This window comes from Klebsiella sp. PK01, from assembly GCF_057624675.1.
The window spans coordinates 285,328-342,998 of sequence record NZ_JBYEZM010000004.1 but is presented as its reverse complement, the minus strand read 5'-3'; the positions used below and the strand labels follow the sequence as shown (position 1 = coordinate 342,998).

Annotated in this window: 53 protein-coding genes, 1 tRNA gene and 2 pseudogenes (2 of these 56 only partly in view); 25 read left to right on the top strand and 31 right to left on the bottom strand. The window is 54.5% G+C overall.

Going from position 1 to position 57,671, the window contains the following annotated elements:
• The 4 genes from AC22LX_RS14855 to AC22LX_RS14840 form a co-directional block, all read right to left on the bottom strand.
• Window positions 1–105: the 5' portion of a type II toxin-antitoxin system HigB family toxin gene (locus AC22LX_RS14855; protein ID WP_049060171.1), read on the bottom strand. It extends 198 nt beyond the left edge of the window; the window shows 105 of its 303 coding nt (coding positions 1–105); it begins with the start codon at window positions 103–105; the stop codon falls past the left edge of the window.
• Between the two features lie 116 nt (window positions 106–221).
• Window positions 222–1,337, bottom strand: coding sequence for a class II histone deacetylase (locus tag AC22LX_RS14850; protein ID WP_045393366.1), 1,116 nt, complete (start codon window positions 1,335–1,337; stop codon window positions 222–224).
• The gene (locus tag AC22LX_RS14845; RefSeq protein ID WP_045393369.1) at window positions 1,334–2,527 is read right to left on the bottom strand and encodes an MFS transporter; all 1,194 of its coding nucleotides are present in this window, start codon (window positions 2,525–2,527) and stop codon (window positions 1,334–1,336) included. The genes AC22LX_RS14850 and AC22LX_RS14845 overlap by 4 nt, the downstream gene beginning before the upstream one ends.
• Window positions 2,528–2,644: 117 nt before the next feature.
• Complete coding sequence (locus tag AC22LX_RS14840) at window positions 2,645–3,328, bottom strand: helix-turn-helix transcriptional regulator (protein WP_045393597.1); 684 nt, start codon at window positions 3,326–3,328, stop codon at window positions 2,645–2,647.
• Between the two features lie 424 nt (window positions 3,329–3,752).
• Between AC22LX_RS14840 and AC22LX_RS14835 the strand changes: the two genes are divergently transcribed.
• From AC22LX_RS14835 to AC22LX_RS14810, 6 genes and pseudogenes are all read left to right on the top strand, one after another.
• A complete protein-coding gene (locus AC22LX_RS14835) occupies window positions 3,753–4,940 on the top strand; it encodes an anaerobic sulfatase maturase (RefSeq protein WP_487334055.1) in 1,188 nt (395 codons plus the stop codon).
• 45 nt (window positions 4,941–4,985) lie between these two features.
• Window positions 4,986–6,719 (top strand): arylsulfatase, encoded by a 1,734-nt coding sequence (locus AC22LX_RS14830; RefSeq protein WP_487334054.1) that lies wholly within the window; start codon window positions 4,986–4,988, stop codon window positions 6,717–6,719.
• An 87-nt stretch (window positions 6,720–6,806) separates the two neighbouring features.
• Window positions 6,807–7,583 carry an SDR family NAD(P)-dependent oxidoreductase gene (locus AC22LX_RS14825; protein ID WP_487334053.1) on the top strand — a complete coding sequence of 259 codons (777 nt, stop codon included), beginning with the start codon at window positions 6,807–6,809 and terminating at the stop codon, window positions 7,581–7,583.
• A 25-nt stretch (window positions 7,584–7,608) separates the two neighbouring features.
• Window positions 7,609–8,400 carry a MoaF C-terminal domain-containing protein gene (locus AC22LX_RS14820; RefSeq protein ID WP_487334052.1) on the top strand — a complete coding sequence of 264 codons (792 nt, stop codon included), beginning with the start codon at window positions 7,609–7,611 and terminating at the stop codon, window positions 8,398–8,400.
• Window positions 8,401–8,411: 11 nt separating this feature from the next.
• Window positions 8,412–8,525 (top strand): annotated as a pseudogene (locus AC22LX_RS14815) (IS110 family transposase); the annotation flags it as partial.
• Between the two features lie 28 nt (window positions 8,526–8,553).
• The gene (locus AC22LX_RS14810) at window positions 8,554–8,751 is read left to right on the top strand and encodes a hypothetical protein (RefSeq protein ID WP_487334099.1); all 198 of its coding nucleotides are present in this window, start codon (window positions 8,554–8,556) and stop codon (window positions 8,749–8,751) included.
• Window positions 8,752–8,793: 42 nt separating this feature from the next.
• Here the strand turns inward: AC22LX_RS14810 and AC22LX_RS14805 are convergent, their stop codons facing one another.
• From AC22LX_RS14805 to AC22LX_RS14795, 3 genes are all read right to left on the bottom strand, one after another.
• On the bottom strand, window positions 8,794–9,747 hold the full coding sequence (locus AC22LX_RS14805; protein WP_045393384.1) for an aldo/keto reductase: 954 nt from the start codon (window positions 9,745–9,747) through the stop codon (window positions 8,794–8,796).
• Between the two features lie 130 nt (window positions 9,748–9,877).
• Window positions 9,878–10,654, bottom strand: a complete 777-nt coding sequence (locus AC22LX_RS14800) for an ABC transporter substrate-binding protein (RefSeq protein WP_487334051.1) — start codon at window positions 10,652–10,654, stop codon at window positions 9,878–9,880.
• 19 nt (window positions 10,655–10,673) lie between these two features.
• The gene (locus tag AC22LX_RS14795; RefSeq protein ID WP_045393387.1) at window positions 10,674–11,852 is read right to left on the bottom strand and encodes a M20 aminoacylase family protein; all 1,179 of its coding nucleotides are present in this window, start codon (window positions 11,850–11,852) and stop codon (window positions 10,674–10,676) included.
• Window positions 11,853–12,087: 235 nt separating this feature from the next.
• On the opposite strand from AC22LX_RS14795, the gene AC22LX_RS14790 reads away from it, so the two are divergent.
• Window positions 12,088–12,678 (top strand): lipid-binding SYLF domain-containing protein, encoded by a 591-nt coding sequence (locus AC22LX_RS14790; protein ID WP_045393390.1) that lies wholly within the window; start codon window positions 12,088–12,090, stop codon window positions 12,676–12,678.
• A gap of 89 nt (window positions 12,679–12,767) precedes the next feature.
• On the opposite strand, the gene AC22LX_RS14785 is transcribed toward AC22LX_RS14790, so the two are convergent.
• From AC22LX_RS14785 to AC22LX_RS14765, 5 genes are all read right to left on the bottom strand, one after another.
• Window positions 12,768–13,232, bottom strand: a complete 465-nt coding sequence (locus AC22LX_RS14785) for an RcnB family protein (RefSeq protein ID WP_045393392.1) — start codon at window positions 13,230–13,232, stop codon at window positions 12,768–12,770.
• 176 nt (window positions 13,233–13,408) lie between these two features.
• The gene (locus AC22LX_RS14780) at window positions 13,409–13,834 is read right to left on the bottom strand and encodes a hypothetical protein (RefSeq protein WP_045393394.1); all 426 of its coding nucleotides are present in this window, start codon (window positions 13,832–13,834) and stop codon (window positions 13,409–13,411) included.
• A gap of 115 nt (window positions 13,835–13,949) precedes the next feature.
• A complete protein-coding gene (locus AC22LX_RS14775; RefSeq protein WP_045393396.1) occupies window positions 13,950–15,092 on the bottom strand; it encodes an HlyD family secretion protein in 1,143 nt (380 codons plus the stop codon).
• Window positions 15,092–15,427 (bottom strand): DUF3302 domain-containing protein, encoded by a 336-nt coding sequence (locus AC22LX_RS14770; protein ID WP_045393398.1) that lies wholly within the window; start codon window positions 15,425–15,427, stop codon window positions 15,092–15,094. Before AC22LX_RS14770 ends, AC22LX_RS14775 begins: the two co-directional genes overlap by 1 nt.
• Window positions 15,428–15,520: 93 nt before the next feature.
• Window positions 15,521–16,162, bottom strand: a complete 642-nt coding sequence (locus tag AC22LX_RS14765) for a helix-turn-helix domain-containing protein (protein WP_045393600.1) — start codon at window positions 16,160–16,162, stop codon at window positions 15,521–15,523.
• A 436-nt stretch (window positions 16,163–16,598) separates the two neighbouring features.
• Here AC22LX_RS14765 and AC22LX_RS14760 point away from each other — a divergent pair, with 436 nt between their 5' ends.
• Window positions 16,599–17,609 carry an acyltransferase family protein gene (locus tag AC22LX_RS14760; RefSeq protein ID WP_045393400.1) on the top strand — a complete coding sequence of 337 codons (1,011 nt, stop codon included), beginning with the start codon at window positions 16,599–16,601 and terminating at the stop codon, window positions 17,607–17,609.
• Window positions 17,610–17,687: 78 nt separating this feature from the next.
• Here AC22LX_RS14760 and AC22LX_RS14755 read toward each other — a convergent pair whose 3' ends face one another.
• The gene (locus AC22LX_RS14755) at window positions 17,688–18,626 is read right to left on the bottom strand and encodes a LysR substrate-binding domain-containing protein (protein ID WP_049060204.1); all 939 of its coding nucleotides are present in this window, start codon (window positions 18,624–18,626) and stop codon (window positions 17,688–17,690) included.
• Window positions 18,627–18,727: 101 nt separating this feature from the next.
• Window positions 18,728–19,222, bottom strand: coding sequence for a DUF1097 domain-containing protein (locus AC22LX_RS14750; RefSeq protein ID WP_047049449.1), 495 nt, complete (start codon window positions 19,220–19,222; stop codon window positions 18,728–18,730).
• Window positions 19,223–19,478: 256 nt separating this feature from the next.
• Between AC22LX_RS14750 and AC22LX_RS14745 the strand changes: the two genes are divergently transcribed.
• The 6 genes from AC22LX_RS14745 (at window position 19,479) to AC22LX_RS14720 (ending at window position 26,426) form a co-directional block, all read left to right on the top strand.
• Entirely contained in the window at window positions 19,479–20,084 is a 606-nt protein-coding gene (locus tag AC22LX_RS14745; protein WP_045393406.1) for an ankyrin repeat domain-containing protein, read from the top strand.
• A gap of 39 nt (window positions 20,085–20,123) precedes the next feature.
• Window positions 20,124–20,987: an oxamate carbamoyltransferase subunit AllH family protein gene (locus AC22LX_RS14740; protein ID WP_487334050.1), complete on the top strand. Its 864-nt coding sequence runs from the start codon at window positions 20,124–20,126 to the stop codon at window positions 20,985–20,987.
• On the top strand, window positions 20,977–22,524 hold the full coding sequence (gene fdrA, locus AC22LX_RS14735; protein WP_045393412.1) for an acyl-CoA synthetase FdrA: 1,548 nt from the start codon (window positions 20,977–20,979) through the stop codon (window positions 22,522–22,524). The genes AC22LX_RS14740 and fdrA overlap by 11 nt, the downstream gene beginning before the upstream one ends.
• The gene (locus tag AC22LX_RS14730) at window positions 22,524–23,942 is read left to right on the top strand and encodes a YlbE family protein (RefSeq protein ID WP_487334049.1); all 1,419 of its coding nucleotides are present in this window, start codon (window positions 22,524–22,526) and stop codon (window positions 23,940–23,942) included. The genes fdrA and AC22LX_RS14730 overlap by 1 nt, the downstream gene beginning before the upstream one ends.
• Before the next feature lie 127 nt (window positions 23,943–24,069).
• Window positions 24,070–25,020 (top strand): carbamate kinase family protein, encoded by a 951-nt coding sequence (locus tag AC22LX_RS14725; RefSeq protein WP_487334048.1) that lies wholly within the window; start codon window positions 24,070–24,072, stop codon window positions 25,018–25,020.
• 17 nt (window positions 25,021–25,037) lie between these two features.
• Window positions 25,038–26,426: an amidohydrolase family protein gene (locus AC22LX_RS14720; RefSeq protein WP_045393421.1), complete on the top strand. Its 1,389-nt coding sequence runs from the start codon at window positions 25,038–25,040 to the stop codon at window positions 26,424–26,426.
• Window positions 26,427–26,484: 58 nt separating this feature from the next.
• Here the strand turns inward: AC22LX_RS14720 and lysS are convergent, their stop codons facing one another.
• The 5 genes from lysS to cadC form a co-directional block, all read right to left on the bottom strand.
• Window positions 26,485–28,002, bottom strand: a complete 1,518-nt coding sequence (lysS, locus tag AC22LX_RS14715; protein WP_015704650.1) for a lysine--tRNA ligase — start codon at window positions 28,000–28,002, stop codon at window positions 26,485–26,487.
• 331 nt (window positions 28,003–28,333) lie between these two features.
• The gene (gene dtpD / locus AC22LX_RS14710; protein ID WP_045393424.1) at window positions 28,334–29,809 is read right to left on the bottom strand and encodes a dipeptide permease DtpD; all 1,476 of its coding nucleotides are present in this window, start codon (window positions 29,807–29,809) and stop codon (window positions 28,334–28,336) included.
• A gap of 60 nt (window positions 29,810–29,869) precedes the next feature.
• Complete coding sequence (cadA, locus tag AC22LX_RS14705) at window positions 29,870–32,017, bottom strand: lysine decarboxylase CadA (RefSeq protein WP_015367858.1); 2,148 nt, start codon at window positions 32,015–32,017, stop codon at window positions 29,870–29,872.
• An 82-nt stretch (window positions 32,018–32,099) separates the two neighbouring features.
• Window positions 32,100–33,437, bottom strand: coding sequence for a cadaverine/lysine antiporter (gene cadB / locus AC22LX_RS14700; protein WP_487334047.1), 1,338 nt, complete (start codon window positions 33,435–33,437; stop codon window positions 32,100–32,102).
• Between the two features lie 365 nt (window positions 33,438–33,802).
• Window positions 33,803–35,329, bottom strand: a complete 1,527-nt coding sequence (gene cadC / locus AC22LX_RS14695; RefSeq protein ID WP_047049462.1) for a lysine decarboxylation/transport transcriptional activator CadC — start codon at window positions 35,327–35,329, stop codon at window positions 33,803–33,805.
• Window positions 35,330–35,535: 206 nt separating this feature from the next.
• On the opposite strand from cadC, the gene AC22LX_RS14690 reads away from it, so the two are divergent.
• On the top strand, window positions 35,536–36,642 hold the full coding sequence (locus tag AC22LX_RS14690) for an alkene reductase (protein WP_045393433.1): 1,107 nt from the start codon (window positions 35,536–35,538) through the stop codon (window positions 36,640–36,642).
• A gap of 110 nt (window positions 36,643–36,752) precedes the next feature.
• Here the strand turns inward: AC22LX_RS14690 and AC22LX_RS14685 are convergent, their stop codons facing one another.
• The 3 genes from AC22LX_RS14685 to AC22LX_RS14675 form a co-directional block, all read right to left on the bottom strand.
• Complete coding sequence (locus AC22LX_RS14685) at window positions 36,753–37,025, bottom strand: YdgH/BhsA/McbA family protein (RefSeq protein WP_015367862.1); 273 nt, start codon at window positions 37,023–37,025, stop codon at window positions 36,753–36,755.
• A gap of 105 nt (window positions 37,026–37,130) precedes the next feature.
• On the bottom strand, window positions 37,131–38,051 hold the full coding sequence (locus AC22LX_RS14680) for a Kdo(2)-lipid IV(A) acyltransferase (RefSeq protein ID WP_045393436.1): 921 nt from the start codon (window positions 38,049–38,051) through the stop codon (window positions 37,131–37,133).
• 287 nt (window positions 38,052–38,338) lie between these two features.
• Window positions 38,339–39,175, bottom strand: coding sequence for an alpha/beta fold hydrolase (locus AC22LX_RS14675; RefSeq protein ID WP_045393439.1), 837 nt, complete (start codon window positions 39,173–39,175; stop codon window positions 38,339–38,341).
• Between the two features lie 625 nt (window positions 39,176–39,800).
• Here AC22LX_RS14675 and AC22LX_RS14670 point away from each other — a divergent pair.
• Both AC22LX_RS14670 and AC22LX_RS14665 read left to right on the top strand, forming a co-directional pair.
• Window positions 39,801–40,667 (top strand): GNAT family N-acetyltransferase, encoded by an 867-nt coding sequence (locus AC22LX_RS14670; protein WP_487334046.1) that lies wholly within the window; start codon window positions 39,801–39,803, stop codon window positions 40,665–40,667.
• 118 nt (window positions 40,668–40,785) lie between these two features.
• Window positions 40,786–41,685 carry a LysR family transcriptional regulator gene (locus AC22LX_RS14665; RefSeq protein ID WP_045393445.1) on the top strand — a complete coding sequence of 300 codons (900 nt, stop codon included), beginning with the start codon at window positions 40,786–40,788 and terminating at the stop codon, window positions 41,683–41,685.
• On the opposite strand, the gene AC22LX_RS14660 is transcribed toward AC22LX_RS14665, so the two are convergent.
• The 6 genes from AC22LX_RS14660 to AC22LX_RS14635 form a co-directional block, all read right to left on the bottom strand.
• Entirely contained in the window at window positions 41,686–42,486 is an 801-nt protein-coding gene (locus AC22LX_RS14660) for a substrate-binding domain-containing protein (RefSeq protein WP_045393448.1), read from the bottom strand.
• Between the two features lie 9 nt (window positions 42,487–42,495).
• The gene (gene tcuC / locus AC22LX_RS14655) at window positions 42,496–43,803 is read right to left on the bottom strand and encodes a tricarballylate/proton symporter TcuC (RefSeq protein ID WP_487334045.1); all 1,308 of its coding nucleotides are present in this window, start codon (window positions 43,801–43,803) and stop codon (window positions 42,496–42,498) included.
• A gap of 254 nt (window positions 43,804–44,057) precedes the next feature.
• Window positions 44,058–44,894: a 5-dehydro-4-deoxy-D-glucuronate isomerase gene (kduI, locus tag AC22LX_RS14650; protein ID WP_063448011.1), complete on the bottom strand. Its 837-nt coding sequence runs from the start codon at window positions 44,892–44,894 to the stop codon at window positions 44,058–44,060.
• Window positions 44,895–45,112: 218 nt separating this feature from the next.
• The gene (gene kdgT, locus AC22LX_RS14645; protein WP_045393457.1) at window positions 45,113–46,111 is read right to left on the bottom strand and encodes a 2-keto-3-deoxygluconate transporter; all 999 of its coding nucleotides are present in this window, start codon (window positions 46,109–46,111) and stop codon (window positions 45,113–45,115) included.
• A 402-nt stretch (window positions 46,112–46,513) separates the two neighbouring features.
• On the bottom strand, window positions 46,514–46,915 hold the full coding sequence (gene uraH / locus AC22LX_RS14640) for a hydroxyisourate hydrolase (protein ID WP_045393460.1): 402 nt from the start codon (window positions 46,913–46,915) through the stop codon (window positions 46,514–46,516).
• A 160-nt stretch (window positions 46,916–47,075) separates the two neighbouring features.
• Window positions 47,076–47,152 (bottom strand) — tRNA-Arg (locus AC22LX_RS14635).
• Between the two features lie 320 nt (window positions 47,153–47,472).
• Between AC22LX_RS14635 and folD the strand changes: the two genes are divergently transcribed.
• From folD to AC22LX_RS14620, 3 genes and pseudogenes are all read left to right on the top strand, one after another.
• Complete coding sequence (gene folD / locus AC22LX_RS14630) at window positions 47,473–48,339, top strand: bifunctional methylenetetrahydrofolate dehydrogenase/methenyltetrahydrofolate cyclohydrolase FolD (protein WP_015367875.1); 867 nt, start codon at window positions 47,473–47,475, stop codon at window positions 48,337–48,339.
• A 1-nt stretch (window position 48,340) separates the two neighbouring features.
• Entirely contained in the window at window positions 48,341–48,553 is a 213-nt protein-coding gene (ybcJ, locus tag AC22LX_RS14625) for a ribosome-associated protein YbcJ (RefSeq protein WP_015367876.1), read from the top strand.
• Window positions 48,554–48,671: 118 nt separating this feature from the next.
• Window positions 48,672–49,038, top strand: a pseudogene (locus AC22LX_RS14620) (metal-dependent hydrolase).
• Between the two features lie 176 nt (window positions 49,039–49,214).
• Here the strand turns inward: AC22LX_RS14620 and cysS are convergent.
• Complete coding sequence (cysS, locus tag AC22LX_RS14615) at window positions 49,215–50,600, bottom strand: cysteine--tRNA ligase (protein WP_487334044.1); 1,386 nt, start codon at window positions 50,598–50,600, stop codon at window positions 49,215–49,217.
• Window positions 50,601–50,773: 173 nt separating this feature from the next.
• Here cysS and ppiB point away from each other — a divergent pair, with 173 nt between their 5' ends.
• From ppiB to mnmH, 5 genes are all read left to right on the top strand, one after another.
• The gene (gene ppiB / locus AC22LX_RS14610) at window positions 50,774–51,268 is read left to right on the top strand and encodes a peptidylprolyl isomerase B (protein WP_015367878.1); all 495 of its coding nucleotides are present in this window, start codon (window positions 50,774–50,776) and stop codon (window positions 51,266–51,268) included.
• Window positions 51,269–51,271: 3 nt separating this feature from the next.
• Window positions 51,272–51,994, top strand: coding sequence for a UDP-2,3-diacylglucosamine diphosphatase (gene lpxH / locus AC22LX_RS14605; protein ID WP_047049484.1), 723 nt, complete (start codon window positions 51,272–51,274; stop codon window positions 51,992–51,994).
• Window positions 51,995–52,113: 119 nt separating this feature from the next.
• Window positions 52,114–52,623, top strand: a complete 510-nt coding sequence (purE, locus tag AC22LX_RS14600; protein WP_015367880.1) for a 5-(carboxyamino)imidazole ribonucleotide mutase — start codon at window positions 52,114–52,116, stop codon at window positions 52,621–52,623.
• Window positions 52,620–53,687 carry a 5-(carboxyamino)imidazole ribonucleotide synthase gene (gene purK, locus AC22LX_RS14595; protein WP_213292721.1) on the top strand — a complete coding sequence of 356 codons (1,068 nt, stop codon included), beginning with the start codon at window positions 52,620–52,622 and terminating at the stop codon, window positions 53,685–53,687. Before purE ends, purK begins: the two co-directional genes overlap by 4 nt.
• A gap of 109 nt (window positions 53,688–53,796) precedes the next feature.
• Complete coding sequence (mnmH, locus tag AC22LX_RS14590) at window positions 53,797–54,873, top strand: tRNA 2-selenouridine(34) synthase MnmH (protein WP_045393474.1); 1,077 nt, start codon at window positions 53,797–53,799, stop codon at window positions 54,871–54,873.
• 106 nt (window positions 54,874–54,979) lie between these two features.
• Here mnmH and AC22LX_RS14585 read toward each other — a convergent pair whose 3' ends face one another.
• Both AC22LX_RS14585 and ybbP read right to left on the bottom strand, forming a co-directional pair.
• A complete protein-coding gene (locus tag AC22LX_RS14585; protein ID WP_487334043.1) occupies window positions 54,980–56,125 on the bottom strand; it encodes a porin in 1,146 nt (381 codons plus the stop codon).
• Between the two features lie 193 nt (window positions 56,126–56,318).
• Window positions 56,319–57,671, bottom strand: the 3' portion of a protein-coding gene (gene ybbP, locus AC22LX_RS14580; protein WP_487334042.1) for a putative ABC transporter permease subunit YbbP. It continues 1,050 nt past the right edge of the window; 1,353 of the gene's 2,403 nt are visible here — the last part of the coding sequence; its start codon lies beyond the right edge, outside the window; its stop codon occupies window positions 56,319–56,321.

Below are 57,671 nucleotides of genomic sequence, written 5' to 3'. Positions count from 1 at the left end.
CCAGTCAGCCTTTATTGCCTCGTCCACCCAAGCCTTTAGCGGTTGTTCCGCGTCGGGATTCTCCGCCCAGAAATCCCTGAGTACTTTCACTGAGATTATCTTCATGGACGGATATTAGTCCCAGTTCGGGACCAGGTAAAGAAAAAAGTCCCAAAACGGGACTTTTGAGTCACATTGCGTCTTGCCCTTCCCCGCCATCACAGCGGGGAAGCTGAGGCGTTTTATAGCAGACCGAACTGCTGCGCCAGCCGATCGATGGCCTGGCGCTGGAACTGCGCGAATGCGGCGCGCGGCTGCTGCTGCTGAATAAATTCCAGCAGCGGATCCTCAACCTCGGTGCGCACGCCGCTCAGCGTTTCCATCACCGCCAGGCCGCAGAACGGCACGTAGGACTCGGCGTAGCCGCCTTCGTGCACCATCACCAGTTTCCCGCCGCACAGGCGATCCGCCGCCTGCTGGACCTGTTCGGTCATCGCCCGGAAGCTGTCGCTATGTAGCTGCATCCGCGCTAATGGATCCATCGCGTTGGCATCATAGCCGCAGGCGATAATAATCAGTTCCGGCTCAAAACGCGCCAGCGCGGGAATGACGATAGTTTCCAGCGCATAGCGCCAGCTGTCGTCGCCCGCCCCGGCCAGCAACGGAATATTGATGTTGTAACCTTCGCCCGCGCCAACGCCGCGATCGTCCTCGCCGGAGTAGCCCGGCGGGAAGCAGCCGTCCTGATGCAATGAGATAGTCAGCACGTCATCGCGCTGCAGATAGATATGCTGCGTACCGTTACCGTGGTGAACGTCCCAGTCAATAATCGCCACCTTGCCGAGCCCCAGCAACGCTTTCGCCCGTTCAACGGCAATGGGAATATTGGCGAGGAAACAAAACCCCATCGACTGGTCCGGCAGGCAGTGGTGTCCGGGCGGCCGCGACAGCGAATAGGCGTTATCCAGTTCCCCTTTAAGCACCGCTTCCACGGCGGCACAGGCCAGTCCGGCGGAAAGGCAGGCGATTTCATAACTCCCCGGTCCCAGCGGCGCCTCTTTGCCGAGCATGCCGCCGCCGTTATCGCTGATTGCCTTAAAACGCTCAAGATAGCTATCAGGATGGATCCGCCGCAGGTCCTCAAAGCTCGCCGCCGCCGCGCTGCGTAGTTCCAGTTGCGGCGTCAGCCCGGAGACGTCCATCAGGTTTTTCATCCGCCGTTTGGTCTCCGGCGACTCGGCATGGCCGCCGCCGGCGGGCGGCTGTACCCAGCCACCGACCGGCAGCGTTACCGCGTGCAGGCCGGTACTGTGCCAGAAACAACGTTCATCAAAGAAGAAACCGGTTTTTCTTTTCACTCTATCCTCCCGTTGGCTAAACCTTTTCCGGCGGACGACGCCGCCGCAATCAAAATCAGAGACAGCAGCGCGCAGGCGCCTGCCGCCGCCAGCAGCGGATTGGCGCTGGCGAAATGTTGCAGTAAGGCCCCCGCGAGCGCCGGGCCGGCTGCCATTCCGCCGCCGATCACCAGATTGATGCTGTTCATCAACCGGCCGCTGTTATCGAGCGCGGCCACGCGAGCGAGGATAAAAGGCAGCACGAAAGTCCAGGTGAACTTAAACAGCAGCGCCGCGATGGCGTAACGCACCAGCAGCGGATGGCCCGTCAGTAACAGCACGCTGGCGATCAGCAGCGCGTATCCCAGCCACACCGCCAGCCGGTCCGGACGTTGGGTACCGCGTAGAGCCGCGCCGCCGGCGCCGATAATGCCGAACACCGTCGCCGCCGCCAGCACCAGACCGACCTCTGTCGGACTCAACCCTGCCCCGCTGCCGATGGTGCCGATAAAGGTCCATACCGCGCTGAGGCTGATATAGAAGGTGAGAACCGCCAACACCGCCAGCGCCTTACGCCACGACGCCGCAGGTGGCTGGCGATGGGAAGCCGATTGCGCTTGAAAACGCGACGGGAAGGCGGAAACCAGCGGCAAACAGCAGAGCATGATGGCGGCGAGGAGCAGATAAACGACCTTCAGGCCAAAGGTCACGAACAGGCCGGGCAACACCAGCAGGCCAAGCATGCCTAACAGCAGCTGCCCCAGTACCCAGAATGCGTACACCCGCGATGGATTCGGCGTTCCCGCCGCGCAGCTGATGCACAAAATCATTAGCGTGCCGCCCGCCAGGGAAGCAATAAAGCGTACCGCCAGCAGCGATGCATACTGGGTGACTACCGCCGAAGCAAGGTTAGCGAGCAGAAATACCGCGCAGGCGACGAGTGCCACCCGCCGCCAGTCGAGGCGGTTCATCCACCACCACGCCGGGAGCGTCGCCAGGCTCATCGCGCCGAGCTCCGCCGAAAATAGCCAGCCGATCTGTCCGGGTTTAAGGTGCCATTCGCTGGCCAGCTGCGCCGCCACCGCCGGCGCGGTCATTAATATCCCCGGCGCAATGGCGGCGAAAATAACAATCGCCGCCAGCAAACGCAGCGACACCACCAGCCCGCCAGGCCGGGAAAGGCTATTTTCAGAAAGAGGTGTACTCGACATCGTAGGGCGTGCTCCAGTCAAAAAAGCCTCCCCCCGGACGGTTATCCAGGGAGTGATACCCACAGGCATCAGGAAAACGCCGTGCTGCCACGGCGCGCGCGGGATGCGATAGTCAGATTACAGATGCAGCGTACGCTGAGCGGCAGGCATCCAGGTTCGGGAAACGAGTTCAGTCCGGTTGACGACTTCGGTCTTGGCGAAAATATTGCGCAGATGGGTTTTCACCGTCGAGAGCGAGATATCCAGCTGGCGGGCAATCAGCTTATTGCTGGCGCCTTCACGCACCATGCCGACGATTTCGCGCTCTTTGGCCGTCAGGATGGCAGGGAGTTGATCCTCTTCCTGCAGGAAATCGCGAATAGCCAGCTCCACCAACGGCAGTACCGCCTGGGCCCGGAGGCGTTCCTCGCTGGAAAAAGGCACGTCGCGCATCAGCGAGATACCGGCAACGATCCGCCGTTCGCGGCGAATAAAGATTTCGGTCATGTCGCGTACGTTATTCGGCAACATAAATTCATGATAGTAGTGGCGGTTGCGGTCACAGAGTCGCGGCGTCATCGCTGCCATGGTCGTACTCTGGTGACTAAAGTGCGCCGGCAGGTGCGGATCCAACGGCTGGAAGCTTTCCAGATATTGTTGGTGTGTATTATCCGAAATATTATGCAATATATAGTTTTCAGGTTTTAAACGATTATTTACTCGATAAAAAACCGCTGAAGACAGTGGAATTAACTGTGAAATAGTCTGTAAACAACGGGCTATTATCGCATCATTACGACTGGCTTTTAATAAAGCAGACATGATATTTCCCCCCGTCAAGGTGGTGGTGCGTAACACGCGGATACCAGAGTAAGATGAAGCATACATTTCACATTTAAGTAACACAATCATTAACATGTTAACAATGTGATATCCATTACAAACTTTTCATCAATACATTGTTATTTAAAGCATTTAAAAATCGCCCTGCTATCTGTTAACGTAGCGGCGTTAAAACATAAACAAAAGTTATTAACATCACGCGTTATTTTCCGGCAAGGATTAAAAACCCTTATATTGGCAGGTCCGATCTCATCCTTAAGAACGATAGTTTTTTGCATTTTTTCATTTATACCCTAAAAAGGATGTCGATAATTTAACGCCGCGGCTTAATCAACGGATTACGCCTGACTTGCTATTGCCCAAATATGCCGCCCCAGGCCAGCAATTAATAGAGGATAAGCCGATGCTGAATATCGCCGCCTTACGCCAGCAGCAAATTCCGCTGGCCGTCGAACCACGCTCATCGCTGCCGTTTCATATTCTGATGAAACCGATTGGCCCCGCCTGTAACCTCGCCTGCCGCTACTGCTACTACCCGCAGGATGAAACGCCGGTCAGGAAGATGGACGAGGCGCGGCTGGAGCAGTTTATCCGCCGCTATATTGCCGCCCAGCCCGCCAGCGCGCGGGAAATCAACTTTGTCTGGCAGGGCGGCGAGCCGCTACTGGCCGGGCTACGTTTTTATAAAAAAGCGCTCGCCCTGCAGCAGCGCTACGCCCCTGACGGCGTAACCATCAGCAATAGCCTGCAGACCAACGGGACGCTTATCAACGACGCCTGGTGCCGGCTGTTTCGCGAACATCGCTTTATTATCGGCGTCAGCCTCGAAGGTAGCGAAGCGCTGCAAAACCACCATCGACCGGATAAACGCGGGCAGACTTCCTGGCCGGCGGCGCTACGCGGTATCGCCCTGCTCCACCAGCATCAGGTGGAGTTTAATCTGCTGGTGGTGGTGCATAACGAGATGGCCGCCCACGCGGCGGCGATTTATGACCGGGTGGTCACGCTTGGCGCGCGCTATCTGCAGTTCCAGCCGCTAATGAGCGAAGGCGCCGCGCTGCGTGAGGGTTATCAGCTCAGCGCCGATAACTGGGGGCGTTTTATGGTCGGTATCTGGCGACAGTGGCAAAAGCGCTGCGATATGGGGCGGGTATTCGTCATCAATATCGAACAGGCGTGGGCGCAATATTTTACCCATACCAGCGGCAGCTGCGTGCATAGCGCCCGCTGCGGCAGCAATCTGGTGATGGAGTCTGACGGCCAGCTTTACGCCTGCGATCATCTGATCAACGCCGAACACCGTCTGGGCCGCCTTGACGAGCAGACGCTCGCCGTCGCGGTCGACGCATCCGTTCAGCTCCCTTTCGGCCAGCAAAAAAGCCTGCGCCGCGAATGTCAGACTTGCTCCGTAAAAATGGTCTGCCAGGGCGGCTGCCCCGCGCATCTCAACGCCGCTGGCAACAATCGGCTATGCGGCGGTTATTACCGTTTCTTTAGCGAAATCCTCGCGCCATTACGTCCCTTTTCCCGCGACCTTAACGGCCTGAAAGCCTGGCGGGCCGCGTTTGTTGGGGCCGCGCATCCCGCGTAGCCCTTTGCCCTGATGGTTGTCCCACTATGAACAGGAGAGTCAGTCGTGAACAAAAAAGCCATGGCCGCGGCGGTCAGCATGATCCTCGCCGGCGGCGCGCACGGCGCGCAGAATGAGCATCCAAACGTCATCGTGATTATCGCCGATGATATGGGTTATTCCGATATTAGCCCCTTCGGCGGTGAGATCCCCACCCCCAACCTGCAGGCCATGGCGGAGCAAAGTATCCGCATGAGCCAGTATTACACCTCACCGATGTCGGCCCCGGCGCGTTCGATGCTGTTGACCGGCAACAGTAACCAGCAGGCCGGGATGGGCGGTATGTGGTGGTACGACAGCACCATTGGCAAAGAGGGTTACGAACTGCGGCTGACCGACCGCGTCACCACCATGGCCGAACGCTTTAAAGATGCCGGCTATAACACGCTGATGGCCGGCAAATGGCATCTCGGTTTTGTTCCCGGCGCCACGCCGAAGGACCGCGGTTTTAACCACTCCTTCGCCTTTATGGGCGGCGGCACCAGCCACTTTAACGATGCGATTCCGCTCGGAACCGTCGAGGCGTTCCACACTTACTATACCCGCGATGGCGAGCGCATCTCCCTGCCGGATGATTTTTACTCCAGCGAAGCTTACGCCCGCCAGATGAATAGCTGGATTAAAGCGACGCCGAAGGAGCAGCCGGTCTTCGCCTGGCTCGCCTTCACCGCCCCTCATGACCCCCTGCAGGCGCCGGATGAGTGGATCAAACGTTTTAAAGGCCAGTATGAGCAGGGTTACGCCGAGGTCTATCGCCAGCGCATCGCCCGTCTGAAAGCGTTGGGAATCATTCATGACGACACCCCGCTGCCGCATCTGGAGCTGGATAAAGAGTGGGAGGCGCTAACGCCAGAGCAGCAGAAATATACGGCGAAAGTCATGCAGGTGTATGCGGCGATGATCGCCAATATGGACGCGCAAATCGGCACGCTGATGGAGACGCTGAAACAAACCGGGCGCGATAAAAATACCCTGCTGGTATTTTTAACCGATAACGGCGCCAACCCGGCACAGGGTTTTTATTACGAATCTACCCCCGAATTCTGGAAGCAGTTCAATAACAGCTATGACAACGTGGGCCGCAAAGGATCATTTGTCTCCTACGGCCCCCACTGGGCCAACGTCAGCAACGCCCCCTACGCCAACTACCACAAAACCACCAGCGCCCAGGGCGGCATCAATACCGACTTTATGATCTCCGGTCCCGGCATTACCCGGCGCGGTAAAATCGACGCCTCAACCATGGCGGTGTACGACGTGGCGCCGACGCTATATGAATTCGCCGGTATCGATCCCAATAAATCGCTGGCGAAGAAACCCGTGTTGCCGATGATTGGCGTCAGCTTTAAACGCTATCTGACCGGTGAAGTCCAGCAGCCGCCGCGCGGCAACTACGGGGTTGAACTGCATAATCAGGCAGCCTGGGTCGATGGCGAATGGAAGCTGCGGCGCTTAGTCAAGCTCGGCCTCAACGCCGGCGACGCGCCGTGGCAGCTGTTTAATCTGCATGACGATCCGCTGGAGACGCATGACGTCGCGGCCCAACATGCCGACCGGGTCAAAGCCATGAGCGACGCCTACGAGGCATTTGCTAAGCGCACCATGGTTACCAAAGCGCAGGGCAAGATGATCGATTATGTCGGTATCGATAACAAAACCGGGCGTTATCTGGCGGTCGATCCGGCAACCATGAAGCCGGTGCCTGCGCCGCAGGCGATTCCTGTGAACGAGGGCCAATAAACGAACCCGGCTATCGTTCTTCTGGACGATAGCCGGAAGTTGACTCGCTTTCTAAGGTAATCCTGAACCCATTACAGGAGAGAGCGGATGGCGAGAGTCGTGGTAATTACCGGCGGCGGAAGCGGGATTGGCGCCGCCTGCGCGCGGCTGATGACGGCAGCGGGCGAGCGGGTGTTTATTACCGGCAGACGCGAAGCGCAGCTACAGAAGATCGCCGATGAAACCGGCGCGACGGCGCTGGTGGGCGATGCCGCCGACGGCGATGTCTGGCGGGAACGGCTGCTACCTGCAATTCTCGACCAAACCGGCGGTATCGATGTGCTCATCTGCAGCGCCGGCGGCATGGGCAATAGCGCCGCCGCCGACACCAGCGATCGCCAATGGCGAGAGGCGCTGGACGCGAACCTGAACAGCGCTTTCGTCAGCGTGCGCGCCTGCCTGCCTTCGCTTATCGCCAGCCGCGGCAATGTACTGTTCGTCGCCTCCATCGCTTCCCTTGCCGCCGGGCCGCAGGCCTGTGGCTACGTCACCGCCAAACACGCCTTAATCGGCCTGATGCGTTCCGTCGCCCGCGATTACGGCCCACAGGGCGTCCGCGCCAATGCCATCTGCCCCGGCTGGGTCACCACCCCGATGGCGGATGAAGAGATGATTCCGCTGATGCAGGAGGAAGGGTTGTCGCTTACCGAGGCCTATCAACGGGTGTGCCGCGACGTTCCGCTACGCCGCCCCGCCAGCCCCGATGAAATAGCGCAGGCCTGCCAATTTCTCTGCTCGCCGCAGGCCGCCATTATCAGCGGTGCGACGCTGGTCGCCGACGGCGGTTCCAGCATCGTCGATGTTCCAACGCTGGCGTTTACTTAACGCCCCACTTTACTCAGGAGCTCACATGACTTCAGAAGCCGTATTTATCCAGGTCGGCGCGCTGGCCGATGGTTTCGCCCCGCACGGCAACCTGCTGGCCACCGCCAGTCTGCCCACAGGCGAACGCTTTACCTTTTATGCCGCCGGGAGCGAGCCGCAGCAGCTGATTATCGAAAATGACCAGACTCTGCTCTGGAACGGCAAACGCGCGCCCTGGCGGGCAACCGCCCTGCGCCCCGATATTCTGTTTATCGATTTTCTTGACCCGGAGCGCGATAACGCCAGTATCAGCGCGGTATGCAACCTGACGCAGCGCAACGCCACGCTGGTATACGGCCAGCTACCGGACGAAGCCGCCGCGCGGCTGGACGCCTTCAGCCGGGTAGAGCAAGGGTTGCCGCTGACCGCCGTCGAGGCGCGATTTGTCTTCGCCCGCCTGGATGCCCAGCCGGGGCCGCTGCCGGACTTTACCACCGCGCTGGTCGGCATGCGCAATCAGTACACCTATAGCCCGACCGAGCGTTATGAACACATCTATCTCAACGATAATTTTTACGCCTGGCAGTGTCTGGACGGCGTGGAAAAGGGGCTGGCGGATGTCGACCGCTGCCATTACGTACAGGTGGCGGAGGATCTCTATTTGTTCGTCTGGCGGGAGAAAATCATTCCCACGCTGGGGGCTATCTTGATCGATCTTCAGCAGATGCGCACCGATGGTAAGATCATGGGTTATCAGGGCAGTGATTTTGGCGCCTTGAGTAATTTCCCGGTCGGCGCAAGCGCGAAGATCCTCAACGTCACCCGCCATCAGGAATAATATTGCGTGGCCGGGAGAAGCGCCCGGCGATATGGGAAGCGCCCCATCCGGTTGAACGGGCCCTGCGGGCGCGGGTGCTTCGGCATCAGGCGCTGACGGAAATGCATGTTCAGGAGCAGAAACGGCGGGTGAGCCTGATGAGTAAAGGGGGTCATGTGTCGCTACGCCGGGCAACATCCGCGGATATGGAGCAGCTTTGTGCCGGATGGCGGCTGCGCCTTATCCGGCCTACCGTTCGTGCGGCCCGCCGTTAATTTATCCACTTTTCCGGCGAAACTGCCGGTGTTGGTGGCCGCAAAATCCCCGGTGGCGCTACCGCTTACCGGGGCTACGCACTGTGCGATTTGGTAGCCCGGACAAGGCGCAACGCGCCGCCTCCGGGGAGGGACTGACTCAGGCGCTGGCGCTGTCGAGCCGCGCCAATTGTTCGCTGCTGAGGCTCAACGCCGCCGCGTGGGCGAAGCTTTCCACCTGCGCCAGGCTGGTAGCGCTGGCAATCGGCGCGGTAACGCCTTCCCGGCTCATCAGCCACGCCAACGCCACTTCGGCAGGCTTCGCGCGCTGTTCTTCCGCCACCGCGACCAGCGTGTCAATAATCCGCATTCCGCGTGGATTGAGATATTTAGCGATGCCGCTGCCGCGCTGGCTTTGCGCTAAATCGGACGGCTGGCGATACTTACCGCTCAGGAAGCCGGAGGCCAGGCTGTAGTAGGTCACCACGCCAATATCGCGGCTTACGCAGAGATCGCGAAGCGCCCCTTCAAAGGCGGAGCGGTGATAGAGGTTATATTCCGGCTGCAGCACCTGCCAGGCAGGAAGGCCGCCTTTACGCGCTACTTCTAGCGCCGATGACAGCTGTCCGGCGTCGAGGTTTGAAGCGCCAATCGCCCGCACCTTGCCGGCCTGCTGCAGCGCCTGGAATGCTTCTAACGTTTCATCGATTGGCGTTTCAGGATCCGGCCAGTGGGCGAAATAGAGGTCGACGTAATCCGTATTCAGGCGGCGCAACGAGTCGTCAATCGCCTGCTGGATCCAGGCTTTTTTCAATCCTTTATGGCCGGGTAGCCCCATATCAGAGCCAACTTTAGTGAAGATTTTGACTTTATCGCGTATGCCGGGGCGCGCCTGTAGCCAGCGGCCAATAATGGTTTCGGATTCACCGCCCTGATTGCCTTCCGCCCAGCGGGAGTACACATCCGCCGTATCGATAGCATCAAAACCGTGGTCAACAAAAGCATCAAGAATGGCAAAACTGGTTTTCTCATCGATGGTCCAGCCAAAGACGTTGCCGCCAAATACTAATGGGGCGATGGAAAATCCGCTTTTGCCCAATGGACGTGTCATCATGCCGATTACTCCTTAGCTTATATTCTGTTTCCCTCAGATAACCGCAGGGGGTCTGAAGAGGATGTCGAGTGGATAATCAGAAAAGGAATCTTGCGGCGGGCAGTCCATGCCCGCAGGGTACACTCTGACATTATGTCCCGGAATAAACGTCAAAGCTAAAATATTTCCCGGCCAGTTTTTTGTAGGTGCCGTCGGCAAGCATTTTTGCAATCGCGCCATTTATCTCTTCGCGCAGCGCATCGTCGCCTTGACGCAGGCCAATCGCCGCCCCGGCGCCGAACAGTTTATTATCCTGCAGCTGTCCGCCAACAAAGGCGAAATCCTTGCCCTGCGGCTGCTGCAGGAAACTGTAATCGGCCATCATGCCGGAGAGCACAGCGCCATCGAGGCGGCCTGATTCAAGGTCGCGCACCACGCTATCGGCGCCCTGATAGGCGACAATGTTGATACCCTGCGGTCGCCAGTACTGGTTCACATAAGTTTCCTGTGCCGACCCCTGCTCGACGCCGATGGTTTTCCCCTTCAGCTGCTCCGGCGTATTGCCTTTGAGGGTATTTTTACGCGCCACCAGAAATACCGGCCCGTTGTAGAGCTTATCGCTAAAGGCAATCTGCTCTTTACGCTTCTCGGTCATATACATCCCCGAAAGAATCGCATCGAACTTACGCGCTTTTAGCGCCGGGATAATGCCGTCAAAGTTGCTTTCCACCCACACGCACTTCGCCTGCAGCTGCTGGCAAATCGCGTTGCCTAAATCGATATCAAATCCCGCCAGCTTGCCCTGCGGATCTTTCCATTCAAACGGCACAAAGGTCGGATCAACGCCAAAACGGATCTCTTTCGCCCCGGCGGCCAGCGCCGACGTCGACGCCATTAATGCCAAACATAACAACAGTGATTTTTTCATTCGAGATTTTCTCCTGGGATTAACGGCAGTGCGCTTGCACTAAACGCGCGAACAACGTCGCGCCGGTGCTGATAATGTCATCGTTAAAGTCATAACCGGGGTTATGCACCATACAGCCGCCCTTCTCGCCTTTTTCACCGTTGCCCAGCAGGAAGTAGCAGCCCGGACGCTCGCGCAGCATAAAAGCGAAATCTTCGCTGGCGTTCATTGGCGATACCGACTCAAGCACCCCTTCGCGGCCAAAGACTTCCAGCGCCAGCGCCTGGGCGAAATCGGTCTCTTCATTACTGTTGGTTAATACCGGATAGGAGTCGTAAATCTCGACGTCGCTGCTGGCGCCATAGCTTTTGGCGGTAAATTCGGTCAGCTCTTGAATACGCTTGATCAGCAGGTCGCGAATTTCCGGCTTCATCGCCCGCACGCTGAGCTCCATCACCACGCTCTCCGGAATCACGTTCGAGGCGATGCCGGCCTGGAAAGTCCCCACGCTGACGACCGCCGTTTCACCCGGCGGCACGTTGCGCGCGACGATGCTCTGCAGCGCCATCACCAGCGCCGCGCCGGCAACGATAGGATCGACGGTGCGTTCCGGATGGGCGCCGTGGCCGCCGTAGCCGGTAATCGTGATTTTGACCGTGTCCGCCGAGGCCATAAAATTGCCGGCATAGAAGCCCAGCTTGCCAACCGGTAATCCCGGCATATTGTGCAGACCGAAGATGCGCTCGCAGGGAAACTGCTCAAACAGACCATCTTTTATCATCAGGTCCGCGCCGCCAATGGCTTCTTCCGCGGGCTGGAAAATCAGATGCACCGTGCCGTTAAACTGGCAGGCCGGCGAAGCGATATACTTCGCCGCCGCCAGTAAAATCGTGGTGTGGCCATCGTGGCCGCAGGCGTGCATTTTTCCAGGTACCGTACTGGCCCAGGGTAAATCGGTGGTTTCATAAATCGGTAATGCGTCCATATCGGCGCGCAGGCCAATAGTGCGCGGCGAGTCGCCTTTGCTCAGGCTGCCGACGACGCCGGTTTTACCGAGGCCGCGGGTCACCTGATAGCCCCACTCCGCCAGTTTGCCGGCAACCAGCTCGCTGGTATTAAACTCTTCCAGACTTAATTCCGGATTGGCATGTAAATAATGACGGATAGAAATCATTTCTTGTTCCGTGGCTTTAATTTCTGGAATTACACAATCAGACATGCCGTTCTCCGGGAATAGATTAAGAAGTTAACACGTTATCCTGGCTCAAAGTTTATGCAAGTAGCATTTCTAATTCCTGGAACGCCATTCGTCATATTTTTAATGCAGAAAAATCGCAGAACAAAAACCATTAAAACCGGCAAAATTTAAATATAAACGTTTATTTTCTGGGTTGGTCACCAACATTTAATCTACCATCCCCGCTTTGACTCAGTTTTAAATAAAATAAACAGCTATGAAATATCAATTACTTGTCGTTGCCTGCGCGCTGACGCTGGCAGGCTGCAGCGCTGAGGGCGACACCGCCAGCCAGCAACGCGCCAGCATTCAAAAGATGCGTACCAATACGCTCAGTAAACTCTATAGCCTGCGTCCGGAAGCACGCAGCGATATCCAGCATTCAAAGGGCTACGCGGTATTCGCCAGCAATAGCAGCAAAATATTCGTCTTCGGCTTCGGCAGCGGCTATGGTGTCGTGAAAAATAGCGCCACGGGCAAAGATACTTATATGAAAATGGCTCAGGGCGGCGCCGGTCTTGGTATGGGCGTGAAACAACAGCGCACCGTACTGGTATTTCACGACAAAGATGCGTTGAATACTTTCATTACTAAAGGCTATATGGTCGGCGCGGATGCCAACGCGGCAGCGAAATATGACGACAACGGCATCGCTCCGATAGGCGCATCGGCTAACGGCGTGGCGAAAGATACCTCTTCGCTGCCTTCAAAAGTCAACGTTTATGAAATCACCGAAAAAGGGTTGGCGGCGCAGGCGATGGTCAACGGTTATAAATACTGGCCGGATGACGAGCTGAATAAACGGTAATCCACTGCGGTCCATACAAGTTAGCATCAATAAGCCGGGTCAGACGTTAGCCTGACCCGGCGCTAATGCCATGCCGCAAGTATCATTATTTAATGACCAAGGGCGCCGCTTACCAGTATTGAGGTAATAATTCCGGTCGCCGCGGCGATCAGCACGTAATTGCCATCGATATAAGACCAGTGATGGCCCTCCGGCGGGCGCGGCAGACCACGCTCGTTCCAGTTACTGACGCGATATTCATCACCGCGATAACGCTCCGGCGCCGGATGGCCTTTACGGAAATCGTTACCCCTCCAGGCGAAATGATCCTGTTCATGGCGCTCCTGGCGACGATCGTCATGACCGCTACGCTCCGGGCCGCGGTGGTCATTGTTGTCCTGATGGTTATCGCCAGGACCGCCCGGCTGGTGGCGTCCGTTTTGGTCACCCTGTTTCGGGCCATTCTGCCATACCTGCTGTTGCCCCGGACGATGGCCATCATTCGGGCCATCGGCAAAAGCCTGAGCGCTCAGCACGCAGGATAAAATAACTGCCAGAGAAATAATCTTTTTCATAGTACACCTCCTGATATATTTCTTTTTTACCCTGCAAATGTGGAGAAATAGTGATTAGCAAACTATCCAGGACTATTCCAGGCTAATTCAGGAGGGCAACAAACTTTAATTTCAGCGAGCGTCAGACGTAAAAAAGGCCGCTTGCGCGACCTTTTTTGTTCTCAGCGAGTCAGTGATTACTCAGAGACTTTATTCTTTAACTCTTCAGCGCCTTGCTTGGTTTTATCCCAGCCTTTTTCGCTGACTTCTTTGGTTTTATCCCAACCTTTGCTGGCGCCTTCTTTAGTGGCATTCCAGCCTTTCTCAGTGCCTTCTTTGGTCTTATCCCAGCCCTTCTCAGCGCCTTCTTTGGTTTTGTTCCAGGTTTTCTGCGTGCCTTCGCTTACCTGGCTGCCGACGCTATCGCTTTTCCCTTCAGCAGCATGTTTGGACTTGAGCTTCATCTCTTCGCCCTGATTCTGCGCCTGGTGCAGTTTTTCTTTTGCCGTGTTGGCATTTTCGTGGGCTGCGGCCACGGTATCATCGGTTGCATGTGTAGTGGTTGCCGCGAATACCGGAGAAGCGACCAGAATAGCGGATAGTGCAATCATTGCTTTTTTCATATTTTTCCTCTCTTAACGCGTGCTTTATGTTACGAGTCACATTCAGCATGGCATAAGCTTCTGCGCTTAGCATTAGGAAAAGTTCTTAAAACTGCCTTGCCGCTATTCCGTCGTTTTAGTGATCGAGATAGAGATAGCTTTCCCAGCTTTTCATGCGGATGAGGATCTTTCTTATCAGCGACAGGTGCTCAAAATGCTGCGAATAGACGGCGGCTTCGACATCCGCCCCCTGCGGCAGCTGATAGTTTGCCAGACGGTCGTCAGTCACTTTTAATACCACCAGCGCTCGGCCGCGCGCCGCCAGATCGTTGGCCGTCAGCAACGTCCCCTGCCCCTGAAACTGGCTTTCGCCAATCGCCGGCAGCACTTCCGCTACCTGCGCTTTAAACACGGTTCCGGGAATAGAGGGGAACAGTAATTCAGCCTGCTCACCTTTTTGCAAACGCTGCAGCGCGTTCTGGCGGAATGCGGCGACGTATTCACGTGAATTCACATTATCCGTTGGCACAAACGTCATCACCGGCTTCAGCCCCAGCGCGGTGGACATCGTTCCCGGGCGCAGGCCGACGGTACTGACGTAACCGTCAGACGGCGCGCGCACCACCGTGTTATCGAGCTTAAATTGCGCCTCGCGCAGCTGCGCCAGCAGCGAAGCGACTTTGGTGTTCTCACCGTGCACCACCGAATTGAGATCGTTACGCGCCTGTGCGACCTTTGCCCGGGCGGCGTCAACCGCCGCCTGCGTCGCTTTCCAGTTCTGGCGACGCGTATCGACCATCTGATCGGAAAAAGCCCCTTTATCATGACCCGCCTGGAAGCGGGCGTATTCACGCTGGGCCCGATCGCGCTCGGCGACCGCTTTGCTTAAATCAGCCTGCGCGCTGGTTAACCCCGCATCAAGCGACAACGCATCCTGGCTGGCCGCTTTCACCTGCGCGGTCAGGTCGTCGACTTTCGCCTGGAACGGGGTTGGGTCGATGGTGAAGAGGATGTCGCCTTCATGCAGCATCTGATTTGGTTTTACCGGCACGCTGGTAACTCGCCCGCGGGTTTGCGAAACAATTGGCACCGTGCGGTAAACCTGTTTCCCGACTTCGCTATAGGGGAAGTTATAATTCATTCCGAGGATTAACATGCCAATCAGTATTACGCCGCCTAAAACCGCCGTGGGAACCGTCCATTTATTTAATGGAATACGGAATACTTTAAATATCACGATACATAGTGCGGCATAACATAGCAGTAATAACGTTTCCATTATTTACCCTCCCGATTGACGGCGCTATTTTTCAGACGATTTAATTCCGCCTGCATCGCATCCAGACGCTGATGTAAATCGTGTTGTTCGGCGTTTAACTGTTGCATTCCCCAACCACGGTCTTCCCGCCACAGCGTGGCCCAGATCCATAGCAGCGGCCACAGCACGTGCAGGGTGAACAAGCTCACCCAGCCAGCGTAATGAATCGCATCCTGGTGCGGATGATTTCTTTTTTTGGCAATTTCATAGGGAATATCGTGGATCACAATAATTCCATAAAATAAAATCAGCACCACCGCAATCAGGATGGCTAAAGCAATATAATCCAGGGTCATAAAATAACTCCAGAATGTGTGACGTATTTCACATTCACTTTATACAGGCGTCAGCAAGCCGGGCATGATCGCCCTGACAACTGACCATATTAATCAGAATTTATCCGGTATTTTTCGGTTGATAGAAATCAGTTGACCTTTTTTCACCGTAATATAGCCGCCTTCTTTTAACGCGGCTAAGACCTGATAAACATAGCTGCGCGAAAGATTGGTCCGTTTAATAATAAAAGCGGACAGGCTTTCACGTTTTCCATAATCGATCTCGTTACGGTACAGATAACGCGATAGCATCGATTTTATGGTCTGAAAACCGGACAGGTTACCGCGCTCGTTGTGCGCATCGAGGGCAAAAATGCCCATGTAGGCCAGAATAGTCGTCAGCTCTTTCATATACTCCGGCGAAGAGTAAAAGAAGATACGCTCGAAATCCTCCACGCTGATTCTGGCGAAACGGCAGCGATCGAGGCATTGGTACAGCAGTTCTACCGCCGGGCAATAGTGCTCAAGCAGGCCAACCGGCATATGTTCGATCACGATCCCTAGCAGATTATCAGGCTCGCTGACGGCGAGAGTGATTTGCCCGGAAAGCAGAAAGTAAATAAACCCAGCCTGCGGCTGAAAACGCTCGCCAGGGGCCAATTCGATGCTTTCGCTACAGGCGGTCACATCCGGGAGATGCGCATTTAACTGCAGCTTCTGGTAGCACGCATGAATACGACCAAAACTGCTATTCAACTTCCCCGTATCCATTGCCGTACTTTCCCGTATCACCGACGTCATCAAATATATATAAGGCAAAGCGAAGGGAAAAGTCCACAGCTGGAGTTTTGGCGTTTTTTTAACATTTGAGGGTCGTAAACTTAACCGGACGACTGCCTGATGCTGGTTAGCTATAACTAAATAGTATGTACTCGCAAAAAACCACAACATTGCAATGGATATGACGTAGTGACTAGTTCTATTCCATACTCAAGCACTAAATCAGAAGAATCCAATTACATAAATAGATTGAAGGATTTTTCTGACTCAGAAACAAAGCTTGCAAGTTGATTTCTTTTGTGAATTTTATGTTATATACTCAAACCTTGAGTATGCTAGTAAGCTATTATGCAAATTAGCAAATTTAATATTTTAACGATTATATGGGCTCAATAATTTAACAGGGTTATGAATGAAAAAGCTTGATTCATTACAATATGCGAGAGCATTTGCCGCTATATTTGTCATAATAGCTCATACTGTTAATCAATTTTACATGTATAGCACCACAGGTAATAAATTATTTGATGAAATAATACGGAGAACGACACATTTAGGTGACCTTGGGGTTTATGTTTTCTTTGTCATTAGTGGATACATAATGTCTTACACCACTAAAAACAAAGATTTTGGGGTTGAATATGCATCAACTTTCATAAAAAAACGCCTCCTCCGAATCTATCCTATTTATTGGATATTTTTTACTTTACTAGTTATATTATGGGCTGCAGGTATAGCGCTAAGATCACAAGATATCAATGCAGAAAAAATATTCTTCTCATATCTACTAATTCCTTTTGGTGCAACTGATAATAAGATCGACACCCCCGTAATGTCACAAAGCTGGACATTATCGTATGAAATGTTTTTCTATTTCACTTTTGCTCTGTTAATTTCTATACGCATCAAAAAAGAAAGAATTATAGCAAACCTAATTTTTATTTTCACTTTACTGTTTATTACCTCATCACTGAATGCTCTACCAACTGCTGAAGCCAATGCATTCTTTTCCAAATGGATTATATTCCTATTTATAATTGGCGTGTTTATTGAGCGAAACGAAAACATCTTACAAAACTTAACATCAAAACTCAGTGATACAATATGTTGGGCCTTGGCTGCTTTTCTTGTTTGTATAGCTATTTATATCGAAAAACCTGTATATATCGATTGTTTAATAAGCGCAGCTATTTTAATATTTGTATTACCCGTAAGAAAAAAACACAACTTACTTTTAAAAATCGGTGATGCTTCTTATACTATATATTTAACGCATAATTTTATCGTGATGGCATATGGGATATTTGTCAAAAAATTCCCAAACCCTTGGGGTTGTACCATTGGCGGAGCTATTACAATCGCAATATGCATTCCATTCGGACTAATATTATATAAGTTAATTGAAAAGAAAATTCATCACTAACCAAGTTGTCGCCATTTATTAATGGCGACAACTTATGCAGTAATATCAAAATGATAAATGATCATCGTTGAATGGTACTTACTTTCCCTCTCCGCGATGCAATAAATCAGCATATATCGCCGTTAAAATCCCGCCAGGGCGAAATTGCTTTTTAATCCACTGCGTCACCTGGCCGGTTGCGGCATGCTGCGTCGCCAGCAGCATGCCGGAATCCTGACGCGGGTTGTGGATCTGACGAATCACCAGCAGTTTCTCGGCTATCGCTTCGTTCACCATATAGTCCGGTAAAAAACCGATCCCCTCACCGAGGATCTGACACTGGCATTTAGTATTGAAGTCAGGAACCAGGATCGCCTCCTGGCCATGCAGCAGCCAACCGACCTTTTTATTGATCGTGCTGGCGGTGTCCTCAACCATGATATTGGGGTAAAGGCGCAGCTGGCTTTCCGAGATAGGCTCGGGCATAAACGCCAGCGGATGATCCGGGGCAATAGCAAACACCCAGCGGATCGCGCCGATCTCGGTATAATCGATACCGCCGCCGTCGAGCAGCGTGTCCGGCGCGCCGATGGCAATATTCGCCTGGTTATTGATGATCGAATCCCAGACGCCGTTGTACACCTCGGTGGTGACGGTTATCTGACAGGTGGGAAACTGTTTTTTCAGCACCTGCAGCAGGCGGGCGGTATGGCGAGGCGTGTATAGCAGTTGGTTAATGCAGATCCGCACCCGCGCTTCGATGCCTTGCGAGATAGTATCTATGCTGCGCTTTATCGCGTGGAAATCATTAAGCAGATCGGTGGCCTTGCGAAACAGATAGTAGCCGGATTCCGTCAGTTCAATGCTGCGGGTGTTGCGGGTAAACAGCACTACGTCCAGCCCGGCTTCCATCCGTTTGATGGTATAGCTGATGGCTGAGGTGGTTAACCCCAGCTCGTCGGCCGCCTTGCTGAAGCTGCCAAAACGCGCCGCGGTGGTGAATGCCAGCAGATTTTCTTCAGTAAAAATCGAGTTCATGCGCCCTTCCCGCTTCCGCTAAACCATACGTAAGCTGAATGTATTGGTTACTGTGGCGAGGGGCAATCATTTTTGAACAATGCTTAACACCCGTAGTGAATTCAGGCTCGCTCCTTACTGGTCGCCTCGCTGAGTTTGCGCCCGCTATATTCTGAAATAAAGCCGACGCAGTTGCCCGCCAGAAATCCCAACAGAGTCACCGTCCAGTTCAGACCGGTGGCGAAAAAGAGCGTCATGCCGAGGAAGCCGCCGGGAATAAACGAGGTTAGCGTGAAACGCCCCTGCCAGACGATGACTGCCGAAAATGGCACCGTGGTAATGACGCTTGCCCAGAACCCCGACATACCGCTGGCCGAGGCGAGAGCGCCGGCGGCCAGCGCCGCCAGCCACGCCCACACCGCCCCGGAATAGTTAACGCACAGGCTTTTCACAAAACCGCTTTTACCGCCCCCTGCCGCATAGAAACTACAGAACGCGACGAAGCCGATGGTTCCCAATAATTCCCAACCGTGCTGCAGCCCGACGTGCGAGGAAATTAGCTGCCAAACGCCTGCGCAAATACCGACGGTGATCCCCGTAGCGGTGAGTCCATTCATCTCTTTCCCCTCTGAAAAAAGATCGATGATATTGCTTTCTGACGGCAACTATATCGAAAGAAAACCCGATTGCGTTAAAGGACAAAGGCATAAAAGAAGTAAACATTGCTCTGCCGCACAGTCTGCATCAATTATTGAAAGTTATTCAATAATCTACCGGATTATGGCGAATAAAATTTAAGCGGGTTCTTTTATCTATTTCTGGTTGCTATGCTCAAGCCATCAAAAGTCTTAGCTGCAAAACAGGAGCAAGGTGATGGCGACGGAAAATATTATTGCTGACTATCTTTTGGCTGCAGAGCAGGGAAATATCGCGAAATTAAAAGCCTGCATAGCAAGCGGCGTCGATATTAATGCCAGTAATCGCCAGGGGCGAACCGCCATTACCCTCGCCAGCCTGAATAAGCATTATGCTTGTGTCTCTGTTCTTATTGCCGCTGGCGTAGATATTAATAAGCAGGACCAGACCTGTTTTAACCCGTTTTTAATCAGCTGTCTGAATAACGACGTCGAACTACTGCGCTTAATTTTGCCGGCAAATCCCGACCTCGAACGATTAACGCGTTTCGGCGGCGTTGGTCTGACGCCGGCCTGTGAAAAAGGCCATCTTGAGATCGTGAAAATATTGCTGACGGAAACGGATATTAACGTTAACCACACCAATTTCGTTGGCTGGACGCCGCTGCTGGAAGCGATTGTTTTAAACGACGGCGGCGCGACGCAGCAGGAGATCGTCAAACTGCTGTTGGATCACGGCGCCAACCCGCATATGACCGATAAGTATGGTAAATCGCCGCTGGAGCTGGCATGGGATAAGGGCTTTGCTGAAATAGCCCACCTGCTGGTCGCCGCCGGAGCCTGAGGAAGGAGAATCGCCATTAACACCTCCTCGCGGTGGTGTGTGCAAGCGCTAACTGCGGATACCCGCTTTCTCACACAGCGCGGCGGTGGACGGGTCGGGCAGGTTTTCACCCATGCGGTAAACCTGCTTACCCCGGGCAAACCAGGGCTTCTGACGCTGCTGTGCGAAACCTCTGACAATGCGCCCAATAGCTGTAGGTTAGCACTCACCCACTTTGACAACCTGTTCCGGCCAGGGGAAAGCGTCCGGTTTACCGATTCAGGAATTTACATTGGCGATAATAAATGGATAGACATCCACCGGTGTAAGCGCTGGCAAACGCCGCGAGCGGTATTAAACGCGGCAACATTTAACCAGATAGCCTGGCGACGATGGCACAACATTATCGTTACGCAGTTACATGAGGATGATACGTTATTTCTCTATCGCGGCGACAATCCCTTTTATCACGCAATGAGTCGTGAATTACAGCAGCGACGGGAAATATTATTTAAAGCACTTCACGAAAATAAAAATATCGGCGCCGCCGTGGCGAACATGATCGGATTAGGCATTGGCCTGACGCCATCGGCGGATGATTATTTGCTAGGTCTAAGCGTTATTTTATTCATAAAGGGTCACCCGGCTAACCATTACCGGGAAGCCTTTATAACCGCGCTGCAGAGCGCCCAACAAAATACTACGCCGCTCAGCGCGATTACGCTGGAGGCGGCGATTAATCAGCATTATCGAGAAAGTATCGCCGTGATGATTAACCTGATGGTTAATCAACCGACAACCTTTTCTATTGAGGCTATTGCCAATATTAAAAATATTGGCTCAAGTTCCGGCAGCGACATGCTATTGGGCATGGCGGATGCCTGCGCGCTGAGCCAAACGTATGGAGGGAATAATGTCAGTTAAAATAGTGGTGAAGAAGAATACCTATTTTGATTCGGTCTCATTAATGTCGATTTCCACCCGCGCTAATAAGCTCGATGGCGTAGAGCAGGCATTTGTGGCGATGGCGACGGAAATGAACAAAGGGGTGCTGAATAACCTGGGGCTGCTGACGCCAGAGCTGGAAGCGGCGAAAAACGGCGACCTGATGATCGTCATCAAGGGCAAAGACGGCGCCGATAGCGAACAGATACTCAGTGAAATAGAAGCGCTGTTCAGCAAAAAGGGCGAAAGCGGCCAGCGCGAAGCGCGCTACGCCACCCTCGCCAGCGCCAAAAAACATCTTCCGCAAAGTAACCTCGCGATTATCTCGGTCAACGGCCTGTTTGCCGCTCGCGAAGCGCGCCAGGCGCTGCAAAACGATCTTAACGTGATGTTGTTTTCCGATAACGTCTCTATTGACGACGAACTGGCGCTGAAACAGCTGGCCCACGAAAAGGGATTGTTGATGATGGGGCCAGACTGCGGCACCGCCATTATTAACGGCGCGGCGCTGTGCTTCGGTAACGCGGTTCGCCGCGGCAACATCGGCATTATCGGCGCCTCCGGCACCGGTAGCCAGGAGCTGAGCGTCCGTATCCACGATTTCGGCGGCGGGATCTCGCAGCTAATCGGTACCGGCGGTCGCGATCTGAGTGAGAAAATCGGCGGCCTGATGATGCTCGACGCCATTCAGATGCTGGAAGCGGATCCGCAAACGGAAATTATCGTCCTTGTTTCCAAACCGCCGGCGCCGACGGTGGCGAAAAAAGTGCTCGAACGCGCCCGCGCCTGCCGTAAACCGGTGGTGGCGTGCTTCCTCGGCCGCGCCGAGCCCCCCGCCGATGAGCAAGGTCTGCAGTTCGCCCGCGGCACCAAAGAAGCGGCGCTGAAAGCCGTTCTGCTGAGCGGTATTAAGCAAGAGAACCTCGATCTGCATCCGCTAAACCAGGCGCTTATCGCCGAAGTGCGCGCGCAGCTCACGCCGCAGCAGAAATACATTCGCGGCCTGTTCTGCGGCGGTACCCTGTGCGATGAAACCATGTTCGCGGTACTGGAAAAACACGCGGATGTTTATAGCAACATTCAGCCGGATCCGGCTTATCGCCTGAGCGATATCAATCGCAGCATCAAACACACCTTCCTCGATTTCGGCGATGACGACTTCACCAACGGTAAGCCGCACCCGATGATCGACCCGACCAACCGTATCAGCCGCCTGCTGCAGGAAGCGCGCGATCCCGAAGTGGCGGTCATCGTCATGGACTTCGTGCTGGGCTTCGGGGCGCATGAAGATCCGGTGGGTTCGACGATCGCGGCGATCGAAGAGGCCAAAGCCATTGCCGCCGCCGATGGCCGCCCATTGACGATCCTCGCTTACGTGTTAGGCACCGACATCGATACGCCGTCGCTGGAGCAACAGCGCCAGATGCTGCTTGACGCTGGCGTCATTCTGGCCAGCAGCAGCACCAATACCGGTTTGCTGGCGCGTGAATTTATCTGCAAAGGGGAGCAAGCCTGATGAGCCAGTCGCTATTTAACCAGCCGTTGAACGTGATTAACGTCGGTATCGCCATGTTCAGCGACGATTTGAAAAAGCAGCACACCGCCGTCACCCAGCTCGACTGGACGCCGCCGGGCCAGGGCAATTTGCAGCTGGTTGAGGCGCTGGATCGCATCGCCGGCTCGCCGCTGGCCGATAAAATCGCCGCCGCCAACCAGCAGGCGCTGGAACGCATTATTCAGTCGCACCCGGTGCTGATCGGTTTTGATCAGGCCATTAACGTCGTGCCGGGCATGACGCCAAAAACCATTCTGCATGCCGGCCCGCCGGTGGAATGGCAAAACATGTGCGGCGCCATGAAAGGCGCGGTCACCGGCGCGCTGGTCTTTGAAGGGCTGGCGAAAGATCTGGATGAAGCGGCCGAGCTTGCCGCCTCCGGTGAAATTACCTTCTCACCCTGTCACGAACACGACTGCGTGGGTTCGATGGCGGGCGTGACGTCGGCGTCGATGTTCATGCATATCGTCGAGAATAAAACCTACGGCAATATCGCTTATACCAACATGAGCGAGCAGATGGCGAAGATCCTGCGCATGGGGGCTAACGATAAGAGCGTGATCGATCGTCTGAACTGGATGCGCGACGTGCAGGGTCCCATGCTGCGCGACGCCATGAAGATCATCGGCGAAATCGATCTGCGCTTAATGCTGGCGCAGGCGCTACACATGGGCGATGAGTGCCATAACCGCAACAACGCCGGTACCACCCTGCTGATTCAGGCGCTTACGCCGAGGATTATTCAGGCCGGTTATCCGGTAGCGCAGCAGCGCGAGGTGTTCGAATTTGTCGCCAGCAGCGATTACTTCTCCGGCCCGACGTGGATGGCGATGTGTAAAGCGGCGATGGACGCGGCCCACGGCATAGAATACAGCACCGTGGTCACCACCATGGCGCGCAACGGCGTCGAGTTCGGACTGCGGGTCAGCGGCCTGCCGGGACAGTGGTTTACCGGCCCGGCGCAGCAGGTGATAGGCCCGATGTTTGCCGGTTTTAAACCGGAAGACTCCGGCCTTGATATCGGCGACAGCGCGATTACCGAAACCTATGGCATCGGCGGTTTCGCCATGGCGACGGCGCCGGCTATCGTCGCGCTGGTCGGCGGAACGGTAGAAGAAGCGGTCGATTTCTCGCGCCAGATGCGTGAAATCACCCTTGGCGAAAACCCGAACGTCACCATTCCGCTGCTCGGCTTTATGGGGATCCCGACCGCTATCGACATCACCCGCGTCAGCAGCAGCGGTATTTTACCGGTGATCAACACCGCTATCGCCCATAAAGACGCCGGGATCGGCATGATCGGCGCCGGGATCGTCCACCCGCCGTTCGCCTGTTTCGAAAAAGCGATCCTCAGCTGGTGCGATCGTTACGACGTTTAACGTTGTAGCCCGGGCGAGGCGTTTGCGCCGACCCCGGGAAATCCCCGGCAGCCCTACGCCTGGCCGGGCGACTACCACGACCACACAATAACAATAACTACATCACCTTCTGTAGCGGAAGTCAGATATGAAAGAACTCATCGTCGTTGCCATTGGCGGCAACAGCATTATCAAAGATAACGCCAGCCAGTCGATCGAGCATCAGGCCGAGGCGGTCAAAGCGGTGGCCAGTACGGTGCTGGAGATGCTGGCATCGGACTATAACGTGGTACTAACCCACGGTAACGGCCCGCAGGTTGGGCTGGATTTACGCCGCTCGGAGATAGCCCACGAGCGTGAAGGTCTGCCGCTGACGCCGCTGGCCAACTGCGTCGCCGATACCCAGGGCGGCATCGGCTACCTCATTCAGCAGGCGCTGAATAACCGCCTCGCCCAGCGCGGCGAGCAAAAGGCGGTTACCGTCGTCACGCAGGTTGAAGTCGATAAAAACGATCCCGGCTTTACCCATCCGACTAAGCCTATAGGCGCGTTCTTCAGCGAAAACCAGCGCGATGAACTGCAGCAGGCGCATCCTGAGTGGCGCTTTGTGGAAGATTCGGGCCGTGGCTATCGCCGGGTAGTCGCCTCGCCGGAGCCGAAACGCATTGTCGAAGCAGAAGCCATCAAGGCGCTGACCCGGCAAGGCTTTGTGGTGATCGGCGCCGGCGGCGGCGGGATCCCGGTGGTGCGCAGCCCGCAGGGCGACTACCAGAGCGTGGACGCGGTGATCGACAAAGATCTCTCAACCGCCCTGCTGGCCCGCGAAATTGATGCTGATATTCTGGTTATCACCACCGGGGTGGAGAAAGTGTGCGTTAATTTCGGCAAGCCTGATCAGCTGGCATTGGGTCGCGTCGGCATCAGCGAGATGAGCCGCTATATGCAAGAAGGACATTTCCCGGCTGGCAGCATGCTGCCAAAAATCGTCGCCAGCCTCGCGTTCCTGCAACACGGCGGCAAGCGGGTGATCATCACTACGCCGGAATGTCTGCCAGCCGCGCTACGCGGCGAAACGGGAACCCATATTGTGCATGACTGACACAAAAGGAAAAAAGGATGAATAAAGACAACAGCCGTCGCGAATTTCTTACCCAAAGCGGCAAAATGGTCACCGCCGCCGCCCTGCTGGCGGCGGGCGCGCCTGCGGCGTATGCCGTCGGAGGCCAGCCGTCCGCCGCCACCTACGATAATAAAGGCGCGGCCAGGGTCGCCGATAAGCACTACTACCTTGATAACGTCCTGCTGGAAAGCGGCTTCGAATATGAAAACGGCGTAGTGGTTCACACCCGGACCGAGCTGCAAACGCTGGAAATAAAAGACGGCAAAATCGTCGCCCTGCGCAGCAATCTGAGCCACCCGGACGCCACGCTGCCGCGCTACGATGCGGGCGGTAAACTGATGTTGCCTGCCATGCGCGACATGCATATCCATCTGGACAAAACGTTTTACGGCGGCCCGTGGCGTTCGCTGAACCGCCCGGCGGGCACCACCATTCAGGATATGATCAAGCTTGAGCAGAAACTGCTGCCGGAACTCCAGCCTTATACGCAGGCGCACGCCGAGAAGCTTATCGACCTGATTCAATCCAAAGGCTCCTCTATCGCCCGCAGCCACTGCAATATTGAGCCGGTGTCCGGGCTGAAGAACCTGGAGAATCTGCAGGAAGTGCTGGCGCGGCGTAAACCAGGCTTCGATTGCGAAATCGTCGCTTTTCCGCAGCACGGGCTGCTGCTGTCGAAATCGGAATCGCTGGTACGCGAAGCGATGCAGGCCGGCGCCCACTACGTAGGCGGCCTCGACCCGACTAACGTCGATGGCGCGATGGAGAAATCGCTCGATACCATGTTCCAGATTGCGCTGGATTACGACAAAGGGGTGGATATTCATCTGCATGAAACCAGCCCGGCGGGCGTGGCGGCGGTGAACTATATGGTGGAAACCGTGGAGAAGACGCCGGCGCTGAAAGGCAAGCTGACCATCAGCCACGCTTTCGCGCTGGCGACGCTCAATGAACAGCAGGTCGATGCCATCGCTAGCCGCATGGCGGCGCAGCAGATCACCATCGCCTCCACCGTGCCGATCGGCACTCTGCACATGCCGCTCAAGCAACTGCGCGAAAAAGGCGTCTTCGTGATGACCGGTACCGATAGCGTGATTGACCACTGGTCGCCGTACGGGCTGGGCGACATGCTGGAGAAAGCCAATCTCTACGCGCAGCTGTATATCCGCCCCAATGAGCAGACCCTGTCGCGCGCGCTGGCCATCGCCACCGGCGACGTGCTGCCGCTGAATGACAAAGGCGAGCGCGTATGGCCAAAAGCGCAGGACGACGCCAGCTTTGTGCTGGTTGATGCCTCCTGCTCCGCCGAAGCCGTGGCGCGAATTTCGCCGCGCACCGCCACCTTCCATAACGGTAAGATGGTCTGGGGCAGCGTCGGCGCCTGATGCCAGCGTCATGTAAAAAACCCCGGCAAGCCGGGGTTTTGTCATTTATCAGACGCGATTACTTCTGCGGACGCATGGCCGGGAACAGAATAACGTCGCGGATGGTGTGGCTGTTGGTGAACAGCATCACCATGCGGTCGATACCGATACCCAGACCGGCGGTCGGCGGCAGGCCGTACTCCAGCGCGGTAACGTAGTCTTCGTCATAGAACATCGCTTCGTCGTCGCCCGCCGCTTTGGCGTTGACCTGATCCTGGAAACGCTGCGCCTGATCTTCCGCATCGTTCAGCTCGCTGAAACCGTTACCGATTTCACGGCCGCCGATGAAGAACTCGAAGCGGTCGGTAATTTCCGGGTTCACGTCGTTGCGGCGCGCCAGCGGAGAAACTTCCGCCGGATATTCGGTGATGAAGGTCGGCTGGATCAGATGCGCTTCCGCCACTTCATCGAAGATCTCCGTGACGATACGTCCCAGACCCCAGCTTTTCTCTACCTGAATACCGATAGATTCCGCCAGCGCTTTCGCCGCGTCGAAGTTATCCAGATCCGCCATATTGGTTTCCGGGCGGTGTTTCTTGATAGCTTCACGCATGGTCAGTTTTTCAAACGGCTTGCCGAAGTCAAACACCTGGTCGCCATACGGCACTTCGGTTTTGCCCAGCACCGTCTGCGCCAGAGTGCGGAACAGCGACTCGGTCAGTTCGATCAGGTCTTTGTAATCCGCATACGCCATATAGAGTTCCATCATGGTGAACTCTGGGTTATGGCGTACGGAGATCCCTTCGTTACGGAAGTTACGGTTGATTTCGAACACGCGTTCGAAGCCGCCGACTACCAGACGTTTCAGATACAGTTCCGGCGCGATGCGCAGGTACATATCCAGATCCAGCGCGTTGTGATGGGTGATGAATGGACGGGCGGAAGCGCCGCCTGGGATCACCTGCATCATCGGGGTTTCGACTTCCATAAAGCCGCGGGCAACCATGAACTGACGCATGGTGGCGAGGATCTGCGAACGGATACGGAACGTATGACGCGACTCTTCGTTGGCGATCAGATCCAGATAACGCTGGCGATAGCGGACTTCCTGATCCTGCAGGCCGTGGAATTTATCCGGCAGCGGGCGCAGGGCTTTGGTCAGCAGACGCAGCTCGGTGCAGTGAATGGAGAGTTCGCCGGTTTGCGTTTTGAACAGCTTGCCGCGGGCGGCAATGATGTCGCCGAGATCCCATTTTTTAAACTGTTCGTTATAGACGCCTTCCGGCAGGTCATCGCGCGCGACGTACAGCTGAATGCGGCCGCCGACGTCCTGAAGGGTAACGAAAGAGGCTTTACCCATGATGCGGCGGGTCATCATACGGCCAGCAACAGAGACTTCAACGTTCAGGGAAGCGAGTTCATCGTTATCCTTCGCATCGAATTCAGCGTGCAATTGGTCAGAGGTATGATCGCGACGGAAATCGTTCGGGAAAGCGACGCCCTGCTCACGCAGCGCAGCCAATTTTTCGCGACGAGTTTTCAGTTCATTATTAAGGTCAATTGCCTCATCGGCACCTTGTGCTTGTTGTTCAGACATGTTGGTTCCTCATAACCCTGCTTTCAAACTAGCTTCGATAAATTGAACCAGGTCACCATTCAGCGCGGCCTGTCTCTGGTAACACACCAGAGAACAATCTTAACGACTCTGGATTCACTACAAGCTGATCTCACTCAGCTATGGCTTCACTAACGGTATTTTTTATCGTTGGCCTCCGCGCCTGCCAGAATATCCACCTCCTGTTCTCTTGGCTGTGCAACGAACGACTTCGCGCTCCGCTGTTGATGTCATACCCCCGGTCGCGCTGCGCTTACCGGGGCTACGAATCGCGGCCCGAATAAGGCGTTTACGCCACGAGCCGGGATGAGCATCAGGCGCCGCCGCCGGGAACTTCACCCGCAGCCGCACGGCGTTTGCCCACGCTACAGGCTGCGGCAAAGGCGATAACGACAATCACCGCCACGCAGCCGATGGTCCATTCGCCCATCTGCGAGAAGAAATGCTGATAGGCGGCAATCGCCGTGTCGCTGATTTGCGACTCGGTAGTTTGCTGCGCCACCACCCCGGCCAGCCAGTTGGCGACCGCGCCGGTGGCCAGCATATAAATGCCGGTCAATACGCCGGTGACGCCGGGCATGTTCAGACGGGTTATCTGCGCCATCGCCACCGGATCAATAAACAGCTCGGCAAAGCCCATCATCGCCAGCCCGGCGACCATCATGCCCATCGAGGCCTGACCGTCAGCCGCGCCGTGGCGGGCATTCAGCGCCAGCAGCATAAATCCGCCGCCCATCAGCAGCAGGCCGAATGCGAATTTCAGCCACACTTTTAACACCGAGCGGGTTCGCCCTTCCGGGCGGATCAGCCACGCCAGGATCACGCCTGCCGCCATCACCGCTACCGCATTAACCGACTGGAACAGCGCGGTCGGCACTTCAATATTGAACAGTCGACGATCAACAAAGTGGTCGATAAACAGGCTAATTGAGCTTCCGCCCTGCTGCGCCAGCACCCAGAACAGTGTCCCGGTCAACATCAGTAGAACGATTTGCCACAGCGCGCGGCGATGCTGCGGTGATTTGATCATGATCCGCGCCACCATTTGCGCGGCGAACAGGCAGACAATCGCCAGCAGATAACCGGACCAGTTGTTTTCCAACAGCAAGGTGAAGAACACCGGCGCCAGGCACAGCATCACCACCAGCCAGCCCCAGGTCGGCAGCGCGAATTTCACCGCGCACAGCGCCTGTTTATCGACGCCGCGGGTGTCGCGGAAATAGCGGCTACCGCTTAAGAAAATCATCAGGCCGATGAACATGCCGATCCCCGCCAGCGCAAAGCCGATATGCCAGCCGTACCACTGCGCCGCCAGTCCACAGGCAATCGGCGCGGCTATCGAACCGACGTTACCGGCGGCATACAGCAGCGAGAAACCGCCATCGCGACGATGGTCGTCAGCGGCGTACAGTTCGCCGAGCAGGCAGCTGATATTGGATTTGAACAGGCCATAGCCGCAGATAATGATCGCCAGCGCCAGATAGAGGCTCCAGGTGGAATCAGATTCGACGCCCAGCACCACGTGGCCGAGAGTCATTAACAACGCCCCGGCAATCACCGCCGTGCGGTTGCCGAGCAGGCGGTCGGCAAGCCAGCCGCCGAGAATGGGGGTTACGTAAACTAAAGATGCGTAGGCGCTGAACAGACTGATGGCGTGGCTATCGTCAAAGCCAAGTTGGTGGGTGAGATAAAGGATGAGTAAGGCGCGCATGCCGTAAAAGCTGAAGTACTCCCAGATCTGGATCGCTACGATGTAGTAAATCGCGCGCGGCTGTGAGGGTGTTTTCATAGGTTCTCCTTGCAGCGTGAAAAAAGGGAAGTGGCAAGCCACTTCCCTTGTGTGCGTCTATTACTTGTTGTTTTCTTCTTTCAGCACTTTAACGGTGTAACGACCATCCGCCTGACGGTATGCGCCGTGGATATCGGTTTCGAAGCCCGGGTAGTGAGCGCCGATTTCGCACAGCATCTGCAGGAACTCCAGTACCGGGCGGCTTTCTTCGGTGATCATTTCACCAGGCATAACCAGCGGAACTCCCGGAGGATACGGCAGGATCATGTTGGCGTTGACGCGGCCTACCATCTCTTCGAGGTAAACCTCTTCAGTCTGACCGTGCAGCTCTTTCTGGAACGCGGCATACGGGGTCATCACCATGGATGGCAGCACTTCGAATGCGCGGAACATCAGGTCCGGCAGGTTGTGATGCTCAACCAGTTTATGAATGTTCTGCGCCAGGTCCTGAATACGCATGTTTTCATAGAATTCAGGATCTTCACGGTACAGCGACGGCAGCATGTTTTTCACCCGCAGGTTCAGGTCGAACGCACGTTTGAAGTCGGTCAGCGCGCGCAGCAGGCTCAGCGCTTTTGTCTTATCGATACCGATGCTGAACAGGAACAGCAGGTTGTACGGACCGGTTTTCTCAACCACGATGCCGTGTTCGTCGAGATATTTCGCCACGATGCTTGCCGGAATACCGAAATCATCCATGGTGCCGTCTTTCTTCATCCCCGGAGTCAGCAGCGTGACTTTGATCGGGTCGAGGTACATGTGCTCGTTATCGATGTTTTTGAAACCGTGCCATGCGCTATCGGAACGCAGCGGCCAGCATTCAGCGCCATCGATATGTTCCGGCTGCCATACATCGAAGAACCAGCCTTCAGACTCGCCTTTCAGACGTTTGATCTCTTTACGGAACTTGATAGAACGTTCGATAGAACCGTCGATCAGGCGTTTACCGGCGTTACCGCGCATCATCGCTGCCGCGGTTTCGGTGGAAGCCACAATACCGTAGTGCGGAGAAGTGGTGGTGTGCATCATGTAGGCTTCGTTGAAGGTTTCTTCGTTAACGTCGCCTTTCACGTGGATCATCGAAGCCTGGGAGAATGCCGCCAGCAGTTTATGCGTGGACTGGGTTTCGTAGATCACTTTCCCTTCAACGCGGCCGCCGCTCATCCCGCATTTGCCTTCATAGATCGGCGAGAAGTTGGTGTAAGGCACCCATGCGGAGTCAAAGTGGATGGATTTCACATCCAGGGTTTTCTTGATGAAGTCGGTGTTATACAGCAGACCATCATAGGTTGAGTTGGTGATAACCGCGTGTACCGGCCAGGTCGCATTCGGCGTCTCTTTCACACGCTTGGCGATAGTCGCGTGCTGGAACTCGCTCTGCGGAATACCGCCGAGGATACCGTAGGCGTTACGGGTCGGACGGAAGTAGATCGGCGTAATGTCGCTCATCATCATCAGGTGAGTCAGCGATTTATGGCAGTTACGGTCAATCAGCACGGTGCTGCCGGCAGGCGCGGAGTACATACCGACGATTTTGTTAGCGGTAGATGTACCGTTGGTCACCATGTAGCTGCGTTCGGCGTTGAAAACGCGAGCGATATACTCTTCCGCTTCTTTGTGCGGGCCGCTGTGGTCGAGCAGTGAACCCAGTTCAGAAACCGAAATGGAGATATCGGATTTCATGGTGTTGGAACCAAAGAAATCATAGAAGATGCTGCCTACCGGGCTTTTCTGGAACGCGGTACCGCCCATGTGGCCTGGGGTACAGAAGGTGTATTTGCCTTCACGTACATATTTGAACAGCGCTTTGGTCAGCGGCGGCAGAATGGTGTCGATGTATTCGTCAGTGTTCTGTTTGATTTTGTTCGCGATATCTTCAGCGGCGCCCAGCGCATATTCGAAGAAGCGAACCTGCATGCGCAGATCGTTGAGGCTAACGTCCAGGGTGGAGTAGGTGTTAGCGAAAGCGTACAGCGGCATGTACTCGTTCATTTTGCTGATTTCTTCGCACAGTTCGAGATTGTATTTATCCCAGTCGAAGATCACGCCGCACAGACGAGAGTTGTTTTCGATAAGTTTTAATAAGTCGTCACGGTCGTTCGGGTAGACAATACGGAAGTCCAGGCGTTCGAGAGCACGATGCAGTTCACGGATGGGTTCTTCTTTGAAGTAAACACCCATGTGATTCATGATTGCAATAACGTTCATAGTCAAATCTCCAGATGTAGAAAGCCCCTCCCGTCACGATGTGACAGGTGATGGAAGGAGCCTCAGGAAAACGGTTTACTGATTAGTGCGCGTTAGCGGGGCTGTTGTTATCCGCTGCGTTGTTCTGCTGGCGCTGGTGCATTTTGCGACCGTAGAACATCAGGATAATCAGGCTAACGATGAAGGTGCCGGCCAGTTCGAAGGAGCTTGCGCCCATCAGCGCGATGAAGCAGAACACGCAACCCAGTACCGAGCAAATCAGGCTAACGAAGTTGCGAATGTTGATGCCTTCGAAACGAATCAGGTCAACACAGGAGTAGAAGTAAGGCAGCATGGTCAGCAGTACCGCGATACCGGTCAGCTCGCCGAACAGGTCAGATGCTTTACCACCGGCGGAGTTCATCAGGGTAATCAGCACCATCAGCGCGGTCATTTTCACCGCCGCCAGCAGCAGGCCTTTTTTCGGGATACCGTTGCTATCGACTTCGCCATACACTTTCGGGAAGTTACCGTCGTTGGCGGCACGTACACCGGCCTGGCCAACCAGCATCATCCACGAGCCCAGAGAAGTCAGGCAAGCGAAGGCGGTGAAAGCGGAAACCATCGGAGCAGCCCAGCCGCCGAGAATGGTAGAGGCGCTAATTGCGAACGGCGCGCCGGACGCAGCCATCTGAGAAGCAGGATACATACCGGCGATAACCTGAGTCGCGGCGATATAGACGATACCGGCCATCGCAGTACCCAGCATGGTTGCCAGCGGTACGGTACGTTTCGGGTTTTTCACCATCCCGGTACTCACTGCGGCGGATTCTACGCCAACGAAGGCCCACAGGCAGAGCAGGATACTTTTAATGACCGCGTGGCTATCGGTAGTGCTGGAGGTGTTCCAGTTCGCCTGATAGATTGCCGCGTCAAACCAATGCCAGCCGACGACCGCAGTCATCACCACCGGAATAAGCACCAGTACCAGACCAATGGTGGTCAGACGGCTTACCCAGGTCCCGCCGAGCATATTAACGAAAGTAAAGATCCACACGATGGCAATACAGGCAATACCTGCTGGCACCGGGTTATTTAAAATTGGGAAGAACGTAGAGAGATAAGAGACGGCGGTAATACCGATTGCCAGGTTACCAATCCAGTTTGCATGATAATAAAGGACGCCGGTCTGGAAACCGAAGGCCGGAGAAATTTCCCCTGCATAAGCAATTGGACCACCCTGCTGCGGGTTCTTGGTCGCCAGTCGGGCATAAACATAAGCCAAAGACATCGCGCCAATAATAGAAATTACCCAACCCCAAATGGCAATACCACCGATGCTGGCGAGGTTCGCAGGTAATAGTGCAATACCGCTCCCCATCATATTACCGGCGACTACGCCGGTACAGGCAAATAGCCCGATCTTCTTGGCAGAACTCATGGTTGTTTTTCTCCTAAGTTTATTTGGGAGGTACAGATCATGATATAGAACCATTTATTGACCCGACCAACTGCCAACAAGATTACTGATTCGTACGAGATAAATCCTAAAGATAAAGTGAAATAACTACAAACATCAGACAAATGATATTTTGACCTTTTTCGATTAACATATAAACATGACATGTTGATATCAAAAAAAGATAAACATCGTATACTTACAAAGAGTTATAGAGTCACTTCGGTGTTGAAATTGTGTTACCAGGCAGGAAAACAACGCTTATTTCAGGTAACAATCAGAGTGCTCATGAGATACATAAATTTAACCTCATCATACTCAAAACCATGAGCATGATGAGGGTTTACTTATTCTGAAGCGAGGAAATTATCGAGATACGGTACTACGCGGGTGACGGAGGTCTGGAATACTCCGTTTTCAATCCAGTACAAGGTGTTTTCGCCAGGGCGTAAATTAAACGCCGTCAGGTAGGCATCGGCAGCTTCGCGGTTCTGTCCTTTCATCTCATAGACTTTACCGAGCAGCACATAATTCATCCACGACATTTCTAAATCAATGCCCGTGTTGATAGCGCTGTACGCTTCATCTATTTTCCCTTTGCCTAACATATCTACCGTTTTTATCTGGTAGAAGATCGCCATATCTTTAATGCCGGGCATTTCACCTACTTTCCCAACCTCGGCATACAGCGTCGCTAATTGTTTTTCATCCAACGGCTGCTGCGAATGACGTAATACATCCACCAGCGCTTTTTCGGCGTAAGCATAAATAAAGTCCGGCGATTGTTTAATGACGTCATCAAGTATATCGCTGGCTTTACCGAGTGAATCGACATCGCCTTTCATTAATAGCTGATGGGCCTGATAAAGACGGGTTAACGAAGGGCTTTGCGCGGGTTGATACTGTTTCAGCATCGCTTTCATGCGATCCGGCCACGGCTGCATTAGCGCGGTTGATAGACTATCCAGCAGGTCATTCTGGATGGTGAGCTGGTTATCCATGGTAATAAAGTAGCGTTTATCGAGCATCGTCGAGCCGTCGGCGTTATCGACCAGTTTCACCGACATAAAGCACTGCTGGGCGCGATAGTGGCGCTGATTAACGAATTCGATGGTCAACGTTTTACCCGAACTGCTGGGTTCGTTGATGTTGTAGTTGGTTTTATCATGGACCATAAAGGTCGAGAAGGTATTGAGCGAAGTAGTAATCAGGCTGCCCAGCCCAACGGCATAAGCATGCTGCGACGCCCAGTTGTTGCATGAACTGCCGTTTACCAGGTGTATGTCGATATCGCGCGGGTTTAGCAGCAGGCGAGTTTTGGTTTCCGGCGGCCGCGATTCTATCGACGACAAGGCGACTAACGCGACGCAACTGCCCAACGCCAGCAGAAACAGCGTCCACACCCAGAAGGTGGTGATCCGTTTACGTTTTTCCGGCACTGCCGGCGCCGCTGGCGCGACAGATGGAGAAGAGATAGTCGGTGGCGACGTTTCAGGAACGGAGACAGGGGCCGCTGGCGGTACGACCGGCGCCAACTCTTCGCCCTCTTCCGTACACCAAATTACCGGGACCGTTAGCTTGTAACCGCGTTTTGGCACCGTCGCAATATATTCCATGCTGCCGTCATCGCCGTCTTTCAGCGATTTACGCAATTCGGAAATACTCTGGGTGACGACATGGCTGGTCACCACGTTGCGCGTCCAGACGTTATCGATAAGCTCGTCCCGGCTGAGTACCTCGCCAGGATGTTGAGCAAAGTAGACCAGAAGATCGATTAAACGCGGTTCGAGAGTAAGCTGACGTCCGTTCCGGCTAATTTGGTTTACAGAAGGAGTAACGAGCCATTCCCCAACGCGAACAACAGGTTGTTGCATAAAAAAAACCCCAGGACGAAAAGGGAAAGGCGCGATAATACCACATTTCGCCTACCTAATTATGCGGGTGGTCAATACCCCACACGTTTGGCATAAGCTACTCCCTTTATATACAAATCAGTTAACAGTCTATGAACATCGTTGTCATTTAATCCAAAATAGCCAGGGTCTATGCTGCGTCCATCAAGTCGTTAAGGAGACGCATTATGTTATTCGACCACTATTCCTTGCAGGCCCTGCCGTTAAACAACCGTATCGTGATGCCGCCGATGACGCGTTCCCGCGCCGGGGCCGGAGATGTCGCTACCGAACAGATGGCGGAGTATTACGCCCAACGCGCCAGCGCCGGTTTAATTATCAGCGAAGGCACACAGATTAGCCAACAGGGACAGGGTTATGCCTGGACGCCGGGCATCTATAATGAAGCGCAGATCGCCGGCTGGAAAAAAGTCACCGCTGCGGTACACCAGGCGGGAGGCAAAATTTTTGCCCAGCTCTGGCACGTAGGGCGTGTCTCCCATACCGTCCTGCAGCCGGGTAATGCCGCACCGGTTTCCTCATCTGCTATTCAGGCTGAAGGGGTGAAGGTCTTTGTCGATGTCGAAGGCCGCGGTCCGGAAAATGGCGTCGGTGAAATGGTGCAGCACTCAATGCCGCGCGCCCTGACCCGTGCAGAGATCCCGGCGATTATCGAACAATATGCGCAGGCCGCGCGCAACGCTATTGCCGCCGGCTTCGATGGCGTTGAGCTCCACGGTGCAAATGGCTATCTGATTAATCAGTTTATTGATTCTCGAGAAAACCAGCGCACCGATGAGTATGGCGGTTCGTTAACCAATCGCCTGCGTTTCCTGAAAGAAGTGGCGCAGGCCGTTGCCGATGCGATTGGTAAAGAGAAACTGGGTATCCGCCTGGCGCCGCTGACCACCTTAATGGGGTCGAAAGACGATACGCCGGAAGCTACTTATCTGGCGGCGGCCAGCGTCCTTAATGATATCGGCATCGCCTATATTCATATCGCCGAAGCCGACTGGGATGATGCGCCGGTGATGCCCGCCGCCTTTAAAGAAGCGCTGCGTCAGGTGTTCCGCGGCACGATGATTTATTCAGGGAAATACACCGTAGAACGTGCCGAAGAGGCGCTGGCCAAAGGCTGGGCCGACCTGATTGGTTTTGGCCGTCCGTTTATCGCCAACCCGGATCTGCCCTATCGCCTGCAGCACAACCTGCCGCTGAACCAGCCAATCAGAGAGCAGTTTTTCGGCGGTGGTAAAGAGGGCTACCTCGACTATCCTACCGTCGATGCGAAGTAAACGGAGCAAATCGCTTCCTGGAACTTAAATAAAAAACCCGGCAGCGCTGTGGCGTGCCGGGTTAAAAATAAGACTCTCGACGTTTATGTATAATTAATCAATGTGATTAATTATTTATACACTTCCGCCGTTGCTTCAAAGTTCGGCCCGTGTTCGCGCGCCGCGGTAATAATATAATATTTACCGCCCTTCTCATCTGCCAGCTTAGAAAGCTGATCGTGAAGATCAGAAGGTGAAGAGAATTGCCCGCCAGACGGTCCCACAGAAATACTGCCCACGTGAGTCAGTTTGAAATGCGAGGCTTCTTCTTTAGTAATTAATTGCGCTGCCGAGGCGCCAAAGGCAACTGCTGAAAGAGCTAAAGCGACTAATACCTTTTTCATCCTACATTCTCCTTGGATTAGAGCCTTAATTGAGGCTCTTTCAGTATAGACACAAGATTAATAAGCGCGCTATTTATCAGATTATTTTTTTACCATCTGCCACGCTTAGTAACGCGACGGTACCCCTTCCGGACGGGTCTTAAAACGACGGTGCAGCCACATGTACTGTTCCGGCGCCATCAGGATACATTGCTCAATAATTTTGTTCATCCATCTGGCGGTGGTTTCCGGAGAATCCAGCGGCGGCGTCGCCTCAGGCTGCAGCGCAATCAGCTCATACCCGGCGCCGTTGGGCTTTCTTCGCGGAACAAAGGGAACGATAGTGGCTTTTGACATTCTCGCCAGCATCCAGGTACCGGTGGTGGTCGCAGCATTATCAACATTGAAAAAGGGAACAAATACGCTGCTGGCGCGACCATAATCATGATCCGGAGCGTACCAGATGATCTCGCCCTCTTTCAGTGACTTAACCATACCTTTCAAGTTTTTACGATCCAGCATCGTCTTGTTAGAACGCAGTCGTCCCCAGGTTTGCAGCCAGTCGATCAGCGGATTATCGTTTGGCCGGTAAACGCCAATCCCCGGCGTGAACATGCCAAACATCCGCGCGCCGAGTTCCAGGGTCAGAAAGTGAATGCCAATCAGCAAAATACCCTGCTTCTGTTCCTGTAGTTCAACAACTTCATTGACGCCGCTGGTCTCGGTCCAGCGCTCAACGCGATGGGTCGGCCAGAACCATGCCATGCCGGTTTCCATCAACCCCATGCCCAGAGATTCAAAATTCTTAACCAACATTTCATGACGCTGCGCCGGGCTGAGGTGTGGAAAGCAGAGCTCGAGATTACGCTGCGCAATACGTACTCTTCCGCGCAAAAAATGCATGGATAAACGCCCCAGACCATGGCCCAGACGATAGATCAGCGGATAAGGAAGTTGTACCACCAGCCACAATAAGCCAATGCCCAGCCATGCCGGCCAGTAACGCGGGTGTAATAATGAAAGAGAGAATTTGGGTAAATGCGACATCTGACTATTGCTCTTCAGGATCCTTGATTTACATGCCTGCGGGAGGCCTCAGTCCGAATTTGCGGATAAGGTACCCGATCCATAACATTTAGTTTTTTCCTATTCGTGCGGTAATACGCATACAAGTGTAGACTATAACCTGTACGCTGCCCTGGTATTAAACCAACTGTGTAACAAATTTATTATTAATTTTTTCGTACAGTGGCACGCAAGCTAAAGTTTGCGTTATTCATCTTCAACAATAAATAAATAGCCTCCGAAGACACGTCCCCGAAGGCTAAATATCGTTATGAACGAATGAAGGCCAGCAGATCGGCGTTAATCACATCCGCATGTGACGTGTGCATGCCATGCGGTAAGCCCGGATAAATTTTAAGCTCGCTATTCGCTAACAGTTTATCCTGGAGAATGGCGGCATTTTTATAAGGAACGACCTGGTCGTCGTCACCCTGCATTACCAACACCGGCACCGTAATCGCTTTCAGATCTTCTGTCTGGTCGGTTTCAGAGAAGGCCTTAATCCCTTCATAATGGGCTTTCGCGCTACCGGTCATCCCCTGACGCCACCAGTTCTGGATGGTACCTTGCGAAACCTCTGCGCCATCGCGGTTAAAACCGTAGAACGGTCCACTGGCAACATCGAGATAGAACTGTGAGCGATTAGCAGCAAGCGCCTTGCGGAAACCGTCAAACACTTCGATGGGCGTACCGCCTGGGTTATTGTCGGTTTTCACCATTAACGGCGGTACGGAACTGATTAATACCGCTTTGGCTACCCTGCCCTGCGGCTGGCCATATTTAGCCACATAGCGCGCGACCTGACCGCCGCCGGTTGAATGACCAACGTGAACAGCGTTATGCAAATCCAGACTTTCGACCACAGCAGAAGCATCGGCCGCATAGTGATCCATATCATGGCCTTCGCTTACCTGGTCGGAACGCCCATGGCCACGGCGGTCGATAGCGATGACGCGAAACCCTTGCGCGAGGAAAAACAGCATCTGGTTATCCCAGTCATCAGCGCTTAACGGCCAGCCATGGTGGAACACAATAGGCTGAGCCTCTTTCGGACCCCAGTCTTTAAAATAAATATTAACGCCATCTTTAGTTGTTACGAATGCCATATCACGAGCTCCTCTATTGAAAATATGACAACTTCTCATTAACATTCAATTGGTTACATTCAGCGCTGATATGATGTTTTCCCTTTGTTTGCGAAAAACCTCAATGGCAACGGTGCCACAAAGTGTAGAAGATGATGGCTCATTTAGCTCATCCCTCAGCAATTTAATATCATCGCAGAAGCTAAAATACGCCTTGTGCCGTTGAGAGTTAGCTCATATTACCTATTGATTAAATATGCCTTTTCGATATCTTTTATTTTATAGATAAATATCAGCGCGTTATGCCAAAAATAAATAATTAAAATATTTTTATCTTATACTTACGCTCTGCTGTAAATTTCTCTCAAATAGATTTCTTCAGATTATTCTCCGAGAAAAAAGAATAAACCAAATGATCCACGTGCTCATTTTTAAACCGAAGCGGTTGTTCCTCACTGACCTAATCCACGCAGAATGTTCGCCGTTAATTGTGAGCCAGGCAACGTCCTGAGCGATGCCCTTCTGTCAATACTGTACAAACCACAGAAAACCGCCATACTCAGGCGCAAAGCCTGTGATTTTCAAGGGGTAAATTTTGCCTGTAGCAATCCCGGATAGCAAAACGAATAAGAAAGGAATGACTGCGATGCACTACAAATTGGTTAAGCAACTCAAAGATGATAATACATTAAGAAAAAGCTTTATTGATTTAGCCATCAAAACGTTCGATCTATCCTTTGACGCCTGGTATCAGCAAGGGTACTGGAGTGAATCCTATATCCCCTACGCTTTCGTTGATAAGAATAAAGTTATCGCCAACGCCTCCGCGAATATTATTGATCTGGTCTGGCAAGGCCAACCTCGACGCTATATTCAAATAGGTACGGTAATGACCAACATTGATTACCGTAATAAAGGGCTTGCCGGACAGTTGATACAACATATCCTTGATGACTGGCGTGACAAAGCGGATGCTTTTTTCCTGTTTGCCAACTCCACCACCGTCGATTTCTACCCCAAATTTGGCTTTACGCGGACCGACGAATATCAATATGTTGCGCCCGTTTCGCCGACTCCCGGCGACTTCCGTAAACTGGATATGGATAGTGTGCAGGATATTGCCCTGCTTAAGCACTACTACCAGAAATCCAACCCCTTTTCACAGCTACGAGTGGAGAATAACTTCGGTCTGCTGATGTTTTACTGTTCGGCGTTTATGAAGCATTTCGTGTACTACTCGGAGAATAACCAGGCCGTCGCCATTGCGATGCAAAGCGCCCATGAGCTGATCTGCTTTGATATTTTTTGCGATGCCGGACAATCCATGGCGACCATTATCAATGAACTCGCCCAGCCGCAATCGCAGCAGGCGGTGCTTGGTTTTACGCCGAAGGAAGCGCGCCTTGGCGAGTACGAAAAAATAGACGGCGACGATATGTTGTTTATCTATTCCAACAAAGAGAACATCTTCCACGACAACAAATTGATGTTCCCGCTGCTGGCGCACGCCTGATGCCGGGCCGCAGGTCATCTATTTAACCTGCGGCTGGTCGGCGTTGTTTCTTCCTGGAAAACAAAATAAACAGTACAATCGATTGTTGTTTTTTTGTTAAATCCAGGAGAAGCGCCACTTGCCCCTTTTTGACCTGCAGGATCTCTACGCCTTTTTAGCCCTCAGCGAGCACGGCAGCTTTCGCTACGCCGCCGAGGCGATTTGCATTTCGCAATCGGCGTTAAGCAGGCGAATTGAAAAGCTGGAAACCGCTTTGGGGGTGAGATTGTTTGACAGAACCACTCGCCGGGTGACCCTCACGCAAACCGGGAGAGCCTTTGCCCCAAAGGCGCAGCATCTGCTTTCCGAATTTGAAGATGCTCTGGACGGTATTAGCGACCGCGCCGCTTTCGGCAACGGAATGGTGACGGTTGCCTGTGTCCCCTCTGCCGCCAATTTTTTTATGCCGCAGGTTATCACCCAATTCCGTCAACGTTTTCCTAAGGCGCGGATCAAGGTCATTGATACCAGCGCCGGAAATGTTTATAGCGCCGTGCAGAATCACCAGGCGGACTTCGGCCTGAGTTTTCTCTCCGAAATCGCGTCCGAGGTGGTGTTTACGCCGCTGGTTCATGAACGCTACCTGGCGGTTTGCCGACGCGACGATCCGCTGGCACAACGTCATAGCCTCAGCTGGCAGGAGTTTTTTAATCGGGATTACATCTGGCTCGATAAGATCTCCGGCAATCGTCATCTGCTGGACGGCGCCCTGAGCAACGTAGGGCCGCGACGCACTGCGGTTTGTGAAACCCGCCATGTCACGACGATGCTGGGCATGGTGGATGCCGGCCTTGGTATCGCGGCAATACCGGCGATGGCGCTGCCGGCCTATGCGCACCACGCGTTAGTGAGTATTCCGCTAGTGGAACCTGAAGTGAAAAGACAGGTGGGACTGATAAAAAAAGCGGGCAGAGCGTTACCCCCTCTGGCCGCGGAGCTCGAAAAAGCCATTACCGATTTTTACCATCCCACCGCATGATTAGCCCTCTTCCGGTAATTCACAGGCGTTAGAGGGTAAAGGATCCATGCCTGTGCGACGAATTTCCGCCTGCGCCGGGACTGAAGCCAGATAGCACAGCAGTTGCTTCGCCTGGGACTGCGCGGATGAATCGGCAACCACGGCGCCCGCGAAGCGAGTAACGTATTGCACTTCATCCGGCAGACGACCAACGAACGTCACGCCGCTGACCGGCAACAACTCGCTAACCTGCTGAAACCCTATCGCATAGTCCCCTTTAGCTACCAGCGAAGCTACGGGGATTTTTTCGATCATTTTTGCTTTGGGGCTTGCCTGCGCGGCAATATCCAGTTTTCTGAACAGCTCCTTTTCAACATAGCGCCCGCTGGCGCTATCCGAATAGGCGATGGATTTCGCCTGCAGCAATGTCTGTTTCAACGCGGCGACGCTACTGATATCCGGCACCGGGGCGCCCTTTGGCACAACGGCGCCAATTCGTGAGTCCGCCAGTTCAATACGCGACCCCGGCATCACTTTGCCCTGCTTCTGCAAATCATCCAGGGCGTATCCCACCATGATCACCACATCCGCCTTTTGCCCTGCCGCCAGGCGCTTCGGTATCGCCTCCGCGGATTTCCCCATCGAGGGCCCATGAATGATATGCAAGGTATTGCCGCTTTTTTGCTGATAGTCGGGCGCCAGTTTATCCAACGCCGCGGAGAAGCCGCCGGAGATCATCACCGTGATCTCCTGCGCGGCGGCAACTTGCGCATAGCCGCAGGTAAATACCAGTAACGAGAAAACCCATGATTTACGTTGCATATTCACCTCTTAACCCAAAGAATTTTGCGTTTTCAATGCCTGCCGGGAAACGCGTTGATAGAGATACAGCGTCGCCAGTAGCGCGCAGATTGCCGCAAAACTCATCCAGTAGCCGGGCGCCGCCTTATCCCCGGTAACTTTAATTAACGCGGTGGACATCGCCGGCGTGAAACCGCCAAACAGCGCGGTAGCCAGGCTGTAAGCCAGAGAAAAACCAGCAACCCTGACCGACTTAGGCATAATTTCCGTCAGCGCCGGGATCATCGCGCCGTTATAGATGCCGTAAATGAAGGAGAGCCACAGCAGCACGGACAACATCATGGCGAAGTCCGGCATGCGGGCCAGCAGCGATAACGCAGGCCAACTGGTGAAAATAGCCAGCAGCGTCATGCTGACCAATACCGGTTTACGACCAAACCTATCGGAAAGCATACCGCCGATAGGCAGCCAGATGAAATTAGAGATCGCCACCAACAGCGTGACCAGCAGGCTATCCGAGGCGCTTAATAACAGCACGTTTTTGCCAAAGGTTGGCGCGTAGACCGTGATCAAATAGAACGCGGTAGTGGTCATCGCCACCATTAACATCCCCGCAATCACCACCCGCCAGTTTACCAGCAGAATCGTCAGCGATTGTCCTAACGTCGGATGTTCCTTACGCTCCGAATACTCCGCGGTTTCATTCAGGTTACGGCGTAAAAAGAAGATAAAAGGTACGATCAGGCAGCCAATCGCGAACGGAATTCGCCATCCCCACTGATGCAGACTCGACTCGCTGAGCAGCATATTGAGCAGATAGCCCAGTGAAGCGGCCACCATAATGGACACCTGCTGACTGGCGGATTGCCAACTGGTATAAAACCCTTTACGTCCCGGCGTCGCCATTTCAGCGAGGTAAACCGAGACGCCGCCCAGTTCCGCACCGGCAGAAAAGCCCTGCAACAGTCGGCCGCACAGCACCAGCGCCGGCGCCCACAAACCGATAGTCTGATAACCTGGCACCAGCACGATCAGGATGGTCCCCATCGCCATAATCGACAGCGTGCCGATTAAACCTTTACGTCTGCCGACCTTGTCAATCCAGGCGCCTAACACCACCGCGCCAACGGGCCGCATCAAGAACCCGGCGCCGAAAACGGCGAAGGTCATCATTAATGAGGCGAATTCATTTTCGGAAGGAAAAAAAGTATGGGCGATATAGGTGGCGTAAAAACCAAATAAAAAGAAGTCAAACTGCTCAAGAAAATTTCCTGAGGTCACCTGCAGGATCACTTTGGCCCTGGCGCGAAACACTGAAGTAGCGGCAGTTGCGGACATCACACTCTCCCTGATTAACTGAATAGTTAACTCTCATTAACATTTAGGTAACCGTAAGAGTGCGGGAAGTTGTAGCCAGGAATAAGCGCATTTTGCGCATCTATTGATGCGTCTGACACATTAATAAAGCCTGCGAGTTAAGCGACATCAACAATGACGGGGCGATGGGTCTCCCCCTCCGCCCCGCCTCTATACGCTGATAGTGTGAACTCCGCTGCATTTCCCCCCAAGGCAATCCGGCTTGAGGGGGAGTTTTAACGAAGATCGCGTACGGCGACGTGATCCATATCGTCGAAGACCTGGTTCTCGCCGACCATCCCCCAGATGAAGGTATAAGCGCGGGTACCCACCCCTGAGTGAATCGACCAGCTTGGCGAAATCACCGCCTGCTCGTTATGCATCACAATATGACGGGTCTCCTGCGGCTGCCCCATCATGTGGAAGACGCAGGCGTCCTCATCCATGTTGAAATAGAAATAGACCTCCATCCGCCGCTCATGGGTATGGCAAGGCATGGTGTTCCACAGGTTACCCGGCGCCAGTTCGGTCAGGCCCATGCTGAGCTGACAGGTTTCCAGTACATCCGGCACGAAATATTTATTGATGGTGCGGTGGTTGCTGGTCAGGTTGTCACCCAGCGTCACCGGCGCTACATCGGCAGGAGTGACTTTCTTCGTTGGATAAGTGGTATGCGCCGGGGCGCAGTTGTAGTAAAACTTCGCCGGTTTTGCATGGTCGACGCTGGTAAATACCACCTCTTTCGCCCCCTTACCGACGTACAGCGCCTCACGGTGGCCGATTTCATAGCATTGGCCATCAACGGTAATACAGCCCGGGCCGCCGATATTAATCACCCCTAACTCACGGCGTTCAAGGAAATAGCTTACCCCGAGCTGTTTGCCGACTTCGCCGCCCACCGACACGCCGCGCTGCACCGGCATGACGCCGCCAACAATAATGCGGTCAATATGGCTGTACACCATGGTGTATTCGTCAGCCACAAACACTTTTTCAACTAAAAATTCATTACGCAGCCCCTGGGTATCCAGAGTTTTCGCATGCGCGCTGTGGATACTTTGTCTTACGTCCACGTTAGCCTCCAGGCAGATTCTTGAATGATAAAGCCCTCCTGCGGAGGGCAGAGATTAATGACAAACCTCATGCAATCATTGAGCTTGCAAATTGCACCAGGCAAATAACAAGGAAAATCAATTTATTGATTTTCGGCTGATAACCACAAAGAAGGAAAAAACACGCTTTTTCCTTCTTTGTCAGCAGTCTGAGCCCTCCTGCGGAGGGCGAGAATAGATTAGTGATTTGCCGATGGCGCCACGCTGGCGCCAGGCGCTTTCACCACCTGCGCATTGCCAAAACGTCTGGCGTACAGGGCGGTAATAATGGGCACTAAAATCGCGGTGACGATGACGCTTGCCGCGACCAGCGCCGTCGCCGAAGCGGCCACCGGTTCAAAGGCCGGATTAATCTGCGCGATGATCACCGGGTTCGCGACCGCCGCGCCCGCTGCGGAAGAGGCCGCGACGCCAGCCGTCCCGTTGCCGCCGCCGATAACCCGGTCAGCAATAATCAGTGGGATACCGGTAATGATGATGACCGCCACGCCAAGCACGATTCCCAGCAGTCCGGTATCCAGAATCACGCTCAGGTTGATAGTGTTGCCCAGCGCAAAACCAAAGAACGGAATCAGCACCGGGGTGGCTTTGCTAAAGAAAGCCCGGAAGTCGTGGTCGAGGTTGCCTAAGGCAAAGCCCACCAGGAATGGCAGCACCGCGCCGATAAAATGGTGCGGCTCGAAGGAAGCCAGCCCGGCGGAGCCAAGGATCACCATGGTCATCAACGGCCCGGACTCCAGCGACATCAGCACAAACGCGCCGGACTCTTCTTTACTGCCGTACTGATTCATCAGGCTGGCATACAGACCGCCGTTGGTCATATCCATTGCCGAGACAATAGCCAGCACCGACAGTCCGGCAAAGAAACCGGTCTGGACGCCATTTTCCGGAATGACCATCGCGGCGATAAAGGCCACAATCCAGGCGACGGCAATTTTGGTGATCACTAACGTGCCGGACTTACGTAATACGGTACCGGTGGCGCGCAAATCGATCGATGCGCCGATACAGAAAAACCACACCGCCAGGATTGGCACCGTCCCACCAATCATGCCTTTAGTGAATGAACCAAAGTAATTACCGGTATCCGGCGCCAGGGTATTAAGCACCGCGCCAAGCAGCAATGGGACCAGCATCATGCCGCCAGGGATACGTTCAATGGTTGCTTTGATTTTCATGTTTTATCCTCATCTCCACCCCACCTGAACGGCAAGGATGTGACTTATTCTTTCAATAGCGTTTGAAAAAATTCTTTCTGTTCATTGCATTACGAACAGATGAGAAAAGTCAGGAGTCTCAGGGTTGTGCGCACCACACTGATACCATGCCGTTATCATTGATCATGTGAAATAATGATTCAACGAAAACAAAACAGTGTTTTAGTTACCGTCATCACATATCAAAAAGAAATCGAACGAAGGATCGTTTATTGAAAACAAAAGGGAGGTGTAGCCACGACGTTGCGGCAATCAAGGGCGGGATGAAATGTTAGATAGATGTTTTAGTGAATTCGGTGACCTGCGCCGGGCAAAGCAAGACACGACGGTCTTCGCTTTGCCCGGCCAGGAAAAGTGCGTGGATCAACTACCGCGGTAGGTCGAGTAGCCATACTGGCTCAACAACAGCGGGATATGTAGCTTTTGGTTCTGTTCGGTTACGCTGAAAATAACCGGAATGACGGGAAAGAAGGTGCTCATATTATGACTTTTAAAGTAGTCACCGGTTTTGAAGGTCACTTTATACACCCCAGGTTCCATATTATCGGCCTGCGGATAGAGCGACTTGATACGGCCATCGGCATCCGTTTTACCGCTGGCGATATGCTGCCAGCCGCTGCCCTGCTGCTTATCGAGCTCAATCTGCACCCCTTGAGAAGGCAGACCGGTCTGCTGATTGAGAATATGTACGCTTAGTGTCCCTTCCGGCGCCGCAAGCGCGCTGAAGCTCAACACTGAAATAACGGAAGCGATAATTAACTTCATGAGCGATGACCTTATTAAGCAAGTGAATGTGTCATCACTATAGTCAGCGCGCTGGGAAATAAAATTAAACTTTTCGTTATTAATTAACGGGTAATAGCCGCGCGGATCTACGCCAAAGTCTTGTGTTGGATGGAGGAATAGAACGTAAGAGAAGCGATAATGGCACGCCCTACAGGATTCGAACCTGTGACCTACGGCTTAGAAGGCCGTTGCTCTATCCAGCTGAGCTAAGGGCGCACTGAGAAGCGGGAGCTTCGGGAGGTGCAATCGCGTGAAATTATACGGTCAACCTCCGGTGAGTCAATGCATTTTGCCGGGAAAAGACAGTAGCATAGCGAGCTTGTCGATTATTAACGCGATGTCTGGTTAAGGATTGTTCGCCCCACTCGTTGGCGACTCGTCCATTACGCCGCTATAGCGCGGGAAAATAGCCTGTTTTCCTCCGCCCCGCGGCGGAAAACCGATAAAAACGCAAACGATAACTGACAGCGGGGCTGGCTTCTGACAAAATATCCACATCCCCCTTTCGTAAAGTGACAGATGGAATCCTCTCTCTGATGGCAGCAAAAATTATTGACGGTAAAACGATTGCGCAGCAGGTGCGCTCTGAGGTCGCGGAAAAAGTGAAGGCGCGCGTAGCGGCCGGAAAACGCGCCCCTGGGCTCGCCGTTGTGCTGGTCGGCAGCAACCCTGCATCGCAGATTTATGTCGGCAGCAAACGCAAGGCATGTGAAGAGGTGGGCTTCGTCTCCCGCTCTTACGATCTCCCGGAAACCACCAGCGAAGCCGAGCTGCTGGAACTTATCGACACGCTTAATGCCGATAACACTATCGACGGCATTCTGGTGCAGCTGCCGCTGCCTGCCGGCATCGACAATGTTAAAGTCCTTGAGCGCATTGCCCCGGACAAAGACGTCGACGGCTTCCATCCGTACAACGTTGGTCGCCTGTGTCAGCGTGCGCCGCGTCTGCGTCCTTGTACGCCGCGCGGCATTGTTACCCTGCTTGAGCGCTATAATATCGACACCTATGGCCTCAACGCGGTGGTGATTGGCGCTTCTAACATCGTCGGCCGTCCGATGAGCATGGAGCTGCTGCTGGCGGGTTGCACTACTACCGTCACCCACCGTTTTACCAAAAACCTGCGCCACCACGTCGAAAATGCCGATCTTCTGATTGTCGCGGTCGGTAAACCGGGCTTTATTCCGGGTGAATGGATTAAAGAAGGCGCCATCGTGGTGGACGTCGGCATTAACCGTCTGGAAAGCGGCAAAGTGGTCGGCGACGTGGTGTTTGAAGACGCGGCGGAACGCGCCTCCTACATTACGCCCGTGCCGGGCGGCGTCGGCCCGATGACCGTAGCGACCCTCATTCAGAATACGCTGCAGGCGTGCGAAGAGTATCACGACATTCAGGAGGCCTAAGATGGCGAATTTTTCTCTGGGCAAACACCCGCATGTTGAACTGTGCGACCTGCTGAAGCTGGAAGGCTGGAGCGAAAGCGGCGCGCAGGCCAAAATCTTCATCGCCGAAGGGCTGGTGAAAGTCGACGGCGCGGTGGAAACCCGCAAACGCTGTAAAATCGTCGCTGGGCAAACGGTGACCTTTGACGGTCAAAGCATTACCGTTATCGCCTAATCCTCTCTGGCGCCGGTCCCGGCGCCAGCGCTCTCCCGCAGGAAAATCAGAATAATGCGGGGATGTAATCCTCAAATACCCTACGGATAATAGGCTTTTATTTGTAGAATATAAGCCAATGCCAACTATCGTCACTCATGCCGCCGTTCCACTGTGTCTGGGGTTAGGGCTGGGATGCAAAATCATTCCCCCTCGCCTGCTGCTGGCTGGCGTGGCGTTGGGCATTTCTTAGTGTCTGCCTGTTATCCCATAGCCTGCTCGATGCCATCACCGGTGGTGGTAAAGGCGTCGGCTGGCTGTGGCCCTGGTCCGATCAACGCTTCTTCCTGCCCTGGCAGGTGATTAAAGTGGTGCCATTCGCGCTATCGCGTTATGCCACGCCTTATGGTCATCAGGTGATCCTCTCCGAGCTGCAGTGGGTCTGGCTGCCTGGTTGCGTACTGGCGTTACTACTCTGGTTGTATCGTCAATCTATTCAACGTTAGGGATTAACAGCGGCGATAGCGTTATTCAGTTTATTGCCCGTTACAGCCGCAAAATATCCTCCTGCCGGCATCTGAATCTGCCCGAATCCGTATGCGTTTTTCAGCCTACACCACTGGAAGTCAGTCCCTAACGCAAAAAGGCCACGCAAGCGTGGCCTTTTCATTAGCAATGGCGCTTACTTACGACGCCAGGTGGTGCCCTGCGGACCATCCTCCAGCACGATACCCATCTCGTTAAGACGATCGCGCGCCGCATCCGCCGCCGCCCAGTCTTTCGCTTTACGCGCATCCAGACGCTGTTGAATAAGCCCTTCTATTTCCGCCACTTCGCCATCATCGGCCTGCGCGCCGCTCTGCAGGAAAGCGTCCGGATCCTGCTCAAGCAGCCCCAGCACCGAGGAGAGCTTACGCATATGGGCCGCCAGCGCGTTCGCGGCTGCCACGTCTTCCGTTTTCAGACGGTTTACTTCACGCGCCATATCGAACAGCACCGAGTAGGCTTCCGGGGTATTAAAGTCGTCATCCATCGCTTCGATAAAGCGCGCTTCGAAGGCTTCGCCGCCGGCAGGCTGCGCGGATTTATCGGTTCCGCGCAGCGCGGTGTACAGACGCTCCAGCGCCGAACGCGCCTGCTTGAGGTTCTCTTCGCTGTAGTTCAGCTGGCTGCGATAGTGGCCGGACATCAGGAAGTAGCGGATGGTTTCGGCATCGTAGTACTTCAGCACGTCGCGAACGGTGAAGAAGTTGCCCAGCGATTTCGACATTTTCTCGCGATCGACCATCACCATTCCGGAGTGCATCCAGTAGTTGACGTATTCGCCATCGTGGGCGCAGGTCGATTGCGCGATCTCGTTTTCGTGATGCGGGAACATCAGATCCGAACCGCCGCCGTGAATATCAAAGTGATTACCCAGCTGTTTGCAGTTCATTGCCGAGCACTCAATGTGCCAGCCCGGACGCCCTTCTCCCCACGGCGACGGCCAGCTCGGCTCGCCCTCTTTCGACATCTTCCACAGGACGAAGTCCATTGGGTTACGCTTAACGTCGACCACGTCGACGCGGGCGCCTGCCTGCAGCTGGTCGAGATCCTGGCGCGACAACAGACCGTAGTTCGGGTCGGTCGGTACGTCGAACATCACGTCGCCGTTATCCGCCACATAAGCGTGACCGCGGGCGATCAGCTGTTCGGTGATTTCGATAATTTCGGCGATATGATGGGTGGCGCGCGGCTCGTTGTCCGGGCGCAGAATGTTCAGGGCGTCAAAATCTTTGTGCATTTCAGCGATCATGCGATCGACCAGCGCGACAAAGCTTTCGCCATTTTCATTAGCGCGCTTAATGATTTTATCGTCGATATCGGTAATGTTGCGCACGTACTTCAGCTTGTAACCAAGGAAGCGCAGGTAACGAGCGACAACGTCGAAAGAGACGAAGGTGCGGCCATGGCCGATATGACAGAGATCGTAAACGGTAATTCCACACACGTACATGCCAACTTCCCCGGCATGAATAGGTTTAAATTCTTCTTTTTGGCGCGTCAGTGTATTAAAAATTTTTAACATCGAAGATTCCGTGTAGACGTGTGTGGATATAAGTCGCTTATTCTAACCCTAATTCAAACCGGAAGCAGCACACATTGCAAGGTGCATCGACCCCCGCGGTTATGCTATAACAGCCACCTATGTCATACCCAACCCTGGGTTCAGCACTACAATCATCGGAACAGGATGCAAAAATGGTTACTTTCCACACCAATCATGGCGATATCGTAATCAAAACGTTTGACGACAAAGCGCCGGAAACAGTTAAAAACTTCCTGGACTACTGCCGCGAAGGTTTCTACGACAACACCATTTTCCACCGTGTTATCAATGGCTTCATGATTCAGGGCGGCGGCTTTGAGCCGGGCATGAATCAGAAAGCGACCAAATCTCCGATTCAGAACGAAGCCAACAACGGTCTGAAAAACACCCGTGGTACGCTGGCGATGGCCCGTACTCAGGCGCCGCACTCCGCCACCGCGCAGTTCTTCATCAACGTAGTAGACAACGACTTCCTGAACTTCTCTGGCGAAAGCCTGCAGGGTTGGGGCTACTGCGTCTTTGCCGAAGTGGTTGAAGGTATGGACGTGGTAGACAAAATCAAAGCGGTTGCCACCGGCCGCAGCGGCATGCACCAGGATGTGCCGAAAGAAGATGTTGTAATCAAAAGCGTCACCGTCAGCGAATAATTCGTGGCGACACTTTTTATTGCAGACCTGCATCTGCAAACAGAAGAACCGGCGATCACCGCCGGTTTTCTGCGCTTTTTAGCCGGCAGCGCCCGCGAAGCGGACGCGCTGTATATACTCGGCGACCTGTTCGAGGCCTGGATCGGCGATGACGATCCGAACCCGCTGCATCAGCAAATCGCTTCGGCCATCAAAGCCGTCGTCGACGCCGGCGTTCCCTGCTACTTCATCCACGGCAACCGCGATTTTCTCGTCGGCCAGCGCTTCGCCCGCCAGAGCGGCATGATCCTGCTCGCTGAAGAAGAGCGGCTGGACCTCTATGGCCGTGAAGTGTTGATTATGCATGGCGACACCTTATGTACCGATGACCCCGGTTACCTGGCGTTTCGCGCTAAAGTCCACACCCCGTGGATCCAACGTCTGTTTCTCGCCCTGCCGCTGTTTATCCGCCGCCGCATCGCCGCCAAAATGCGCGCCGATAGCCAAGCCGCCAATAGCAGCAAATCGATGGAAATTATGGATGTGAATCCGCAGGCGGTCGTCGACGCGATGGAGCGGCATCAGGTGCAGTGGCTGATTCACGGCCATACCCATCGTCCGGCCGTCCATGAACTCCAGGCCAACGGGCAGCCCGCGTGGCGCGTGGTCCTCGGCGCGTGGCACAGCGAAGGGTCAATGGTTAAAGTCAGCGCCGACGGCGTCGAACTTATCTATTTTCCGTTTTAATTTCGCCAACGATTTCCCTGTATTTCCGCCGACGCAACCGTTTTCCTTGGCGGGATATCGTGCTATTCTCTGTGGCCTCTAAAGCAGTGTGAAGCACACCCACAGGAGTTTTCAGACGCATGTCTTCCCGCAATAATCCGGCGCGTATCGCCATCGTGATGGGGTCCAAAAGCGACTGGGCTACCATGCAGTTCGCCGCAGAAATCCTTGATACCCTGAACGTTCCGCACCATGTTGAAGTGGTTTCCGCCCACCGTACGCCCGATAAACTGTTTAGCTTCGCCGAAAGCGCCGAAAGCAACGGTTATCAGGTGATCATCGCCGGTGCGGGCGGCGCGGCGCATTTGCCGGGCATGATTGCAGCGAAAACTCTGGTGCCGGTGCTTGGCGTGCCGGTTCAGAGCGCAGCGTTAAGCGGCGTTGACAGCCTCTACTCTATCGTTCAAATGCCGCGCGGCATCCCGGTCGGCACGCTGGCCATCGGCAAAGCCGGCGCCGCTAACGCCGCCCTGCTCGCCGCGCAAATTCTCGCCCAGCATGATGCTGAGCTGCACCAGCGCCTGAGCGCCTGGCGTCAGGCGCAAACCGATGAGGTGCTGGATAACCCGGACCCGCGAGGTGCGGCATGAAACAGGTTTGCGTCCTCGGTAACGGACAGTTAGGCCGCATGCTGCGTCAGGCCGGTGAACCGCTGGGCATCGCCGTCTGGCCGGTCGGCCTGGAAGCCGACCCGGAAGCGGTGCCGTTCCAGCAAAGCGTCATCACCGCCGAAATCGAACGCTGGCCGGAAACCGCTTTAACCCGTGAGCTGGCGCGCCATCCGGCGTTCGTTAACCGCGACGTTTTTCCGATCATCGCCGACCGCCTGACCCAGAAACAGTTGTTCGACAAACTTGGCCTCGCCACCGCGCCGTGGCAGCTACTGGCGGATAAAAGCGAGTGGCCCGCCGTGTTTGCCCGTCTGGGCGAACTGGCTATCGTCAAGCGCCGCGTTGGCGGCTACGATGGCCGCGGCCAGTGGCGTTTACGCGAGAACGAAACCACACAACTACCCAATGATAACTACGGCGAGTGTATCGTTGAGCAGGGTATTAACTTCTCCGGCGAGGTGTCGCTGGTCGGCGCCCGCGGCCGCGACGGCAGCACGGTGTTTTATCCGCTGACCCGCAACCTGCACCAGGACGGCATTCTGCGCGCCAGCGTCGCCTTCCCGCAGGCCAATGCCCGCCAGCAGGCGCAGGCGGAAAGCATGCTGACGGCGATCATGAACGAGCTCGACTACGTGGGCGTGATGGCCATGGAGTGCTTCGTCACCGCCGAGGGACTGCTGATCAACGAGCTGGCGCCGCGCGTACATAATAGCGGCCACTGGACGCAGAACGGCGCTTCCATTAGCCAGTTTGAACTGCACCTGCGCGCCATTACCGATCTACCGCTGCCGCCACCGGTGGTCAACAGCCCGTCGGTGATGATCAATCTGATCGGCAGCGATCTGAACTACGACTGGCTAAAACTGCCGCTGGTGCATCTGCACTGGTACGACAAAGAGGTTCGTCCGGGGCGTAAAGTCGGCCACCTGAATCTGACCGACAGCGATACCGATCGCCTGAGCGCCACGCTGGAAGCGCTGAAACCGCTCCTGCCAGCCGAATACGCCAGCGGTGTTTTCTGGGCGCAATCGCAGCTTAATTAAGCCATTCGTGCCGGGGATTTGATCTATCCCCTTCCCCGGCACGCCCTTCGGCGCGTAGAATCCCCACCTCGCAGTAAGCACATCTGGTTTTAACTCAAAAGGACGACCCATGGAAAATGGGAGACACTATCGCGCCATCCTCAGCGCGGATACGCCGCTTATCGACGTCCGCGCACCGGTGGAATTTCAGCAAAGCGCGATGCCCGCGGCGATTAACCTACCGCTGATGAACGATGACGAACGCGCCGCCGTCGGCACCTGTTACAAGCGCCAGGGGCCGGAAGCGGCATTAGCCCTCGGCCATAAGCTGGTCGATGGCGACCTGCGAGCCAGCCGTCTCAAGGCGTGGCTGGAGGCCTGCGCCCGCTATCCGCAGGGCTATCTGTGCTGCGCCCGCGGCGGCCAGCGCTCGCATATCGTGCAGCAGTGGCTGCGGGAAGCTGGCGTCGATTATCCGCTGATTGTCGGCGGCTACAAAGCGCTACGCCAGGCGGCAATACAGGCTACCGAGGAGCTGGTACAGCGCCCTATCGTGCTGATTGGCGGCTGCACCGGCAATGGCAAAACCCAGCTGGTTTGCTCGCGCCCGGACGGTATCGATCTTGAAGGTCACGCCCACCACCGCGGTTCGTCATTTGGCCGAACGCTACTGCAGCAACACCCGCAGGCGACGTTCGAAAACCATCTGGCGGTCACCCTGCTTAAAAAAGCTGAACAACAGACACGCTGGGTGCTGGAAGATGAAGGCCATATGATCGGCGCGAACCACCTGCCGGAGTGCCTGCGTATCCGCATGGCGCAATCGCCGCTGGCGGTGGTGGAAGATCCGTTTGACGTTCGTCTGGAGCGACTGCGCGAAGAGTACTTCGATCGTATGCATCGCGACTTTATTGCCGCCTATGGCGAAGAGAAAGGCTGGCAGGAATATAGCGAGTATCTGCATCACGGGCTGTTTGCCATCCGGCGTCGGCTAGGGCTACAGCGCTTTGCCCAGCTAAGCGAACTGCTCGACGCGGCGCTGTCGCAGCAGCAGCGTACCGCCAGTACCGAGGCGCACTTCGCCTGGCTGGTTCCGCTGTTAAATGAATACTACGACCCGATGTATCGCTATCAGTTGGGGAAAAAAGCCGGGAAGATTATCTTTCGCGGTAACTGGCAGGATGTCGCCGCCTGGCTGGCGAAGTAGTTCCCCAACCAGACGGCTTCCCGGGTAGCGGCTGGCGCCTTACCGGGGCTACTCCCGCTTAGCGCAGCGCAAGCCGGGGAAATTCCCGGCTTGCGGCGGCTCATCGTTAGAAGTCGTAGCGCAGACGCACCAGGTTCATATCGCCCAGATCATCGGTGCTGGAGGTAAACACGTGCTCGTAATCAACACGGAAACCGTAATCCAGCTGGAAGCTAATACCCAAACCGTTATCAATACGCTGGTAGTTGCGGCCATTCACGTACTCCAGGCGGTCGCCCATAAAGTACGGTTGAATAGATTTAACAGCGTATTGATTGATCGGGAATTTATAGCCCGCAAAGTATTCAATACCCCAGGCATCGCCGGCGAAATAGTTATGAACATCGGTTTTCTTGGTAGTCATGAAGTTCTGATACCAGCCGCCGCCGAAGGAGAAGGTCCAGTTATCCGGAGTCCAGCTCAACGCGGTACCGACAATATTCTGGTCGTAGGTTTTGCTATTGGAGCTTGACGGGTCGCGCATTTCGGCGCGGGTGTAGTTCCACGCGGTACCCCAGGTCAGGTCCTTCATAATGTGGTAATCCACGCCGATAGACCCGCCGCCTTTACGCTTGTAGCGCAGACCATCGCCCGGCAGATATTCGCTATCTTCAAACAGATAGGAGCCATACAGATCGACATCACCGACGGTTTTCTTATATTTCAACATATTGCGTGAACGATAAGAACCATCGTAATCGCCGTTAATACCGTTACCCGGAGCCTGACCGATCATATCGTAGTCCCAGATATCGGTTTTCACGCCGACGACATCATAGTAAATACTGTTTTGCTGACCGTAGGTTAAGGTACCCCAGGTATCGCTCTTCAGACCGGTGAACAACATACGGCGGGTGGTATTATTCGCCCCTTCCGCGTAGTGATTGTCCCAATCGAACAGCGCCGGAATATTGACGCCCAGTTCGTAGTAGCTGATCCAGCTAATATCATCAAAAAGATAGTAATCAGCCGCGAAACGGAAACGGGTGCCGCCATCGAAACCGTTACGCTTGTAGGAACCTTTATCGCCATCGCCGGTCATCATATTGAACTGCGGACGAATACTCCCGCCGACGGTAAAGTTAAGGCGACTTAACGGATCGCCCGCCTGCGGATCTTGTTTCAGCAGCGTAATCTCAGCCTGGGATGCAAAAGAGGTTAACGCTAATGCTGCGCCGATCGAGATCGCCAGCGCTTTTATTTTATGTGCCATGCTTTTTCCTTGAGTAATAAGCAACCTTATATTTGCCAGTTGAATATTAACTGCGAATTAGCACGACGTGTTGTTGGGTTTTTAATGTTTTGTGCGCTTAAAAATCAAGGAATTATCATTTTGTGCCGTTAAAATAAAAGCGCCGCGAAATTGCGCGGCGCTTCATAAAAATGAAATCTATTTACTGGTTAAATTATCGGAATAACGCTTTACCTTTTAATAAGCGTAATCCCAACCAACCGCCGCACAACGATAATAAAATAGCGCCTGAGAGTGGCAGCATCACCCACAGCCGCCAGTCCGGCGTCCATGGAAAATCAAACACTTTGGTTTGCAGCATCGCCAGCGCCACCTCGGCGCCAATGGCCGCCACCAGCCCCGAAACCACGCCAAGCAGGGCGAACTCCACCCACAACGTGGTGCGCAGCAAGACTTTACCAGCCCCCAGCGTCCGCCAGACGACCAGCTCCTGATGCCGCTGGCGCATCCCGACCTGCACCTGGGCCAGCAGCAATAGCACGCCACAGGCGGTGACCAGCACCACCATGACCTCCAGCGCCCGACTGACCTGCGTCAACACCTGGCCGACCTGGCGCAGGATGGCGCCGATATCCAGCAGGCTAACGGTGGGAAACTCGCGGTTAAGCTGGGTCAGCATCGCGTTGCCATTATCCCAACGGAAGCTGGTAAGCCAGCTTTGCGGCTGCCCATCCAGCGCCCCCGGCGGGAAAATAAAGAAGAAGTTTGGCCGCAGGCTCTCCCAGTCAACTTTGCGCACGCTGGTCACCTTAGCGCTAAATTGCTGGGTATCGCCGGTAAAGGTGACGCTATCACCGATCCTGACGCCTAACCGCTGCGCCAGCCCCTCTTCAATCGACACCTCGCCAGACTTCGGCGGCCAACTGCCGGCCACCAGCGGATTATGATCCGGGCGCTGCTCGCTCCAGGTGAGATTAAGCTCGCGGTTTAGCGCTTCGTCTTTATTGCCCTCGGTGGTTTGACCGTTAATCTGCGTCAGCCGCGCGCGCACGATGGGATAAAACTCCGCCGCCCGGGTCTGGTGTTCGGCGAGGAATGTCTTCACCGGAACTACCTGTTCGGGAGCGATATTAATCAGAAAGTAGTTCGGGCTTTCCGGCGGCAGCTGCTGCTGCCAGCGTTCGAGCAAATCGCCGCGTAACACCAACAGCAGAGCCAGCAGCATAAACGACAGTGAAAACGCCGCCAGTTGGCTCAGCGTTGACCACGGCTGGCGCAACAGACGGTTCACCGCCAGGCGCAGCGGCAACGCTTTTAGCGTGACGCGCTTGAGCAACCACAGCAAGGCCCAGCCTACCAGCCCGCATAGCAGCGCCAGCACCAAGGCCCCGACCAGCACCGACCACAGTAGCGGGCTACCGCCCATCAGCCAGGCCAGTCCGCCGACAACCACCGCGCAGACCACGGGAATATAGTGTTTTAACGGCCAGACGTTAGCCACCACATCTTGCCGCAATACCCGCAGCGGCAGAGTCGCCAGCAGCAGCCGATAGGGCCGCCAGCCGAC

Bases quoted from the DNA above. Each gene is read 5' to 3' on its own strand.
- AC22LX_RS14845 (WP_045393369.1), bottom strand. From the start codon at position 2,527: ATGTCGAGTACACCTCTTTCTGAAAATAGCCTTTCCCGGCCTGGCGGG.
- AC22LX_RS14840 (WP_045393597.1), bottom strand. From the start codon at position 3,328: ATGTCTGCTTTATTAAAAGCCAGTCGTAATGATGCGATAATAGCCCGT.
- AC22LX_RS14835 (WP_487334055.1), top strand. From the start codon at position 3,753: ATGCTGAATATCGCCGCCTTACGCCAGCAGCAAATTCCGCTGGCCGTC.
- AC22LX_RS14825 (WP_487334053.1), top strand. From the start codon at position 6,807: ATGGCGAGAGTCGTGGTAATTACCGGCGGCGGAAGCGGGATTGGCGCC.
- AC22LX_RS14820 (WP_487334052.1), top strand. From the start codon at position 7,609: ATGACTTCAGAAGCCGTATTTATCCAGGTCGGCGCGCTGGCCGATGGT.
- AC22LX_RS14810 (WP_487334099.1), top strand. From the start codon at position 8,554: ATGTGTCGCTACGCCGGGCAACATCCGCGGATATGGAGCAGCTTTGTG.
- AC22LX_RS14805 (WP_045393384.1), bottom strand. From the start codon at position 9,747: ATGATGACACGTCCATTGGGCAAAAGCGGATTTTCCATCGCCCCATTA.
- AC22LX_RS14800 (WP_487334051.1), bottom strand. From the start codon at position 10,654: ATGAAAAAATCACTGTTGTTATGTTTGGCATTAATGGCGTCGACGTCG.
- AC22LX_RS14795 (WP_045393387.1), bottom strand. From the start codon at position 11,852: ATGTCTGATTGTGTAATTCCAGAAATTAAAGCCACGGAACAAGAAATG.
- AC22LX_RS14790 (WP_045393390.1), top strand. From the start codon at position 12,088: ATGAAATATCAATTACTTGTCGTTGCCTGCGCGCTGACGCTGGCAGGC.
- AC22LX_RS14785 (WP_045393392.1), bottom strand. From the start codon at position 13,232: ATGAAAAAGATTATTTCTCTGGCAGTTATTTTATCCTGCGTGCTGAGC.
- AC22LX_RS14780 (WP_045393394.1), bottom strand. From the start codon at position 13,834: ATGAAAAAAGCAATGATTGCACTATCCGCTATTCTGGTCGCTTCTCCG.
- AC22LX_RS14775 (WP_045393396.1), bottom strand. From the start codon at position 15,092: ATGGAAACGTTATTACTGCTATGTTATGCCGCACTATGTATCGTGATA.
- AC22LX_RS14770 (WP_045393398.1), bottom strand. From the start codon at position 15,427: ATGACCCTGGATTATATTGCTTTAGCCATCCTGATTGCGGTGGTGCTG.
- AC22LX_RS14760 (WP_045393400.1), top strand. From the start codon at position 16,599: ATGAAAAAGCTTGATTCATTACAATATGCGAGAGCATTTGCCGCTATA.
- AC22LX_RS14755 (WP_049060204.1), bottom strand. From the start codon at position 18,626: ATGAACTCGATTTTTACTGAAGAAAATCTGCTGGCATTCACCACCGCG.
- AC22LX_RS14750 (WP_047049449.1), bottom strand. From the start codon at position 19,222: ATGAATGGACTCACCGCTACGGGGATCACCGTCGGTATTTGCGCAGGC.
- AC22LX_RS14745 (WP_045393406.1), top strand. From the start codon at position 19,479: ATGGCGACGGAAAATATTATTGCTGACTATCTTTTGGCTGCAGAGCAG.
- fdrA (WP_045393412.1), top strand. From the start codon at position 20,977: ATGTCAGTTAAAATAGTGGTGAAGAAGAATACCTATTTTGATTCGGTC.
- AC22LX_RS14730 (WP_487334049.1), top strand. From the start codon at position 22,524: ATGAGCCAGTCGCTATTTAACCAGCCGTTGAACGTGATTAACGTCGGT.
- AC22LX_RS14725 (WP_487334048.1), top strand. From the start codon at position 24,070: ATGAAAGAACTCATCGTCGTTGCCATTGGCGGCAACAGCATTATCAAA.
- AC22LX_RS14720 (WP_045393421.1), top strand. From the start codon at position 25,038: ATGAATAAAGACAACAGCCGTCGCGAATTTCTTACCCAAAGCGGCAAA.
- lysS (WP_015704650.1), bottom strand. From the start codon at position 28,002: ATGTCTGAACAACAAGCACAAGGTGCCGATGAGGCAATTGACCTTAAT.
- dtpD (WP_045393424.1), bottom strand. From the start codon at position 29,809: ATGAAAACACCCTCACAGCCGCGCGCGATTTACTACATCGTAGCGATC.
- cadA (WP_015367858.1), bottom strand. From the start codon at position 32,017: ATGAACGTTATTGCAATCATGAATCACATGGGTGTTTACTTCAAAGAA.
- cadB (WP_487334047.1), bottom strand. From the start codon at position 33,437: ATGAGTTCTGCCAAGAAGATCGGGCTATTTGCCTGTACCGGCGTAGTC.
- cadC (WP_047049462.1), bottom strand. From the start codon at position 35,329: ATGCAACAACCTGTTGTTCGCGTTGGGGAATGGCTCGTTACTCCTTCT.
- AC22LX_RS14690 (WP_045393433.1), top strand. From the start codon at position 35,536: ATGTTATTCGACCACTATTCCTTGCAGGCCCTGCCGTTAAACAACCGT.
- AC22LX_RS14685 (WP_015367862.1), bottom strand. From the start codon at position 37,025: ATGAAAAAGGTATTAGTCGCTTTAGCTCTTTCAGCAGTTGCCTTTGGC.
- AC22LX_RS14680 (WP_045393436.1), bottom strand. From the start codon at position 38,051: ATGTCGCATTTACCCAAATTCTCTCTTTCATTATTACACCCGCGTTAC.
- AC22LX_RS14675 (WP_045393439.1), bottom strand. From the start codon at position 39,175: ATGGCATTCGTAACAACTAAAGATGGCGTTAATATTTATTTTAAAGAC.
- AC22LX_RS14670 (WP_487334046.1), top strand. From the start codon at position 39,801: ATGCACTACAAATTGGTTAAGCAACTCAAAGATGATAATACATTAAGA.
- AC22LX_RS14660 (WP_045393448.1), bottom strand. From the start codon at position 42,486: ATGCAACGTAAATCATGGGTTTTCTCGTTACTGGTATTTACCTGCGGC.
- tcuC (WP_487334045.1), bottom strand. From the start codon at position 43,803: ATGTCCGCAACTGCCGCTACTTCAGTGTTTCGCGCCAGGGCCAAAGTG.
- kdgT (WP_045393457.1), bottom strand. From the start codon at position 46,111: ATGAAAATCAAAGCAACCATTGAACGTATCCCTGGCGGCATGATGCTG.
- uraH (WP_045393460.1), bottom strand. From the start codon at position 46,915: ATGAAGTTAATTATCGCTTCCGTTATTTCAGTGTTGAGCTTCAGCGCG.
- folD (WP_015367875.1), top strand. From the start codon at position 47,473: ATGGCAGCAAAAATTATTGACGGTAAAACGATTGCGCAGCAGGTGCGC.
- ybcJ (WP_015367876.1), top strand. From the start codon at position 48,341: ATGGCGAATTTTTCTCTGGGCAAACACCCGCATGTTGAACTGTGCGAC.
- cysS (WP_487334044.1), bottom strand. From the start codon at position 50,600: ATGTTAAAAATTTTTAATACACTGACGCGCCAAAAAGAAGAATTTAAA.
- ppiB (WP_015367878.1), top strand. From the start codon at position 50,774: ATGGTTACTTTCCACACCAATCATGGCGATATCGTAATCAAAACGTTT.
- purE (WP_015367880.1), top strand. From the start codon at position 52,114: ATGTCTTCCCGCAATAATCCGGCGCGTATCGCCATCGTGATGGGGTCC.
- purK (WP_213292721.1), top strand. From the start codon at position 52,620: ATGAAACAGGTTTGCGTCCTCGGTAACGGACAGTTAGGCCGCATGCTG.
- mnmH (WP_045393474.1), top strand. From the start codon at position 53,797: ATGGAAAATGGGAGACACTATCGCGCCATCCTCAGCGCGGATACGCCG.
- AC22LX_RS14585 (WP_487334043.1), bottom strand. From the start codon at position 56,125: ATGGCACATAAAATAAAAGCGCTGGCGATCTCGATCGGCGCAGCATTA.